Origin of the sequence: Bradyrhizobium cytisi, from assembly GCF_008123515.1 — a bacterium.
GTDB classification, from domain to species: Bacteria; Pseudomonadota; Alphaproteobacteria; order Rhizobiales; family Xanthobacteraceae; genus Bradyrhizobium; species Bradyrhizobium cytisi.
Genome location: NZ_VSSR01000014.1, coordinates 57,672 through 107,961 on the forward strand (window position 1 = coordinate 57,672; position 50,290 = coordinate 107,961).

Below are 50,290 nucleotides of genomic sequence, written 5' to 3' on the forward strand. Positions count from 1 at the left end.
TCATCCGCCCGAATTTCTGAACCGTTCGTGTCGTGGTGACCTCCATGTTGTCCTCAAGGGGGCGCCCGATGGCGTGGCAGCGCTGTGTCGAGCACGCATGTGTTGTCAACAGGGCAAACCGCCACGCATTGCGGTTCGTCAAAGTAGCCGGCGCACTCGGTGCATTTCTCCGAATCGATCAGGAAAGCGCCAGCTACCTCGGAAATAGCAAGATTTGGGCATTGCGTTTCGCACGCTGAACAGCCCGTGCATTGCGAGGCGATGATCTTGAACGGCATTGTCTGAACTTCCTCAGGCGGCGGAAATCAGCGCATTGTGGCGGGCCGGATCGACCCGCTCAACGTGCTTGATCTTCCCCTCATTGACTTTATCGAGATAGAGTTTGAACCAGGCGATCGCCGAGCCATCGATGAACTCGCAGGCGTACTGATCGACCGGCTCGATGCCGGCCTTGATCAATTCGGCCTTCGGGCAGCCGCCGATCTTTGACACGAATACGGCGTGGCAATCCTTGATGGCGCCGATGGCGATTTCGAGCTTGCTGTCCTCACCATGGCTGCCCTGGCAATAGGGATGGATAGGACGATGACCAACAAATTTTGCGCCTGAAGTCGAGAGCTCGTAGATCTGGAACTCCTTGGCATGACCGAAGTGCTGGTTGATCAATCCCGAGCCCTTGGTTGCAACCGCCACCAGCACCTTGATTTCGCTGGAAGCGCTGGCGAGCCCCGCAAGCTCCTCCTGTTTGGCCGCAAGCTTTGTAGTGCGCGCCTTCTCGACTTTGGCCTGATACTCTTTTCGGGCCTGCTCGTCGTATTTGATGTCCATCGCCATGATCTTTTCCATGGTGAACTCCGAGCCGCGGTCCTCTCCGAGCAGTCCGACGGCGTCGGCCCGGCACTGGCGACAATGACGCATCATGTTCATCTTGCTTTCGCAGCTATCCTGCAACGCTGTCACTTCCTGTGCGGTCGGGCCGCGTTGCCCCCTGAGACCGAACACGGTGCCGTGCTCGGGCGACGATATCAGCGGCATCACGTTATGCAGGAAGGCCCCGCGCGACTTCACGGCCTTGTTAACCTCAACCAGATGCTGATCGTTAATCCCGGGAATCATCACCGAGTTGACTTTGCACAGGATGCCGCGTGCGGTGAGCATCTCCACGCCCTGGAGCTGCCGATTGCTGAGGATGCTTGCAGCTTCAATGCCGGTGTAGCGCTTGTGGCGGTAAAAGATCCAGGGATAGATCTTTGCACCAATTTCGGGATCGATCATGTTGATCGTGATCGTCACGTGATCGACCTTGAGTCTTGCGATCGTGTCGACATGATCGGCTAGCGCAAGACCGTTCGTCGAGAGGCACAGCTTGATATCTGGCACGAGCTTGTTCACAAGCTCGAACGTCTTGAATGTCTTGTCCGGATTCGCTAGCGGATCGCCAGGGCCGGCAACGCCGACCACGCTCATCTGAGGGATCGCGGAAGCGACCGCCAGCACCTTCTTGGCGGCCTGCTCCGGCGTCAACTTCTCGCTGACAATGCCGGGGCGCGATTCGTTGGCGCAATCGTATTTACGATTGCAGTAATTGCACTGGATATTGCAGGCGGGTGCGACCGCGACATGCATGCGGGCATAATGGTGGTGCGCCTCCTCGCTGTAGCAGGGATGGTTCTTCACCTTTTCCCAGACCTCATTTGGCAGATTGCCGATGCCGGCCTGAGATCCGCAGCTCGCCCTCCCGCTGCCGCCGATCGTACCGCAGCCCTTGTGCTCAGTGACCGCTTGCATGGTCTCGCTGATCTCGCCGCCGCCGCAGGATACCTGGTGTTGCGCTGAAGTACTCATTTTTCCAATTCTATTCGCAAGCCGAACCCTTCCGGCAAGCATCCCCAGAGTCGTTTCTGAAAAGCCAAGAGCAACTGGCGTGCCATCCCTGCCACAAATGACTTTTGCGGTTCGCTTCAAGCAGTTAGGTAACGCCCGCTCGAATGTCAGTTTATCCACTCATGTTGGAAAGCTGACAGAGATTGCGATCAAGAACGCTGGCAGCGTTGTTTTGACGACGGGTAGGCTCCTTCACCTATGCCCATGACAAAAAGCAGGGCGGGTGGCGTCGTTGAAAGTTGATCTTGTCGTCAAAATGTGACGCCTGTGCAAAGCACAATCCGCAAAAGACTTTCCGGACGCTTCGAAGGACAACTGGATGCAGCGAGCCTTTGTAGGTGCAGAAGCAGCCCCGTTACCGACCTATGCCGTGGAAGATCACGCAGGCCCCTACGTGACATTCGGGAAGGCATTGTCAGGCAGGTGAAGAGAAACGCCTGGTGGCCAGGGTTCCGACGGCCACGAATTCGACCGTGCGTCCAAACCTTGGTTGGCATCTCGAATAGGTCGCGCGGGTGTGGATGCCGATCAGATTCAGAAGCTGCAGCCGCCTCGGTCGACATCGCACGAGCTGCCGTCCAAGAACTACGCTACATCGCCGACGTCTCGGCATCCAGCCAGCCGATCCTGCTCTTCAGGAAACGGAGGCCCAGAATAAGCCGGCGTGCTCCCTGTTGTCCTTGCCATAGCCGTGCCATCGCCTGCAGCTTCGCTGCCATTTTGCGCGCATGTCCGGGATGGACGCGATCGTCACGCCGCCTGGTGGCCATCAGGATCGGTGGATAGGACTGCCCGGGTCTTGCGCCATGATAGGCAGATTAGGTCTTCAGCCACTTCCACTCCTCAGCGTTGTCGGGATGGCCATATTCGGCGAGCCAGCTCGCCCCCGCGAGTAGTTTGGTGTAGCGGCGCATATCGATCAGCGGGATGGTGCAGAACAATGCGCCGAAGCGCTCGGGATATCGCGTTAGCATGTTTGGTGACGAGGATGCCGCCGTTCGATCCGCTCTCGGCCGCGATCCGCTTGGCCTGTGTCACGCCGCGCTTTACGAGATCGGCGGCGACGCTGCGAAATCATCATGCGACAATCTCTTGCCGGCGAGCCGGCCGGCGTCGTACCAGCGCGTGCCGAACTCGCCGCCGCCGCGCAAATTTGCCTGAACCGCGGTGCCGCTGCCGTCGAGCCAAAGCTTACCGAGCGCGGAATTGTAGTACGATTTCACGGAGATCCCAAACCCGCCATATCCGCTCATATGGACCGGCGCGTTGCCGGTCTGTCTGACGGGGCTGGTCTGTAGATAGGGAATTCGCTCACCGTCGATCGAGATTGCCTCATGCCGCGCGACCACGCAGTGCTCCGCGCAAACGTCTTCGGCGCCTGCTTCAGCACGGCGGGACTGGCAACGCCCCGCTCCATCAGGATGAGGGACGGCGGGGTGAGCGGATCCTCGACGTGGGCCAGCAAGTCGCCATTGCTCTCGGACGGATCGCGATCGAGAGACCAGATGTCGACGACGCCAAGATCAGGAAGCCCGCCCAATTGCTCGCGGTTCCAGCCATTATCGGATGGCGAGCAGATCTCGAAGATCTGGCCGGAGTTCGTCGAGAATACAAAGCACGAGCTTGCCCGCACTCCAAAAGAAGCTCTGCAGCGCACGGCGCGGGCCCGGCTCGAAGAGAATCTCGAACTGGCGGCTGCCCGCCAGAAACACCGGCAGCGAGATGACGATTGCCGTATCCGACATAGGTCTTCCCTGCCACAGACCAGGATTCGCGCGGCTTCAGGGCAAGCCAGTTGCGATGCGACCGCATTCAGATTGCTTGGCAGATCGAGCCTCGTCTTGGCGCCGGTTTCATCGCCGAGCCAGACCACGCAATTGGAGACGTCGGTCGCATCGAGGAACCAGATCCTGGGCGGCACGACAGTTTCGTCAACACTGCAACCGACTGACACATGAGCGGCCTTGGTCTCAAAGATCACTGCCGCTTGGTCAACATGCGTGCCCACTCCGCCACAGCCTCACCGTGCGCGCATAGCCGGTGGTCGCGGCCATGCCGTCGCCATGAGAGCTTAACAACACCAGCGTATCAGAATCGAGCCATACGCCGCTACCTTTGGCTTCGGGCACGATAAAGCCATTGTGGATGAAGAGGTTCGTGTCAGTGTCGAATTCACGCAAAGTCACGGCATCGCTTCCGCCGCGCGATAGACTCAAGATCCACCGCGAATGATTTCCTGGCGGTGCGGCCGTGGCGCTCAGAAGCCAGTCCTCGCCTTCGCTGACGGCGAGTTGATCGAGGTCGAGCAGGATGTCCCATGATGGGTTCGGCCTGTCGATACTCTTCCAGGGTGGTTCGCCGCCAGAGGCCGCGTGGATTGTTGGCGTCCTTCCATAGGTTGTAGAGATACCCGCCGCGCCGGGTCACATAGGGGATATTGTCGGGCCGGTCGTAAATCGCGGTCAGCGCATCTCTGTCTCGTTCGGCTGCCGGTCCGTCAAACACCTCCAGCGTTCTGCTATTCTGCCGCTTCACGAAGTCCGGCGCCCGCGCGCCTTCGATCTGTTCCAACCATAGATAGGGATCATCATCAGGCGCGGAAGGCGTTGGCCTTCCAGTTCGCGAGTCGTCGAGGCTCTTTGTTTGACCATGCTTCATTTACAACGTTGGTATTGACGCGCAGCTTCGAGCTGGTTCAAGGATTTTCATGGCGGACGTCGCATCACGATTTTTAAGCTTACGACCTGGCCCGGCGCGAGATCCAACCCTCTCGAAACTGAATGTTGCGGAGTTACAGCCCGTTGGCCTGACGCTGTGAAGACGCGCGGAATACAACGAGCCGGCTGGCGATGTGGGCGCAAAGGGGGCGTCGAAGGCCTCCCCCATCAACGCCATCGCTGGCCCGACGCCTCAGTGCTGCGCCCAGGCCCAGATTGCCTTTGGCACCGCGCCGCGATCTTGGTTGCGAAGAACGCTACGAGGGTTTCCGGAGTGATCGGCACGCTCGGCTGGAACCTTCGGTCACGCCAGGCTCAAGCCAGGGCATGGTGTCGCGTTCCTCGCAGGTGCCGGACCGCCCCGCCAAGAATAGCTTCCGCATCCGCCGGTTGGCGAGGTTCTGTGGAACCGCAGCATTCATCATTCGGGTGCTTCGCCGCCGCGCTTCTTGGCGTTGATAGTGATTGGTAGGGTGGTGTCATTCGCCATCGCGGGTAGGTCGAGCACCCAGCCGTTCGCGATTCTGATCCAACCGCCCCACAGCGTCTCGTGCTCCCATTCGACAATCGGCTCCTCAAGATCCTTCTTTGGCACGTAAATCGAAAGGCCCGTCTCGGGCGAACGGCGAATCATGACCTTCATAGGAGCTCCGCACGTTGTGAGCTCTCGCCCGCGCGCTCCTGACACGCACGCCACAAGGCTCTGTGTTTGGCAGTAATGTCCGGCAGGACTTGCAGGACACGGTCGATCTCATCCGGCGCCGTCTCGCGCGACAGCGAGAAGCGAACCGCGCCGCGCAAAAAGGCGGGTGGTACTCTCATCGCGCGCAGGACATGGGATGGCTCCATCGAGCCGGACGCGCAGGCTGAACCGAGTGAGACGGCAATTCCGTTGCGGTTCAGGTGGTGGATGATGGCCTCCGCTTCGATATGCTCGAAGGCAATGTTAGATGTATTTGGCAAGCGGTTCTTGACGTGACCAAGCACCATGCAACAGCCGAGAGCGAGAATGCCTTGCTCCAGCCGGTCGCGCAGGGTGCCAATCTGCATCTGCTGTTCTATGAGGTGTGCCGCAGCGAGTTCCGCCGCCTTGCCGAGCCCAACAATACCCGGAACGTTTTGGGTGCCAGCGCGGCGACGCCGCTCTTGTATGCCGCCGAAGATCAGCGGCCGGAACTTGATGTCCTTGCGCACATACAGCGCGCCGATCCCCTTCGGACCATGGAGCTTGTGGCCGGAGAGCGACAGCATGTCGATGTCCGTAGCCTTCAGGTCAATCGGAATCCGCCCGACCGCCTGGACTGCGTCGGTGTGAAAGAGCGCGCCGACTGAGCGCGCCATCTTGGCGAGGGACTTCACCGGAAAGATTGTACCCGTCTCATTATTGGCCCACATGACCGAGGCGACTGACGTGCGCCTCGACAATGCGTTGCGATAAGTCTCGATGTCCAATCGGCCGCTTGCATCAACCGGAATGACATGGGTCTTGATTCCTCGTCGGCCCAACTCCTCGGCAAGGGACAGAACGGCCGGATGCTCAACGGCCGTTGTGACGATCTCGTCGCGCCCCTCCTGCACGGCGAGCGCAGACAGGATCGCTGTGTTGTCGGATTCAGTCCCGCCTGAGGTGAAGACGATCTCATGATCGAATGCCGCGCCAATTAGGGCCTGTAGGTTCCGGCGCGCCTGTTTCAATGCGGGCGCAACCTCGCTGCCGAATGCATGCGCGGACGACGCATTGCCGAATTGTGTAGAGAAGAACGGCAGCATCGCCGCAACGACCAAAGGATGTGCACGGGTCGTCGCGTTATTATCCAGGTAGATCGGCCGCACGGACTGTCCGCTCTGCACTTAATGTCCCACTTTGGCAGCTCCGGCGAGCGGGATCAGGCGGACGAACTCGCCGAGCCGCTCGATCAGACGCGCCGGAATGGCCGCGAGCGTCGTGCCCGCAAGCTTACACAACATGCAGGCGCCGGTGAGCCTGACTATGAGCTCACAATCTCCACGATCACGCCTGAGGCTCGCCCGATTCTCATCGAGCACGGCACGGACAATTTGCTCGCGATCGGAAGGCTCAGAAATCGGAGGCTGCTTCGTTAGTTCAGTCTTGATGCCCATGTTTCGAAGCTCTTCTATTGCGGATGGTCCGAAGACAGGCTCACCTGCACGATTTGTCGCAGGAGCAGCTCGACTTGGCATTTGGATTGTCGAATCGGAACCCCGATCCTTCGGGCGAAACCACGAAGTCGATCGTGGTGCCGTTGAGATGCGCCTGGCTCGCGCTATCGACGAAGACTTTGATGCCGCCCTGCTCGATCACGGCATCATCGGAGTTCGGCCCATGGGCGAGATCCATCTTGTATGTGAACCCTTCGCAGCCGCCGCCTTCGACCATGATCCGCAAACCGCTCGCCGGCTGCGCTGTCGAGGAGATTGCGGCCTTCAATGTGTTGATGGCGTTATCCGTTAGGTTGATCATTTCTGACTCGCTCTCAGGTCTTGTCGCAAGGCACGATTCGCAAATCCCATGCCAGTCGAGATGCAGCTGAAATGAAGGGTTTGCAGGCGGCAACTGTTCGATTCGCGACCTGTGTGTCGGGTTTTCGACACGAGGCTTGCCGGCCGCGGCGTCATCCGGCCGAGACCTCGTGACGGTGCCAGCACGTATCCATGCACATAGCGCCAAGCCGCCGCTTACGCCGCAGAGATAGCGTGACGGCAAACAACTTGCATAAGCGTAGCGGACACGTCGCATTGCGCGACGCGTGCACACCACGCATTGATGAGGAGCCTTTCCATGACGTCGATTGACAACACTGCTCTTGGCCCGTTGGACAAGGAGGGGCGGCTATTGAATGCGGTGCTTAAGAGTGAAACAACGAAGTCGGGGCGATTTGGATTCCGGGGCGACATCGCGCTGAAGTTCCAAGCCCAGCTCGCCGACGAAAAACGACCGCCGGACTATTCCATCGAACAAGTTCTTGCGATCGCGCAGGAAGGCGAACCGACCATCCCGGTCCTTGCCGGATATCTGCATTCCTTCGCGTATCTACCCGAGGCCGCAAAGGTGCTGGTTGGCAGGCTGAGCCCAAAAGGCAGCTATTTCATCTTCTGCAACAACATTGATCTGCTCGCGAAGTACCGCATCAAGATAGGCGACATCACCTTCCGCATTCTGCCTTGCGACGAATCAACTGTGTGGAAGGAGATGATGGACCTCGCCAGCGTCGACAAGAATGACATCAAGAAGCTCGGTACGGCCGGTAGGCTCGACTACTTGCTCGACGCGGCCAAGGACATCGGTGGATCATACAGCGAGATCTCATACGAGGACGGCTTGGCCAAAATGGAGCCGGTGAAGAACAGAGGCGAAAACCGCCCCGTCTGAGGCATCGCCTCAGACCCCCCTCGCCAGCTCGACGAGTCTGCCGCAGAGAGAGTCACTGCACCCAGAGTGAGTCGCTGTACCGCTTCGCCTGGGACTGGCTCTGACAAACCCTCGTGATGGACTTGTCGGCCTACGTTTGGGAGATCACACGGCCGCTCTGCTAGTCGTGTGTTGGCCATACTGTCGTCAATTGCACCGAGGGGCGGCTGGCCGCGAGGGTCCGGCTGATTGCGTCCATCGGGATCCGAACATTCCAATGATGATCGGCTCATGATCGCGGTCATATTTCAGAGGGCTGATCGACGGTGTATGGAATCGGCTTTGGCGTTGTGCTCCAGGCCTTTGCCGGCCTGAGCGGCGCTGAGATGTCGCGCGAGGAGCGATCACTATGCTGATGTTCAAGGAAAGACCGCCGGCGATCGGCACGCTCAGCGGCTGGGCGATCTCCGTGCTGCGGAAAGCCGGCGCCATCCGCGAGTGCGAGGAGCACGGCTGGACGCAGGACCGCGCCGATCCGCTGCGCGCCAGCGCGCCTGCGCGCCTGCGAAATCGCCCGGCAAGATCCGCCGCAGGGAGTGTCGGAGGACGAAGCTGTCGCTGAACTGGTGGAGGTGCTGAGCTCGGTCGGAGATACCTGCCCGAGTGCCCGCCGCTGTAATCAGCAGCACGCCGAGTTCGAGAGGCGGGTGGATTTCTCCTTCAGCCTCGGCTTCGGCCATCCGCGGCGTCCTTAAGGATTGCTCACGAAGGTTGCTGTTTCGATGCGGGGCAGATCCAGCGAGGCAAACGGGATCAAGGCTAGCAAGCACCAGAAGAAATAGAAGGATGCGACCGCTTCATAGGGCGCTATCGAGCCGACCTTGTCGGATGACAGCTTGGCCGCAGCGCGCTTCATCCTGTAAGCAGTGAAGTCGATGATTGTTGCCGAGGTCTCCGTCATCTGATTCGTCCACTCACTCTTGAAAGCGTCACAGCCTGAATCCATGATTGCAGCAGAACTATTCTGCAGGCGTCCATCTTGCGAGAGCACGGCGGCGGCTGCAGCGAGTCGGGTGCCACGCATCAAGCTGTTCGCAAGAAGCGAAGCCATTTGTGGTCGGCCTCGCGCCGCGCGTGGAAGCGGTTGACGCATTTCCTAGAACAAAGCGCCGTTTGCCAGCAGTAGTAGCGGATAAGCCCGACTCTTCCCCACCGCATACCGCGCAGAACCTCGCTGACCGTGGTTGGATAGTCATTGCGCATTCTCGCCTTCCTGTCGGCGTTACCTGGAATCTCCCCCATGCATCTCCCATTTCCGCGACACGGCGCTCGCACTTCAACAGCGGGGTCGCCAATTGCGATGCTTGTGGCATGTACGGACCACCGGCGCAGGGTGTGACTCTGGTGTGCGCCTCCCTGGCAAAGCGGCGCGCGCTATTCCAAGCACCTTCGTCGGGATTGCCTACTTTAAGCGACAATTGATCTTGATTGGTGCAATCAGCAGGGCAGTGACGATCAAATCATGCGTCTTTTTGCCGATCTTCGATGGACTTCAACTGACCAGGCGACGGCGAGCGTATAGCAGCCCTCACCTGCTGTCGTGCAACCCTCACTGTCATTGCGCTCCAGAGACGCGGCGGCCCCGATCCCGTAGTTTCCTCAGAACGACGCGTGGGGAGGTCAAAACGATCTCGCGTGATCACCAGACAGGAACGTCTCAGCCGGCCCTACCTCGTGAGGATCTGCTTCGGGTTGCGGTGGCGGACGCGTGTGGGAGCGCTATTAGCGCTATACCTGCACCTCGGGCGCGTGCGGTGTTCGGTATGTCAGTGGTTCTCAGGCTCCCGGAGCTCGATCGCGATTTTCGGCTCGGCGTCCGCGTTGGCGGCCAGTTCGCGCAGCGCGCGCCGGTACTCGACCGGCATCACCTTGCGGAATTTGGGCAGCCAGTCCTTCCAATTGGCAAGGATGTCGGCGGCGCGCTTGGAGCCGGTCGCCTTGGCGTGGCGCGTGATCAGGACGTGCAGCCGCTCGACGTCGGAGTCGAGCAGGTTCTTGAACACGTCGACCCCTCCATGCGCCTCGGGGTCACCGGTATGATGATAGGTACCGGCGTTGATCAGCTCTTCGGACAGCACCGGCTCGAGATCGACCATCAGGAGGTTGCACAATCTGTCGAAATCTCCGGTCTCGTCCAGCACATAGGCGATGCCGCCGGACATGCCGGCCGCGAAGTTGCGCCCGGTCTTGCCGAGCACGACCACGATGCCGCCGGTCATGTATTCGCAGCAATGATCGCCCGCACCCTCGACCACGGCGACCGCGCCGGAATTGCGCACGGCAAAGCGTTCGCCGGCGATGCCGCGGAAGTAGCACTCGCCTTGAATGGCGCCGTACATCACGGTGTTGCCGACGATGATGCTCTCTTCCGGCACGATGCCGCTGTTGGCAGGCGGCTTGACGACGATCTTGCCGCCCGAGAGGCCCTTGCCGACATAGTCATTGGCTTCGCCTTCGAGCTCGAAGGTGACCCCTTGCGCCAGCCACGCGCCGAAGGCCTGGCCGGCGGTGCCCTTGAGGCTGACATGGATGGTGTCATGCGGCAGGCCGGCATGGCCGTAGATCTTGGCGACCGTGCCCGACAACATCGCGCCCGCGGAGCGGTTGGTGCTGTTGATCGTGGCTTCGATCTTCACCGGCGCGCCGCGGTCGAGCGCAGGCGTGGCCTTCTCGATCAGCGTGCGGTCGAGCACGGCTTCCAGATGATGGTTCTGGCGCTCGGAGTGATAGATCTTCTGGCCCTTCTCTTCCTTCTGCTTGACGAACAGTTTTGAGAAGTCGAGGCCCTTGGCCTTCCAGTGCGCGACCAGCCTGGTCTGGTCGAGCAGCTGCACCTGACCGATCATCTCGTTGAAGCTGCGGAAGCCGAGCGAGGCCATGATCTCGCGGACTTCTTCCGCAATGAAGAAGAAGTAGTTGATCACGTGCTCGGGCTGGCCGGTGAAGCGCTTGCGCAGCACCGGATCCTGCGTCGCGACGCCGACCGGGCAGGTGTTGAGGTGGCACTTGCGCATCATGATGCAGCCGGCCGCGATCAGCGGCGCCGTGGCGAAGCCGAACTCGTCGGCACCTAACAGCGCGCCGATCACGACGTCACGTCCGGTGCGGAAGCCGCCGTCGACCTGGACCACGATGCGGCTGCGCAGCCGCTCGCGCACCAGCGTCTGGTGGGTTTCGGCCAGCCCAATCTCCCAAGGCGAGCCGGCATGCTTGATCGAGGTCAGCGGCGAAGCGCCGGTGCCGCCCTCGAAGCCCGCAATCGTAACGTGGTCGGCGCGCGCCTTGGCAACGCCGGCCGCGACTGTGCCGACACCAATCTCGGAGACGAGCTTGACCGAGACCGCGCCTTCCGGGTTGACGTTCTTGAGGTCGTAGATGAGCTGCGCCAGATCCTCGATCGAGTAGATGTCGTGGTGCGGCGGCGGCGAGATCAGGCCGACGCCCGGCGTCGAGTGACGAACCTTGGCGATGGTCGCGTCGACCTTGTGACCGGGCAGCTGGCCGCCTTCGCCGGGCTTGGCGCCCTGCGCCATCTTGATCTGCATCATGTCGGAGTTGACGAGATACTCCGTGGTGACGCCGAAACGGCCCGAAGCGACCTGCTTGATTGCCGAGCGCATGCTGTCGCCGTTCGGCAGCGGCTTGAAGCGATCGGATTCCTCGCCGCCTTCGCCGGTGTTCGACTTGCCGCCGATCCGGTTCATGGCGATCGCGAGCGTGGTATGCGCCTCGCGCGAGATCGAACCGAACGACATGGCCCCCGTGGCGAAACGCCTGACGATGTCCTTGGCCGGCTCGACCTGGTCGAGGGCTACAGGCTTGCGCTTGTCTTCCTCCGCGCTCTTGACCCGGAACAGGCCGCGCAGCGTCAGAAGCCGCTCCGACTGCTCGTTGAGGATTTTTGCGAAGGCGCGATAGCGCTCCAGCGAGTTGCCGCGCGCGGCGTGCTGAAGCAGCCCGACCGACTCCGCGGTCCAGGCATGGTCCTCACCGCGGCTGCGGTAGGCATATTCGCCGCCGACATCGAGCGCGGTCTTGTAGACCAGCGCCTCGCCGAACGCGTCGGCATGACGGCGCACCGCCTCTTCGGCGATCTCGGCGAGACCGACGCCCTCGACGCGGGTGTGCGTACCGGCGAAGAATTTTCCGACGAATTCCGCCTTCAGGCCGATGGCGTCAAAGATCTGCGCGCCGCAATAGGACTGGTAGGTCGAGATGCCCATCTTGGACATCACCTTCAGCAGGCCCTTGCCGATCGACTTGATGTAGCGCTTGACGATTTCGTAGTCGTCGAGCGAGCCGGGCAGGCGGTCCTTCATCGCGATGATGGTTTCGAACGCGAGATACGGATTGATCGCTTCCGCGCCGTAGCCCGCAAGACAGGCGAAGTGATGCACTTCGCGCGGCTCGCCGGATTCGACGACGAGACCGACCGAGGTACGCAGGCCCGTGCGGATCAGATGATGGTGCACGGACGCACAAGCCAGCAGCGACGGGATCGGCACGCGGTCGCTGCCGACCATACGGTCGGACAGGATGATGATATTGACGCCCTCACGCACTGCGCTCTCGGCGCGCGCACAGAGCTCGTCGAGCACCTGGTCCATGCCGGCCGCACCGAGGCCGGCGTGGAAGGTGGTGTCCAGCGTGCGCGACTTGAAGTGCGATTCCGCCACATCAGAGATCGAGCGGATCTTTTCCAGATCCGCGTCGGTCAGGATCGGCTGGCGCGCTTCGAGGCGCTTGGTGGTGGCAAGCCCCTGAAGGTCGAACAGGTTCGGTCGCGGTCCGATGATCGAGACCAGGCTCATCACCAGCTCCTCGCGGATCGGATCGATCGGCGGGTTGGTGACCTGCGCAAAGTTCTGCTTGAAGTAGGTGAACAGCGGCTTGGCCTTGGCCGACAGCGCCGAGATCGGCGTGTCGTTGCCCATCGAGCCGGCCGCTTCCTCGCCGATGGAAGCCATCGGCGTCATCAGGATGGCGATGTCTTCTTGGCTGTAGCCGAACGCCTGCTGGCGATCGAGCAGCGACAGGTTGGAGCGCACGCCGGTGGTCGGCACCTTCGGCAGCTCTTCCAGCACGATCTGGGTCCGCTCCAGCCATTCCTTGTAGGGGTGGCTCCTGGCGAGATCGGCCTTGATCTCGTCGTCGGGGATCAGGCGGCCCTGCTCGAGGTCGACCAGCAGCATCTTGCCGGGCTGGAGCCGCCACTTGGTGATGATCTGGTCCTCGGGGATCGTCAGCACGCCCATTTCGGATGCCATCACGATGCGGTCGTCCTTGGTCACGAGATAGCGCGCCGGCCGCAATCCGTTGCGATCGAGCGTGGCGCCGATCTGGCGGCCGTCGGTGAACGCGATCGCAGCGGGGCCGTCCCACGGCTCCATCATCGCGGCATGATATTCGTAGAAGGCGCGGCGCGTCTCATCCATCAGCGGATTGCCGGCCCACGCCTCCGGAATCATCATCATCACGGCGTGGGGCAGCGAGTAGCCGCCCTGCACCAAGAATTCGAGCGCGTTGTCGAAGCAGGCGGTGTCCGACTGGCCTTCATAGGAGATCGGCCAGAGCCGGCTGATGTCCTTGCCATAGAGGTCCGAGCTGACGGACGCCTGGCGCGCCGCCATCCAGTTGGTGTTGCCGCGCAGCGTGTTGATCTCGCCGTTATGCGCGATCATCCGGTAGGGATGCGCCAGCGACCAGGCCGGCAAGGTGTTGGTTGAGAAGCGCTGATGCACCAGCGCCAGCGCGCTCTCGAAGTCCGCCTCGTGCAAATCGGGATAGTACTTGCCGAGCTGGTCGGCGAGGAACATGCCCTTGTAGATCACGGTGCGGCACGACATCGAGCAGGGGTAATAGCCGGCACCTCCGCGGTCGCGGCGCTGGTAGATCGCTTGCGAGATCGACTTGCGCAGGATGTAGAGCCGGCGCTCGAAATCGTCCTCGGTCTTGGCGGTGCCGTTGCGGCCGATGAACACCTGCATGCAGGCGGGCTCAGTCGGCTTCACGGTGACGCCGAGCGAGGAGTTGTCGGTCGGCACGTCGCGCCAGCCGAGCAGCGTCAGGCCCTCTTCCTCGATCTGGTCAGCGATGATGCTCTTGATGACGTTGCGCCAGGCGGTGTCGCGCGGCAGGAACAGCGCGCCGATGGCGTATTCGCCCGGAGCTGGCAGCGCGAAACCGAGCTCCCTGGCCTTGCGGCTGAAGAAGGCATGCGGGATCTGCACCAGAATGCCGGCGCCGTCACCGGCGCGGGGGTCGGCGCCGACAGCGCCGCGATGCTCGAGGTTGCAGAGGATGCTGAGCGCATCCGAGACGATCTCGTGGGACTTCTTGCCCTTGATGTTGGCGATGAAGCCGACGCCGCAGGAATCTTTTTCAAGGCTCGGATCGTAGAGGCCCACGGCCGGCGGACGCGAATTGTGTTCCTGAATCGGATCGGTCGTTTTCGAGGCGACCGTCGCCGACAGCTGTTCTGCCACGATGTTTGCGCGCTCGAATTGCGACCCGCTCATGTCCTCGTCCTCTCCATGCGGCAAGGTGTCTCACCGCGATCTTCGGCGCACCTTGGGCGTTCCGCGGCACCCGCTTTTGGGCCACCGCTCGTCCGCCGCGAGCCGCATTTTCTTAAATTCAGGCCAAGAATTCAGACCAAGGCGTTCTTCGTCCCCGAGAACAGCTTTGCCTCCACATCCTTGTACTTGGCCAAGGCGCTAAACAACACTCGCAGGTAATGCGCCTTCTGTTCAGCCCCCATTGGCCCCGGGCCGTCCAGCGACTTCACCGCCGACTCGACTAACTCGACCGCACGATCCTTGTTGCCGCTTTCGTAATAATACTGAGCGACCACCACATAGGACAGAAACTTCGGGCCGGCCCGGCCATCTGGAGAGTTCAGCGCGAGGATGTGTTCGGCCAACTCCTTGCCCATCGCAAAGCGATCAGAATGCGGGAAATCAGAGTTGTCCTCCGCTGGAGTAAAGGGTTGATCCGCATGAACTACGCGAACGTTGATGTCGTCCGGCATCACTGCGACGCCTTCTTTAGCGGCCGAAAGCGCCGTCGAACAATCCTGCGCCTTCAGCGTCGGCCCAAGTTTGCCCCAGAACGCTTGCATCCGGGCTTTCTCACGCATTTTAGATTCTGCTTCAGCGATTCGCTCCGCCTCAGCTGCTTTGGCTTCATCGCTGGTGCGCCAGGTGCCATTTTCGATTTTTGGAAACACGTCATACAGTTGCATCGGGTGACCGATAAAGGCGACGTGACCGTCACGGTCGATGACGAATGAGGTCGGGATAGTGGTAGAAAAACTGGGCGCCATCCAAAGCTTCTTCATTTTTCCGGCGTAATCGAACGCGATCCGAAAGTTCAGCTTGGAGCCTTTCTTGGTCAACCACGCGTCCAAGTTTGTTCGCGCCTCCTCGGCCGTTGAGCCTCGCTCGGAAGCTGCAACTGCAATGACCTCAACCGCGCTATCGTTGTATTTCTCTTGCAGCTGCGCGAGATGGGGAATCTCCGCCACACATCCGCCGCACCAAGTCGCCCAAAACTCGACAATATACAGCGTACCCAACTTAAAGTTGGTGAGGGGCTCGCCACGTACCCAGCTTTCCACCCTGATCGGAGGAGCTGGCGACTCCATACGGAGGATCACGTTGTTCTCCAAAGCTATTCCCAAACCTTCGCGCGATTGTATGCGCAAGCTCGTTTGTCTCTAAGAAATGGGGCACGAGTTCAATGAACGAGAGAGCGCGTCTGCATGCACTCCGCCTGACACCGTGCTCAGTCTCAGCAGCAATGGCCGTGCCAACGCCAGCAACGCACATCACGCACCTGATTCGGTCTGAAATTGCCTCGGCGGCTCAACACGACGGTGCTTTTGTAGCTGGCGGTCTCGTTCGATGTCAGACATCGGACGCGGGTCGTGCGCTTCGGGCGGTGGGGTTTTATGCCCCGCCCATCATGACGATCGCACCTGACGTTTTGATGATCGCTGCCGTAACCGCCGGCGCGCGGCACCGGCAAAATAGCTGTTAGTATGAGCCTCGCTCGCTCGGCCCGTCTGATTGCGCGCTCCTCCTACTCGGTGTTCCTGCTTCCTAAAGAAAGCGCGGCCGCGGCTGCCGCCGCTGGAAGATAATCCTGTCGCCGAATTGACGAACTTTAAATGGCGAGCTTTTGTGAGGATACCTTCTAAAGGGCAGGCAAGAAGCAGTCCGGTCACAGTCCTGGAAGATCACGCGCAGCACCGGGATGAGATTCAGCACGCAAGTGAGGTCATAGAGTTGGTGAAGAGAAACGGTCCTTATCAAAGTCCCGGCGAGACACTAACTCCACTATGCGTTGGTTCAAGCGCGCAGGATATCGAATCGGTCGTGCGGGAGGTTGTGGACGTCGGTCAGATTGCCTCTCGCCCTGGTCGATATCGTACGAATGTCATTTAGCAATTGCCTAGCTCGCTGACGCCTCCCCGTCCTGCCAGCCAATCTTGCTCTTCAGAAATTCAAAGCCGAGCACCTCGAAACCGGCGCGCTCCTTGTTGTCCTTGCCGTGGCCGTGGCCACCGGCCGCCGGCTCGTAGAAATAAGCCTCGTAGCCCATCGCCTGGAGCTTTGCCGCCATCTTGCGCGCATGTCCGGGATGGACGCGGTCGTCGCGCCGCGTGGTGGCGATCAGGATCGGCGGATAGGGCTGGCCGGGTTTTGCGTTGTGATAGGCGGAGTAGGTCTTCAGCCAGTCCCACTCCTCCGGCTTGTCGGGATCGCCGTATTCCGCGATCCAGCTCGCGCCGGCGAGCAGTTTGGTGTAGCGGCGCATGTCGATCAGCGGGATGGTGCAGAACAGCGCGCCGAAACGCTCGGGATATCGCGTCAACATGTTGGTGATGAGGATGCCGCCATTTGATCCGCCTTCGGCTGCAATGCGCTTTGCTTTCGTGACGCCACGGCGCACGAGGTCGGCGGCAACGGCTGCAAAATCGTCGTGCGACAGTTTTTTGCCGGCGAGCCGGCCGGCATCGTGCCAGCGCGTGCCGAACTCGCCGCCGCCGCGCAAATTGGCCTGCACGAGGGTGCCGCCGCGCTCCAGCCACAGCTTGCCGAGCGCGGAGTTGTAATTGGGCTTCACCGCGAGCCCGAACCCGCCATAGGCGGTCATATAGACCGGCGCATCACCAGTCTCGGTCGCGGGACCGGTCTGCACATAGGGAATGCGCTCGCCGTCGATCGAGATCGCCTCGTGCTGCGTCACCACGAGGCCGTCGGCGTTGAACGTCTTCGGCGCCTGCTTCAGCACGGTCGGGCTCTCGACGCCGCGCTCGATCAATAGCAGCGAGGGCGGCGTCAGGGGATCCTGCATATTGGCAAGCAAATCGCCATTGCTGTCGGACGGATGGCAATCAAGCGGCCAGACGTCGACGACGCCGATGTCGGGGAGGCCGCCGAGTATCGCGCGGTTCCAGCCCGTGGCGAACGGCGTGCAGATCTCGAATCGCGGCTTGAGCTCGTCGAGGATCGACAGCACCAGCCTGCCCGCGGTCCAGAAAAACTCCTGCAATGCGCGCCGCGGTCCGGGCTCGAACAGGAGCGAAAAGTCGCGGCTGCCTGCAAGGAAAGCCGAAAGCGAGATGCCGAGGACGGCATCGGTGGCATAGGTTCGACCTCCGGTCGACCAGGGCTGGCGCAGCTTCATCGCAAACCAGTTGCCATGGGCCTGCATCCAGATGCCGGTCGGAAGCTCGAGCTTCGTGGTGGTGCCGGCGTGATCGCGCAGCCAGATGCGGTGGTTGAAGAAGTCGATCCGATCGATGATCCAGGTACGCGGGACCGCGCCGGTATGGTCCGCGCGGCCATAGACACGCATGTGATCAGCCGCGGTCTCGAAGATCACTTCTGCCCGATCCACAGGTTCGCCACGACACCACAGGCGAACGGTCCTCGCATATCCGGAGCTCGTGACCATGCCCTCGCCATGGGCGCTGGACAGCAGCAGCGTGTCCGTGTCGAGCCAGTCGACGCCGCCCTTGGCTTCCGGCATCGCAAAGCCGTCCGCGACGAAGCTCCTCGTGTCGGCGTCGAATTCCCGCAAGGTGACGGCATCGCTGCCGCCGCGCGACAGGCTTAAGATGTTTCGCGGGCTTCCCGGCAGTGAGCTTGTCGAGTTCAGTAGCCAGTCTTCGCGCTCGCTTGCCGCAAGCCGGTCGATGTCCAGCACGGTCTCCCACGCTGGCCGCGGTTTGCGAAACTCCGCGAGCGAGGTTTGCCGCCACAGGCCGCGCGGGTTCGTGGCATCCTTCCAGAGATTGTGCAGATGCTCGCCGCGCCGGCTGACATAGGGGATCTTGTCGGGCCGATCGTAGATCGCGGCGAGCGTATCGCGGTCGCGTTCGAACGCCGCTCCGCCGAACACCCGCAGCGTTCTGCTATTCTGCCGCTCGACGAAGTTCAACGCCCGTCCGCCTTCGATCTTTTCCAACCATAGATAGGGATCATCATCTGGAGTCGAGGCCGTTGGCCTTTCAATCCGCGACTTCAACGGCACACCTTTTTTGACCATGATTCACTCCAAGCTTAGCATTGACGCGCACTTTCGACAGGGTTCAAGGCTTCGCGCCCTACATGTCGTCGGCTCGATGCCGGATTTCCCGCTACCTTTGTTTCTGACAAACCGCCCCTGTTCATAGCGAGAAAGTCGGTTCAAGCAGCTGGCGCGTGGGTCTGACAGTTTGTCGGGCAGACCCGGGCGCAGGCGCTGCAGCCGATGCAGGCCCCCTCGTCCTTCATCACCATGACTTTCTTTTCGACCTCATCGTCGTCCTCATCGAGATCGATCATCTCGCCGTCCTCGCTCAGGCCCTTCAGCGTCATGACCTCGCGGCCGCAGACCTTGTAGCAGCGGCCGCAGCCGATGCACTTGTTCGGATCGATCCAAACCAGGTAGTCCGGCCTCCAATCGCGGCCGTCGCGGGTCCTGAATGACATGGCTTGAGGTCCGTTATGCTTTGTTTAGCGCCTGGAGATCTTGGCGCTTGCTTTCGAGCTCGCTGAAGGCGTCGTGGGCCTTCTGCGCCACGCTCAGGATCGCGGTCCAGTTGACGGGCAGCTCCTCGGAGAGGTCGTGGAGGTCCATCTTGGCCTGGGTCGCTTTGGCCGACAGCTTCTTTATTTCCGCTTTCAGGCTTTCAACATCGCTCATACTTGCCTCAATAATTCGCCACTTCCGGGAACTCGCGGATCATCTCAACACCACTGTTGACGATTTCGTCGCCTTGCTCGGCAAGATGACACAGATTGTTGAAACCAAAGCGATGCACGTCCCGTAGCTGCTTGCTCACGACAACGAGCCGGCCCCCGATCAGCACGATCCGGCCGAACCCTTCATGATGCATCTTCAGCATTGGCGAGATCATCACACCCGTCGCCTTCTCGATCGAGAGCGCAATGGCGTCAAAGAACAACTGCAGTCGCCATATCGTTTCGGGGTCGGGATTGCCAACGATCGGCAGCGCACGGCGCTTGCGCTTGTCGAGAATGTAGGGGTCGAGCAGGTCGAGGTCCTTCTTGCCCTCCCAGGCGCCGTGGGTGTCCTGGGCGCGCCAGATCTTGATGAGCTCTTTGAGAAATGGCCGCTCCGCCGCGGCGGCGGCTGGAGTGATTTCAGACTGATCGGGCATCCTCTTTCCTTCAGGATTCGAAATCCACCGTACGTTCCGGGCTATTGGTGAGCAGCTTCCGCAGCCAGGGCGGCGGCGACCCCTTCAGCACGGTTTCGAGTTTGACGCAAAGGTCGTCGATGGGCTCTGGTTGCAGCACCTTCATCGGATGGATGTTGCTCGCGACGACTCGCGCAGCACCCGAGCCGCCGATCGCCGCAACATAGAGGATTGCGCAGTCCCTGATCGCCTCGATCTTCGGCGCCAGCTTATCCTCATTGCCGTCTTCCGTGAGGTCACCGCCGAACTGAACCGCCTCAATAAACCGATGCCCGTCCGGGCCGACTTCGTAGATCGCGATGTTCTTGGCCCAGCCGAAGTGCGCATCGACGTGCTTCAAGTCCTGAGTGGCGAATGCAACTTTCATCCGTGTTTTTTCTCTCCCTGCTCAATGCGACTGGGGCGGATGGACCTGCAGGTCACCGCAGATGATGGCCAGGTGTCGGGCGTCGGCCCATGGTTGGTTTCGCGGTCGGTGATGATCAGATTGGCGATATCAAAGATCAGATCGCGCGTGCCGCGATAGCCAACGGTCGTGAGGTGCGCAGCGCCAAGGCGATCGAACATCGGAAAGCCCACCCGGAGGAACGGAACATTGAGTCGCGAAGCGGCCTGGCGACCATGTGAGTGCGACATCAAGAGGTTGCAGTCACGTGACCTCGCAAGCTCTTCAAGATCCTCCAGATCGCCGATCAGGACGTCCTCGGTCCTGACCCGCTGAAGCACCGGTGCGTTCGTCGTCGTCACCGCAGCCGTTACCTGCGCCCCCATCTCGTGGAGGAAGCTGGAGAGATCGAATAACAAGTCCGGCTCGGCGCCGATCGCGAGCTTGCGGCCGCCGATATGGAAATGGGCATCCAGCATGGCGTCTGCCAGCTGTCCACGCTGTCGGCGATATTTCGAGGGCACCGACCGGCCGCTGATCTGGCTCAGGAACGCGATGAATTCGTCGTTTGGAATAAGGCCGCAGAGCCGCCCGAACAGACGGAACGGCGTGCCTGTCCGCGCCTGCATGATCTCGGCCGCACGGCGCATTTGCGCGCCGATCGCGATCGTCCAGGCCGCCTGCCCCATGGTCGCGATCTCGTCCACTCCAATGCCGCCGATCGTGGTCGGCGTGAATTCGCCGGGGATGTGGCCATCCAGCGAACCGGCAATATCCGGCAGGAAGGAGGGCTTGAGCCCAAAATCCTCAAAGATCGTGCGAAGCTCGTCGAGATCGCCGGGCGTGAGGTGGCAGCCAGGTAGCACGTTGACGCGGGAGCCATCGCGCGGTCTCGCTTCGTCGACGGGAGCCACGAGCACCTCGATCATCCGCGCCACTGTCTTGCCCCAGCCATCCTGAAAGGCATCCTTGAAATCCGGCGTCGAGACGTAGACAAGAGGAAGCTTTTCGAGCTGCGGATGCTTCTGACGGATCAACCGGATGAAGGCCTCGACGTCATCGCCGTTGGTCTCGGTGACGCCAGTCGAATTGATACCAATGATCTCGGGCTTGACGCGATTGTAGATGTTGAGGATCGCCTGTTCGAGATTCTCGTGACCGCCGAGCACGGTGGCAACCTCGCTCATGGCGGTCGTCTGCATCGGCACGGCTTCGTTGAAATGGCGCACGAACAGCGTCAGCCCGAAGGAGGCGCAACCTTGCGGGCCATGCAAAAGCGGCATCGCGCCGCGCAGGCCCATGAAGGCAAATGAGCCGCCGATCGGCTGGCTCATCTTGAGCGGATTGACCGAACAGGCTTTCTTCGAGGCAGTGACGATCGCCATGTCGTTCTCCTACTCAGCCGCCTGCAGCGCCGGTGGCTGGAGACCGGAACGAATGTCCTTACAAGCAAGGCACCTTGCGGTGGAATTGGTGCACGGCTTGGCGGGCTCGACGAGGTTCGGGCCATGCGCCGCAATCGCGCTCTCACCATCGCCGGCCTCACTTTGGTTGGAGAAACTTATCGTCTTGACGCCGTTCGTGTTCGTGCCCCGAACTGGATCAGCGGCTTGCGCATGCATCTGCGCAACCGTCTTTGCCTGACGCTTCCATTCGAACTCATCCCAGGGCGCGGCTTGGCGGAGCTGATCCCATATCGGATTGTAGAGCGCTTTCTCGATCTCCTCCATGAGCTTGACAATCCCGATATAGCCCATATAGGCGTGGCAGCGCTCCTGGTTGATATCGAGCCATGGCGTCGCCGCCTTTAGTGCGACGAATTGTGACTTGCCGCCCGAGAGCATGATGTCGGCTTTTGCGTCCTTGAGCATCTTGTAGATCTCGCGAGGCGACATGTCCTCGATCATGTGGGCGTGCTGGCCCATTAATTCCTTGATACGTTCCTTGTCCTTTTCGGTCGATTTTTTCACGGACGTGCCGACGATCTCGAGCCCGGCCTCCTGCAAAGCGGCCACCATCGACCAGGATTTCACGCCACCGGTGATGAGAACGACCCTCTTGCCGGCAAAGCGCGGCTTGAAACGTTCGATCGCAGTCCAGGCTTTGGTCTCTTCGCGTGCGATCAGGGCTTGCGTTCGTTCCATCAGCTCAGCCGGCGCGCCACGTTCGATCAGCATGCGCGCAATCTGGCGCAGTGAATCGCTGGAATCCTCAATACCGTAGAACGAGCCTTCAAAAAACGGGATGCCGTAGCGCTGCTTCATCTTGCTTGCGACGTTGATCATTGCCTTTGAGCAGACCATCATCGCGGCTTTGGCTCGGTGCGAATAAGCGACCTCGCGATACTTGCCGTCCCCCGAGATGCACGACAGGATCCGAATTCCGAGCTCATCGAGCAGCGGCTTGACCTGCCAGAACTCGCCGGACAGGTTGTATTCGCCGATGATGTTGATGTCATATGGAGTGGTGTAATCGGGCTCTCCGGTACCGATGACGTGCTCCAGCAGTGCTTCGCCTGCGAGCTTGTTGCCAAGGTTCTTCGACCCCACAAATCCCGGTGCATTGATGGGAATGACTGGTTTGCCGAATTTGGCGGAGGCCGCCTTGCAGACCATATCGATGTCGTCACCGATCATCGCGGGCACGCACGTCTGGTAGACGAAGATGGCCTGTGGGTCGTATTTCTCTGTGATCTCCTTGACTGCCCTGTACAGCCGCTTCTCGCCGCCGAACACGACGTCGGTCTCGCTCATGTCTGTGGTGAAGCTTCTGCGCCAAAGATCGGAGCCGGAGGAGGCGGAACCGCGATTGTCCCAGGAATTGCCCTCACAGGCGATTGGACCGTGCACAAGATGGGCGACATCGGTGAAGGGCTGCAGTGCGACTTTGGCGCCATCGAAGGCACACCCGCCGGCGGCACCGCCCGGCTTCAGCTGCTTGGTGCATCCATTCTTGCGCTCAACGTTCGACTTGCTCGCGTTCCTGGCGCAGCCCGGTTCGTGAAAGACGTCCTGTATGGTCGTGGGAAGCGAAGTCATGGTGTCTCTTTCGGGGATGTCAAGACACCGCACAGACCAAGAGGATGGCCGGCGGATAACCTGTGATCCCCGCCACAGCGCCGCTGTTCCTGCGGACGATGAGGCGGGGCGCTCGCCTTAGCGTATGATGTCGAAGCTGTAGTCTGTCTTGCCAACCGAGCTGGTTTTTCTATCGATCTCATCAAAGATCTTGTCGAGAATCTTGACCAGCACATTCATGCTACCCTGATAGCCCCACACTGGATAACGATGGTGATGATGGCGATCGAAGATGGGAAACCCGATGCGGATTAGCGGTGTTCCAGTGTCACGCTCGAGATACTTGCCGTAGGTGTTACCGATCAGGAAATCGACCGGTTCTGTGAACAGGAGCGAACGCATGTGCCAGAGATCCTTGCCCGGGAAGGCGCGGCAGTTTTTACCGAACGGCGAGCTCGCGAACAGCGCCTGCATCTTCTGCCCCCAGGCCTTACTCCCGTTCGTCGAGAGCACGTGGGTCGGCTCAGCGCCGAGCTCCAGCAAGAATGCGGCCACGCCATAGCAGAGGTCGGGATCGCCGTAGATCGCGAACTTCTTGCCGTGAACATGCGCGCTAGAGTCAGCCATTGCGTCTACCAGACGCCCGCGCTCCTGCTCCAGCGCATTTGGAATTGCCTTGTTGGTGATACGCGACAGCGTCATCAGGAAATCGTCCGTGGCGCTGACGCCCAGGGGGTGATTGAAGGCGACGACCTCTTGGTCGTGCCCCTTGATGAAGGCCAACGTCTTCTCCGTACAATATTGCTGCATGGAAATGGTTGCCTTCGCGTGGACTGCGTTCGCGGCATCCTTCAGTGTGGTGCCGCCATCATACATGCGGAACTCGCCGTCGGTGGGGGTATCGAACACGTCACTGTTATCCGCGAGGATGGTGTAGCCGATCCCCATCAGCTCGAATATGCGCTTTATCTCACGCATGTTGCCGACAGTGTAGCCGTCGAAGCCGCCGATGAAGTTGATCGTGTTGTTCGCCTTGCGCTGGAGTTTTGGCGCCGTGCCGGCTTTGCCGTCCCAAAAATGCTCGAGGATGCCCTTGAGCGTGTTGTCGTAGCCGGTAACGTGGCTGCCGACGAATGCAGGAGTGTGAGCGAAGGGTACGTCGAAGTCCGCGGGAACTGAACCTTTTTCCTTGGATGTTTTGATGAAGGCGTTGAGGTCGTCGCCGATGACTTCCGCCATGCAGGTCGTCGCGACCGCGATCATCTTCGGCTTGTACATGTTGTAGCTGTTGGCAAGCCCATCGGTCAGGTTGTTCAGCCCCCCGAACACGGCCGCGTCTTCCGTCATGGACGAGGAGACGCACGAGGTCGGCTCCTTGAAGTGCCGTGACAGATGGCTGCGATAATACGCGACGCAGCCCTGTGAGCCGTGGACGAACGGCAGTGTGCGCTCGAACCCGAGCGCGGCGAACACCGCACCTAGCGGCTGGCAAGCCTTCGCCGGATTAACGGTTAGCGCCTCGCGGGCGAAGTTCTTCTCGCGGTACTCGGGGGTCTTGGACCATTCTCTGACACGGTCGACTTCGGCGGAATCATGCGGATTCTCAAATAGCGCCTTCTTATTGGCCAGCATCTGCTGGTATTCGTCTCCCCGGAAAAGCTCAGAGTGGTCGAGTATGTGTTCGGCGTTCTGTGTCATCATGGCACTCTTTAGGTTCTTGTGTTCGTTCTCCTGCCCCTCCCCTCCTCTGCGGAAGAAAGGGCCCAGGCGTCGGCGTTCCTATTCCGCCGCCATGAGGCTCGGCCGCGGAGCGTCCTTCCAAGGTGCCGTGGTCTTCCCCCAGATCGGTGAATTGATCGCCATGTCCATGTCGCGGGCGAAGATCGCGAAGCCGTCGTAGCCGTGGTAAGGACCCGAGTAGTCCCAGGAATGCATTTGACGGAACGGCACGCCCATTTTCTGGAAGACGTATTTTTCCTTGATACCGGAACCTACGAGGTCTGGCCGGATCTTTTCGACGAAGCGCTCGAATTCGTAGCCGGTGACATCGTCGTAGATCAGCGTGCCATCTTTGACGTAGTGCTGAGCGGTGCGTTGGTAGTCATCGTTATGCCCGAACTCATAGCCTGTGCCGACAACATCCATGCCGAGGTCCTCGTAGGCGCCGATGACGTGGCGAGGACGTAAGCCGCCGACGAACAGCATCACGGTCTTGCCTTCGAGCCGCGGCCGGTATTTCGCGGTCACCGCGTCGACAAGCGGCTGATATTTTGCGATGACGCGCTCGGCGCCTTCCTTGATCTTATCATCGAAAAAGCTTGCAATTTTGCGCAGCGACTCCGCAATTTTGGAAGGCCCGAAGAAGTTGTACTCGCACCAGGGAATCCCGAATTTTTCCTCCATGTGCCGTGAGATGTAGTTCATCGAGCGATAGCAATGCAATATGTTGAGCTTCGCCTTAGGCGTCGCCTCCAATTCAGCCAGAGATCCATCCCCGGACCACTGGGCGATGACGCGCAGGCCCATTTCTTCGAGCAGGATCCGTGACGACCAGGCATCGCCGCCGATGTTGTAGTCGCCGATAATCGCAACGTCATATGGCGTCGGCTCAAATTTAGAGCTGGCCTCTGGGGCGCTCTTGTCGAAGATCCAATCTCGAACTGCGTCGTTCGCGATGTGATGGCCGAGCGATTGTGACACGCCACGAAAACCCTCGCACCGCACAGGCACGATCGTCTTGCCGCCATATTCCTTTGACTTTTCTCGGGAGACCGCCTCGATATCGTCGCCGATCAAGCCGATCGGACATTCGGACTGAATGGTGATGCCCCTGTTGAGAGGAAATAGCTCCTGGAGCTCGTCGATGAGTTTGGTGATCTTTTTATCGCCGCCGAATACGATATCCTTTTCCTGGAAATCGGAGGTGAACTGCAGTGTCACGAAGGTGTCGATGCCGGTCGTGCCGACGTAGTAGTTGCGCCGCGAGCCCCATGAGTACTGACCACAGCCGACCGGACCGTGGCTAATGTGGATCATGTCCTTGATCGGCCCCCAGACCACGCCCTTGGAGCCTGCGTACGCGCAGCCACGGATGGTCATCACGCCCGGAATGGACTTGATATTCGACTTGACGCCACAATCCGACTTCCCCGCCTCGTGAACACTGAGATGCTTGGCGCGCCTTTTGGCGGTCTTCTCTGGGTAGACCTTCAACACCTCATCGATTAGCTGCTTGTTGCGCGCCTTGATCTCAGCGACGCTCTGGGTAGTTGCTCGGCTCATACAAATTTCCTTTCGATCGTCGTCTCAAATCAAGAAGCGACGCTTTTCCGGTAGACCGACGGATTTCCGATCCGGCGTTCAGGTGTAAAGCGTGCAATCTCCATGACCGCTCCTACCGATCGCAACTTCGCGGCCTTCTGGATCATGCGGCAGCGGTCGTTCACGATCTTGTAGTTCATCTCGGCTGAGCGCCTGCGAGCGCCGTGTGTGTGATGCTGGTGATTTGTCGACGGGATCGCTGACCAAGACGGGTCTCGGTGAAGTCATGCCTGCTCTCCAGCGGTTGGTCATATCGGCTTCTTTACTCACTGCCTGTCATCAGGGGCGTGTCCCTCTGCATGTTGATGCAAAGGGCTAACAGCCGCCTCTTGCGCAGGGGTCTGCAACGAGTGTGCCAGCGCTGGTTGAATACAAAAACCCACGTCTGTAGAGCTAGATAGCTGGCAGAATGCGGATTGTTATAAACCTGACCCTGTCTGGCACCGACAGGCGTACCCGCTAACGCCCTGTCTGAAACACAACAATCAGCTCTCCGCGAAATCGACGCCGCCAAAGATCGGTTATTCGCCGCATTGAAGGTCGAGTCAGGAACGAAGAAAGATATCGCCCAGGAGACATCGCTCACCTTGAACATCACCGAGCACCGGCATTTCGGGATCGGACTCATCGCTGCCATCGTCGCGCTTTCCGCTTTGATGAGCATGTCCGTCGGACTGGTCGGAATGATCCCGCTGGCCGCGGCGTACCTTCTGCCAACCACCATCGCCTTCAAGGTTCGGCATCACTACGCCCGGGTGTTGGCCATCCTGAACGTCGTCTTTGGCTTCACCGTGCTCGGCTGGCTTGGGTTCTTCGTGTGGGCGCTGATTGGTCCTCGGAAATCCGCATTGGACGCCATGTCACAGCATTCGGCACTCGGCCTGGCGAAGACTCCAGCCGCGGATCCCGCTCTAACGGTGTCCGATTACGATCTGCGTTCCGGATGGAAGATGCCCGCCTTGCAAGCCGAGATCTTTTTCGAGAGAGAGGGAGCCCCGGTGAAATCAGCCGAATCCATCAAGCTGCCTCGCGCGCCTTCCTCGCTTCTGTAGCGACGAGTTGGCTGCACTCAGCCGCCAGTCGGTTCACGACCTGGCGTTCGACCTGCTCACGATTCCTTTGGAGCTTCTCGCGCTCCTGCTGGAGCGCTTCGGTCTCTCGGGCGACCTCCGCGTCCTTGCTCGCCCAGTTGTTCCTGGAAACGCTGGCGGGTCTGCGCGAGAAGAGGGACGGCGAGGGATTCAGTCAGCCGAATCTCATGGTTGCAGATCGGGCACTGGGGGGTCATGAGCGCTTTTGGCCGCCGTCGCGTTAGACGTCATGAACCCTCCCCTTTCGGCAGCTCTTAGGCCGGAATAAACGTGATCCGGCCCGCTTCGCCACGCTTCCGATGTGGCTTTACCGTTATTTCGACGTCCTGCTCGAACGCCGTCAGCATGCGCAGCAGCTTTTCCAGCGAAACCAACCTGAACTGCCCCCGAAGCATCCTTGACAGGTTGGGCTGCTTCACGCCCACCAGCCTCGCAGCTTCAGTCTGAGTGATCTCCCGCTCCGCCATCAACCGCTTCAATTGTACGACGAGGGCTGCCTTGAGTTGGTGCTCGTGGGCGTTCGGCAGGCCGAGATCAGCAAAAATGTTGCCGGAGCCCCGGCTGTGGGCCCGCAGCTTCTTCTTCTTCGTGCTCATCATCGGGCTGCGTTTGCTCCTTGTGGATAGCTTCGGTGTCGCGCAGGCTGCCGAAGGGATGCCCCTTCTGCGAGCCCCGTTCGTCCCTGATGCTGATCAGCGCCCTAAAGAGCTGCTGATCGGCTCAGGTGAAGGTTAATTTGAACGCTCTACCGCGCTCGAGTGCCTTCGGAGTTTTAGCTTAACTTGTTGCGGGTGTGCTCGTCTTGGAGGACGGCACACAGGCCAGGGAGCACGTATTGTGTGAGGCTAAGAGTATGGACAGTAATTCGTGCGCCCCGAGCGCCTGCGGAAATCAGCGTAAGACACCAGTCACTTCCATTGAAGAGGTTCTGGCCAATCTGTGAAGTCCAATTCGAAGCTACGCAGGCCAGTGAGTTTGGTCGTGAATTTAAGGGTCTTGCCTGAAAGGGCTGCCAATGAGCCAGATGCGAACTTGAATACTGTCGTGCCGGAAGTTGCGACAGCAATGCCTTGCTCGCCTTCCATGCTAGAGAAGCCGGTCGCCTCGGAGAGTTGCCCAATTGCAACTCCGTCCAGCGCGCGGTGAAATTCCAGGGAGGCCAAGTATGTTCCTTTGTCAGCAGCCCACTCGCTGACCGACACTGCTGTGATCCCCGCGTCGCTCAAGAGACCACCCGCGATCCGGCAGCCATATTGAACGCTGAGAATGACCCGCTCATTCCGAACTCCGACCGGCTCTCGATCGGCGGCAGTGACCGTGCAAGCGTACCGCCTTGTGTCCGCAACCGCGCCCGTGCTTAGCCCGAACAACCCGAGAGCGGAACATAATACAAAAGCGAGAACGGGTCTTATCATTCGGCTGCACCTGGTCTGGAATATCGTTCGCCTGCTCTGTACAATCTGACGCTACGGCCGATTCAAGCTTCTTCGATCGCTCTGTCGGATAAAAGCTACTCACGGTGACCGCGGTGCCGCAGAAACGAGGCGATCGGTATCCCCCGGCGATGGCCCCTGGATGGGTGCCCGAACGATTCCATTATCGGCGTTCACGGCGCGCAGCGGGCCAGCACGTCGGTGAACCAAGGCTATAGACCGACGCCTTTCAGCTCGGCGGCGGCCACGAGGGGCGCGACGGCCCGCGGCGCCGGAGCGCTACGTTCCTGACGCGGGCGCAGGCGTTCTGTGGACGGATGCCATTTCCGCGGAATGCCCCCGCGGCGCAGGTCCCGAATTTTGCTTCACAGTGTCAATGTAAAAGGAAACGTGGTCGCTAGGAGCCGTGCAAAGGCAGACTGCCGCTCAAGCAGACGCTCTTCGAGCATCTTACGCTCGAGATCACTTAGCTCGCTTTGAAGCCTTCTGCGACAGCGCCAAATGTCATTCCGCACGTATCTGATCTCATTCAAGCGATCGTCAATCGAAGCCATCACGGATACCGTATCCAACTTGAACCAGCCATGGACAACTCGTCAATCACGTCCTTCTCAGTAAGACGCCGATGAGATCTCACGATCTGGCCATCTGCGGACACGATGTAACGATCTGCTCCCAGGATGTCCTCTTGTATCGACGTCTTTCAACGCAAGAGCACGAAGTGACGGCTCCTTCTGCAGAAGTTCAGCTTTTTTGCCATCAACGCGCAGGATTTCAAAAGCTGCCGTTCGCCCGTGAGTGGGCCGAATGGCTATCTTATTCCAACCAACACCCGGCCGGATCAGGTGTCAGGGCGCCCACTCAAGCTGGTGTCGAATGGGAGTACGAGTAATCGGACGGTCGCACCGTCAAACTCTGGGCAACCGCGCCTTTCAGATTTGAGATCAGCAATTGCCATGCCAGCGAACCTCAGGTGGGATTGAAGACAAGCCATGTTCAGGCTCGGGGCTCGTCTGTTACAAACGAGCGGGATTTCGCGGCGGCGGCGCGCCAGAGCGGCCGGACATGAGTCGGAGAGGCTTTAGTCGGCAGGGCTCGGCGAAATCGTGAGCGACGCGAACCGCTGGGCGCCTCGGCTCAGTGTCTCGTGCGCAGATCTTATTACCGCCGTCCCGCGTGCGGCCCGCAAGCTGGCAATTTGATCTCATCACAAAAGTCTCTGTACGATGGTGTCTAGCCGGGACTGGCGTTTGTCGCATCTGTGACACTGAATGTAGTCATCAAACCAGGACATCCGACTTTGTTTGTTCGCCCGGACTCGTTCTACAACTAAATCAGCAGCTTGCATGTCAGATGCAACTGGCATCCCAGTTACTATTGTCCCGTAACACCGTGAGCGCTGAGTGCGACCAGCGGTGTAAGACGGATACATCAACTTTGCGGGAGCGTATTGGCCACCCAATCGCTTGATGGAGCACCGATGCGGCCACCGGACAGCTTACTCTTTTGCGGCACACCTGTTGTTGTCAGATCGACCACCAAGACTAGTCTGATCTACCAACACGAACGTCGTGATCTAGCTCAAAGCGAACTCGCCAATCAAATAAGGTCCGAAAGCTTCGTGGGCGAACGCCGGCAGCGAGCACCTCGAAATCGCACATTTGATGCAGCCTCGCTTTCAGAGGATCCGGTGCATACTGCGCCGACCCGTTGAAGGAACGGAGGGTGGCCTCGTTTTCGACTGTTTCCGTGATTAACAATCAGAACTGATGAGGCGGGTGTATGAACAAACCGATCCGAGAGCTTCGGCTTGTGGCCGAAGCATCTGTTTTGGCGATTGGGCTGCTGATGTCGTCAGGAGCTAACGCGGACGATGATCTGATGGCAGATATTCCATCCGATCCCCTCAGTCATTCCTGCGGTAAAGGACAATTCAGTCACACATGAGAAGGTCGAGCTTGGCAAGATGCTGTTCTTCGATCCGCGGCTATCGGCAAGCGAGATCATTAGCTGCAATACGTGCCACAATCTCGGCACCGGCGGAGTCGATGCCGGTCCGACCTCAGTCGGTCACGGCTGGAAGGTCGGCCTACGTCGGGCCCCAACCGTCTACAACGCGGTGTTCAATGTGGCGCAATCTGGGACGGACGCGCCGCGGACCTGACGGCGCAAGCCACCGGCCTGTGCAGGCGAGTGCCGAAATGAATGCAACTCCGGATCATGTGCTCGACACCTTGAACTCAATGGCCAGCTATCTCGCCCTGTTCAAAAACGCTTTCCCGAACGAAGCGAGACCGGTCACTTTTGAAAACTTTGCGAAGGCAATCGAGGCTTATGAAGCGACTCTCATTGCACCTGCGGCCCCATTCGATCAGTATTTGGAAGGCAATACACATGCTCTCAATGATCAGCAGAAGTCAGGGTTGGCGCTGTTTATAGAGAAGGGATGCTTCGCTTGTCACAATGGAATCAACATCGGTGGACAGGCCTACTTCCTATTCGGCGTGATGAAAAAGCCTGACGCAAGCCTGCTTCCGGCCGCCGATAAGGGCCGGTTCGCGGTCACCAAGGCAGTCGGTGACGACTATGTCTTCCGCGCGGCGCCCTTGCGGAACGTCGCGTTGCGAGCCCCTTACTTTCATTCGGGCCAAGTTTGGAGCCTCAAGCAAGCTGTTGCCCTGATGAGTGAAATCCAGCTCGGCGCCAAGCTTAGCGATGAGGAAGAGAACGATATCGTAGCGTTTCTGAATTCGCTGACCGGGCGGGTACCTAAGATCGAGTATCCGATACTACCCACGCGTACGAACACGACGCCAAAGCCTTCTATAGACAGATAGGATTAACAGCACCGGCCTCATGCTTTGCTGTAGCAGATGCGATGCACGTACCCACGTCCCGCAATGACCGCAAAATGAATGATCCCGTGCTGTCACTCATAACCAGGCACATAAAAAAGCGCCCGGCCTCCTCGGGAGGCCGGGCGAAAGTCACGCAGGAGCGACGCTGCTTTACGCATCGCACCAGCTTTCGTCGGTAGGGAGGACTACCGGCGATCGATTTACGGCGAGGGCATTCGCCGTCAAACAACGAGAAGCGGATATCGCTCCGCGCAAAATCTGGAGCCGCTTGTCTTCCGCTCCTGGCGGACACTTCAGGAGTTGCCCACCATTCGCCCGCTGTCCGGTTGGCAAGGGCAGTGCCTTGATCGAGCTGGGATCCTTCGCGCAAGCGGCTTGGCTGCAGGTGCCCTGAAACTGAAGCGGCAGTTTGCCGTCGCGCAGCAGCATTTGGCATCCCCAAAACACCAGCAACGCTCGATTATCTTCCCGAAGATCGGGCCAAGGCGCCAATTTCGTATGCCATTCCGTAAGGGCGGTAAAATAGATTGTTGTGATGGGACGCATCCACGCGATGGATAAATGAAAAAGTAGGGCTGTGGTTAGCGTCGAGCGTTAATGACTTCGATCGGCATCGCCGGCATGCTATCGGCCGTCGGATCGAGAATCGATCTTGTCGCCGGCTGTATGCGACCGCCTCGGCCAACGCCGGCCGGCATTCCCGTCTCTGGGAACTTTGGGAAGCTCGCAAGGACATCGCAAGCCCCCAAAGCGTGTGCATCTCATTCACAAAAGCGTGGCGAAACGCTCCGCACCATCATGGCTCAGCCCGCAACTCGCGTGCGGCGGCCACCATATTCACGTGCTGAGCGACTTTGGCGCGCGACTTCGATGCGTCCGTCGCCGCTTGGCTAGTGGAGCCTGGACGCTGGCCGGGCGATATGCAGGAACGGTTCCTGACCTCAGGATGCATGCTGAATTGCGAAACTGGAGTAAGCGGCGAGAGCGCGGGCGGCGGGATCGCGCTATGACCCTACGCTCCATGCACTCGTGCACGGTAACCACGGGCAAACGGAGGCCGAGCTTCTCGCACGTCTTCAGGATCTCCGGAACGATCTCGTCGCGCGAGGAGCAGCGACGACAAGCTTCAACGCGGCCACTGGAGCATCGAAGCGGCCTTGTCCTTATTCGAGATAAATTTGACGGTGTCCTCCGACAGAGCCTTTCGAGGGCTTCTCGGAGTCGATCAGCGTCTCTAGCTCATAACGATGTTGATCGACCTCGATGCGCACCATGCGGTCAGTAGTCTCCTCAAGCTCGACATCGACTACTTCGTTCGCGACATCGAGCGATGATGCCTTCTGGACGCGGGCTGCTTATGCTGTCTTAGACGGGACACAGGTGTCAGGCACCGGACAGACGACCGCGCATTGCGGCGTGTCGCTATGGCCCTCGCACTCCGTACACTTTTTGGCATCGATAACGTAAATGTCGCGCTTGAGGCTGATCGCCGCGTTGGGACACTCGAACTCACATGCACCACAAACGGTGCATTGCGAAGCGACGATCTTGTAAGCCATGCCTTCCGACTCCTTAGGCGAGCGATGCCATTGGCGATCCCCTTCAAATGCCGTGCCAAACACAGACGCGCTCAATGGCGGGCAATTTGCGCAATTGTGCTGTCCCGAGTCTGAGACCATGTTGCATCTGCGACAGCAACAGGCCGCTTCAATTTCAAGCTATGAGAGGCCTCGGGCCCTACTCCGAGAGCCAGTCGCGACTCGACCGCTGCGAGCTTCCATCGGTTTGTCCGGCACGGCAGCGCGGGGCCAAGCGACGCTCGGCGATTCCGAAACCGGTGGCGCGACTAAAAGCCGCGAGCCGACGCACGTCTACGCCGGATCTCGGCAAACCTCCGGTCACACGCCCTGACTGGAGGTTTTGTGCAAGCCTCGCTCATGGCTGCAACGTTACCTGCGCGGATTGACTCGCTGGAGGCTTGCCAAAACGGATTTGTGCTACAATAAGCTTCGGCGTCGCTTCGGAGGGAAATGACGTCGCGCCGGGAAGGAGCGACACTGGCTTTGCAAACTGACCGAGAATTGCAGTCAGCCTCATGCCTGGTGCCGAGTAAGCATGGCGGTGTGGGCGAGCGCTGCTACGCTTTTCTTGACTGTGCTCAGCCACTCGTCATGCAACTATTTTGGACGAAGTGGAGCAGGGCTGAAAGATGACTGTGCAAATTGCTTCAGCGGCATGGCCTTTCCGAACAGATGGCCCTGCGCAAGGTCGAAGCCGAGTTCGGTCACAGCGATCAGGTCGGCATGGCTCTCCACACCTTCGGCGACGGTGCGCACACTGTATTCTTTGGCTAGATCGACGATATGGCGGCACACCGTTCGCTTCAGGGGCCCATTTCCGCAACCGGCGACGTACTGCCGGTCCACTTTCAATTTCATGAACGGGAATTTTTCCACCCCCATCAGCTGCGGCCAATTGGCGCCGACGTTGTCGATTGCAAGGCCAATGTTGTGAAAGCGAACCTCACGCGCGACGTCAACCAGGAGATCTAGGTTCGGGATAGCTTCCTCGCTCTCGATTTCAATCGTCAAGCCGCCGAAAGCGGGGTGCGACGGCATGCGCTGACAGAGATCGCGTACCGCCTGCGGGTCAATCAGGAATGCTGCCGGGAGATTGATGGAGAGATCGATCGACGTTTGCTGCTCCAGAAGATACTGCCAATCCTTGATCGCGCGGTCGATCACGAACCGCGACAACTCCCTAAAATGCGGATCGTGAGGCTCCGGGATGAAATAGGCCGGTGGAACAACGCCCCAGGTCGGGTGCCGCATTCGCACAAGCGCCTCGGCGCCGCGGCGGCTGAGGGTACGCGCGTCAAACTTCGGCTCATACCAGAGCTCAAGCCAGCCAGCGTGTAAGGCTTCTCCGACATGGACCGCGGGACGGGGCGCCGGCTCTCTGGGCAAGAGCATGGCGACCCGATCGCGCAGCGTCTCGGCTGCAAACGGCGTCCTCAGCGGCGGCAGCATAGCAAGTCCATATTCCCCACCGACCTGCTGCACTGCCGTCATGATGATCGACCCGCGGGCGCCGAACGCCAGCACTCTGCCTGCAAATTCTTCGCGTACGAGTATCTCGAGCAATCGTCCAGGCTCGATGCGATCCGAGCCAATACCGAGCAGGATCAGATCAGGGAACTGCGTGCAGAGTACGTGCGGCAGCTCGTCAACAGTCCTGCATTCGCTGATAACAAACCCCATATCCTCCAGCACATCCCGTAGAAAGGCGCGCAGATGCCGCTTGCCGACGGCCACGCACGCTCGCGGCCGCGCCTTACGCTGTCCGAAGATTACAGGTTTCCCTCCGACCAATTCGGCCTGCCCATGCTCCATCGCAACCACTCCCGTTCCGTGACGGTCCATTAAACAAGGAGCGAAGGTCCAAACAAGCTGTGCTTGCTGGTATCTTTCGATTCTTCACGCTAAGCTTAAGATGGTGCATGAGCGTGCAAAATCTTTCGCGATGTTGTTCAGACGATTTTGTCGGGCGCACGCCTATGATACCTGTCGCGCTTCGCGCAACTTTGTACGAGTAACGCACGCGAGTGTGGGAACTCTCACCTTCGGACGCGGCGAGCTGATGCGCCCTACGGCGCGGCGATCATCATGGTGCAAGATCTACTACTGAATCGAGTAGCTCGTGAGTGACGATCGGCAATCACTCTTACGAAGGTTTGATCTGGCATGGCCGACCTGCCAACGCGCGAATGTGCCTGTCTGGTGGATTTGTTTTCCAATCGAAGGAAGTCCATCATGAGTTCGCAGCTGGTCAAGCCGCAGTCGATTCTGAGAACGGCAACAGCTTGCAATTACCTCACCTCTGTTGCTTATAGTGAGTGCGGACGTCCTATTCCCTACCGAGCTTGATAGTTGCTCTCAGTTGCGTTTTCTGTATCCTTGTAAGATTGGATTTCCTCAAGAGGGACTAACGTGACGGGTGTTCGTTTAGCGCTGAAGCGCAAGGCCCGCCCCACGGGGGCACGGCTTTGCGCAAAGGCGTGCCAGGAGATGAGAACGCGATCGCTGAAGCGGTCGAAAAGCTACTTTCTGAATTAGGTGGCCCCGGACCGGCGTTCAGTCTTGAAGGCGCGAAGCAGGCGGCTTTGCGCCTGATTCAGGATCCCAAAGAGGGCTTTATTTTTTGTCGTCGAGGAAAAAGCCACGGGGCAGATGGTAGGGATCGCTACCATCTCGGCCGTACAGGCCGTGAGAGCAGCCGGAGCGTACGGTGTGCTTCAGGAGCTATGGATTTCTCGCGACTTCCGAAGCTCTCACCACGGTCCGCATCTGCTCGAGGCGGTACATTCGGAGGCGAAGCGCCGAGGCTCGCAGATGATTGAGGTTGCGTTGCCTCCGGATGGCTATCCGGCCTTAGAACGGGTACGCCGTTTCTACGAGGAGAGGGGATATCAGGTTGCAGGATTGCGCGCGCGCAAGAGGCTGTGACAGTACTGCGATCGCTGCTCCACAGAGTTAAAGCGCTCCTGGGCTAGCGTGCAATCAGTAAAGTCTTTCAAAGCAGCAAATCCTGCGGCATGTTGGTTCTCAAAACGAACGCTCCAACGCGTGCGTCGCGGCCTAGCATGATCGAGAACCTCGACGCTGATGCGGTGCTTACTCCCACTGCGAGCGGCTACCTCTTCGACCTTCTTGGCGGGAGCGTTCAAAATATCAGCCATCAAATCGTTCTTCATTGTGCAAAGCGATACGATGGTCTTCTCAAGGGTCGTGGACCGCGAGCCGAGACCTGCCCGGCTAAAAGCCTGCATCTTAATTCGGCGGACCGTCGTGAAAGGATTCGGTAGCACCTTGTCACTCCTGCTGGCGAACGTTCAAGAAAGGTGAGCGAGATCAGCCATCAACACTGATCCGGTAGAGGATTCCGTAATGAGCAATGTGCCGTTTGCCGCCTCCAATACCAGGTTCGTGCAGGTCGCCCCAGCGCAGGACTTGATGCGCGCGATCGTTTCGCCGTTCGGCGCCATGACGAAGACCTGGCCAAGGGAGGCATGCGCGACAAAGAGCCGCCCTTTTTGATCCATCGTCAGCCCGTCAGGACCGCTCGTCCCGAAGAACAAGCTGAAGCGTCCCACCTTCGCAACGCCGCCGTCACGCATCAGCGGCACGCGCCAGACGCTGTTGTCGCGCGTCATTGCAACGAACAACACGGTCTCGTCCGGACTGAGCACTAGGCCGTTCGGACTCGGCCCGTTGGAAATCAGGCAGTCGAGACGGCCGTCAGGGCACAGTCGGAATACTCGGCCGGTCGGATCGTGCAATCCAGTTTGCCCCTGATCGGTGAAATAGATGTCGCCGTTGGTCGCGATATGCAGGTCGTTGCAGCCTCTGAAGGACTCGGAATTGCGGTGCCCCAGAAACGGCCTGATAGTACCCCGCTGCGGATCGAGTTCCATGAGGCCGTTCATGTAGTCGGCGACCAGTATCCGGCCATCCGGCGCGATCTTCAGACCATTAGGCCAGCCGCTATATTCGATGATCAGAGACCAGGCGCGATCCGGTGAAATCCGGAAAATGCGGCCGAAGGGGATGTCGACGACATAGAGATTCCCGGACTTGTCAAACGATGGTCCCTCGATGAAACAATCTACTGGATGTCCCCGGCGGTTCGCGTCTGCCCATTCCGAGGAAACACCCGGGCGACGAAACTCCGCCGGCATCGACGAGAACATGCGGGTCTCAATCAGCTTGGGCGGCTTTTCGAGATACATCATGATGCGCCTCCCAGCCTGCGGCGCGGCTGGCCCTCGTAGTTGTAGCCGAACTGCTTGGGCATCGGGCCCTTGTTGCGATCCTTGCGCCCAGTTTGCTCCCAGGCGTGAGCCAGGATTCCGACCGCGCGCGACAAGCAGAAGATCCCGCGCGCGAGCGGAGAGGCGAAGCCCAGCTCGCCGTAAATGACCGCGGTCGCGCCATCGATGTTCATCGGAATGAGTTTGCTCTTGCGCTGTTGCATCACGCGCTCGATCGCGCGGGCGGCCTTGGCATAATCGCCACTGACGTTGCCCTCGGCGGCTGCGGCATCCACCAGCGCCAACAGCGGTGCGGCGCGCGGGTCGACCGGATGAAACCGGTGGCCGAAGCCCGGTAGATATTTGCTGCGTGTTGCGGTGAAATGGTCGATTGCGGCGCCAGCGGCCTGCTCGATCTCTCGGCTATCGCGCCGTCGCAGCACATCTTCGTAGAGTTCGATAGCCTGCTCCCCTGCTCCGCCATGCACGTCATCGAGCGTATTGATTGCCGAGGCCATGGCGCCGTTCAGGGGCAGGCCGCAGCTCACCGCCATCTGCGCAATTGCGATGGAGGGCGCGTGCGGACCGTGGTCAACGGACGCGACCAGCGCAGCTTGCAGCAGCCGCTCCTGCGCTGGCGTCGGCAGATCGCCGCGCAACATCAGCCAGATCATGGCGGGAAAGGAAATCCGGCCGATCAGATCTTCGATTGGATAACCCCGATAGGCGATGCGACCGGGCGCGATATCGCAGATGGAGGTTCGCCACCAACGGGCCGCTTGCTGTCGAAATTCTTCTTCGCTCATTTCCGGTTCCGTCCATTCAACCTGCCGATCGCCAACCGCCGCAAGCCGTCGGATCTCATGATATCGGTCCGTCCGCGGCTACGCGGACAGGCAGGAAATCTGCCTCTCCTTGCTTTGGCGTCCCGACAGCCCGGCTTGAGACCAGTTGCTCGACCTCCGCATACGAATAGCCGAGCCGCTGCAGCCATCGCTCGGTGTCTGCTCCGAGCGTCGCAGGTGGTGAAGGCAGCGAAAACTCCTCATCCAGCCGGAAGCCCGGCCGCGTGATTCGTAACGGCTGCGCACCGTCTTGTTCTGGGGCCAAAGTCTCGACGAATCCGCGCTCGAGGAGCTGTGGCTGCCGCAACACTTGCGAGACCGTCAGCACGCGGCCCGCGGGAACACCAGCCAGATTCATTTGGGCCTCCCATTCCTCGGCGGGCTTGCAACTCAATGCCTTGTTCAACTCCGCGCTCAGCGCTGCTCGGTTCACCTTGCGCATCTCGCGCCCAGCAAAGCGTGGATCCGTCTTCAGGTCCGGTCGGCCAATCAGGTCGCATAGGGCTTGGTACTGCTTCTGCTCGTTGGCGGAAATGTTCAGCGGGCCTGTTGCGGTGCGGAACGTGCCCGAGGGAGCCGCGGTGAAGTTCTCGTTTCCGATGGGCTGCGGCTCGACACCAGCGTTCAGGTGGTTGGAGACGACCCATCCCATCGCTGCAACGGTGGCTTCAAGCAGGGACACGTCAATGAACCGACCGCGGCCGCTATGCCTCTGTTCGACCAGAGCCGCGGCAATGGCAAAGGCAGCAGTCAGTCCCGCAATCGTGTCCGAGACCGGAAAGCCCGTGCGCAGGGGAGCAGAGGCCGTATCGCCAGTGACGCTCATGGCGCCAGACAGACCCTGGACGATCTGGTCATAGGCTGGACGGGCGGACCACGGCCCGCTCTGCCCAAAGCCGGAGATCGCGCAGTAGACGAGACGCGGGTTCTGCCTGCTGAGTACATCAAACCCCAGGCTAAGCCGTTCCATCACCTTCGGCCGGAAGTTTTCGAGCACCACATCGGCTTCCTTGACGAGTCGCAAGAATACCTCGCGGCCCGATTCCGACTTCAAGTCCAGCGCCACCGATTGCTTGCCGGCGTTCACCGCGACAAAAGAGAGGCCCTGCAGGCGCTCTGCTCTTTGCGGATCGGCGCCGAGGCGCCGCGCGAGGTCGCCGCCTTTCGGATTTTCGACTTTGATGACCTCCGCGCCAAGACGCGCGAGATGATAACCGCAGAACGGACCGGCCAGCACGTTCGACAAATCCAGGACGCGGATGCCGGTTAGCGGCAGAGACATCTGAAGAAGCCTTCCTTTAGGTGATCCGATGGTGAGGGCTTGGTCTGCGGGCAGCTATTTCAGTTGTTGCGCGGCGCGTTCCGCGAAGCGATTGGTGAAGGTTTTGCTCAGGTCGATCTTTGCGGCAGCGATTTTTGGATCAAAGTCGCTCAGGACAGCGAGCGGGACCTTGGCCGCCTCGATGTCCATCCGCCCGGTTGACGAGAACAGCGCTTTCGATGCGTTCACGATTTCGATATTCACCTCGCGATTGTCAGTCTTGTAACCAGGAGGAATCGTATCGACGAACTGCTCCGTCGGCGTTGCGTTGATCCAGCGGTGAGTTTTGAGCAAGGCGTTGACCAGGCGCTGGACCGTTTCGGGATTCTTGTCGATGAAGGACTGCTGGAGGTAGAGACACGCGGTCGGATAGGATCCGCCGAAGGCTTGCTTTGAGCCTTCGATCGTGCGCGCATCGAACAGCGCTGTCGCGCTCTTCTTGCGCGCGAGAAGGGTCGCGATGGGATCGAAATAGATCAGGGCGTCGACGTTCTTGGCCTCAAGCGCCACCATGCCCGGTGCGCCGCTGCCGACCGCAATGATGTTCACATCGCGTGGACCCAATCCTGATTTCTTGATGTAGTAACGCGCCATGGTATCCGTCGATGACCCCGGCGCCGTGATCCCGAGCCTGAGACCCTTCAGGTCGGCGCCGGTTTTGACCTTGTCGGCGAGGTCGCTGCGGACACCGAGCAGGACGCCGGGAATGTCATTGAGCAGGAACACGCAGGAAATTTGCTTGCCCTGCGCCTGCATCTGAATGGTGTGATCGTAAAAGCCGATGGTCCCATCGACGGAGCCGCCGATCAGGGCCTGCAGAGCCTTTGAGCCACCGGCCTGGAAGTTCTCGACGGTAACGTCAAGGCCTTCTTCCTTAAAGGAGCCAAGCTTCACTCCAAGTTCGAGAGGCATATAGTTGAGGATCTGTGACCCCACGGCGATCTTCAATTTTGTTTTCTCGGGCTCGGTGGCATGCGCCGAAATGACCGAGAAAGCGGCCAGCGCCACGACCGGCATCAGTCTTACTGAAACGTGCATGCGAACCTCCATGATTGATGGGAGAGAGTACGATCAGCTTTCGTGGGCAGGCGCCGGCCGCCAGACCAGGAGCCGCTTTTCCGCGCGGTCGACGATGGCATCGAGGGCAACGACGAAGGCGGAGAGAACAATGATTCCTGCGAACACTCCGGTCGCGTCGAGGACACCCTCGGCCTGCGCAATTAAGTGCCCCAATCCTGCGGACGAGCCGAGATATTCGGCGACCACGGCTCCCATAACGGCCATGCCGACGGACACCCGCAGGCTCGACAGAATCCAGGTCGTGGCTGATGGCAGGTAGACGTGCCGTAGCAGGGAGGACTTCGATGCACGCAGGAGTCGGGCATTCGCCAGCACGACCGGATTGACCTCGCGGACGCCCTGAAACGTGTTGAAGAATGCGACGAACAGAACCAGTGTCACGCCGAGCGCAACCTTGGAGGTGAGGCCCAATCCGAACCAGATGACGAAAATGGGTCCAAGCAAGATGCGCGGGATCGCATTGAATATCTTGATGAAGGGCTGAACGACTTCGGCAGCGAAGGGGCTCAAGCCCAGCCAGATACCAAGTGCTGTGCCGATCCCGATGCCAGCCAGGAACGACAGGACCGTCTCCAGCAATGTTATGCCAACATCGGTCCAAAAGTCCGCCGTCGACGTCCACTCCCCGATCCTTACGACAAGTGTCGACGGTGCCGGAAAGAAGAAGGGATCGATCAGTCCGCTCCGCACGCCCAATTCCCAGATCAGGATCAGGCCAAGGACGATGGCGAACTGCGTGAGAGCGACCTTACCCCTGCGCGGCATAGCTTTTCTCCACTTCGGCGCCGAGCAGCGACCAGATTTCACGATAGAGCGCGACGAATTCGTCGGTGGTCTGCAGCGCCGTAACGTCGCGTGGACGATGCAGCGTAATCCTGACGTCGGCAACCATGCGGCTGGCGGGACCGGCAGACATCACAACGACGCGGTCCGCCAGCGTGATCGCCTCACCGAGATCATGGGTGATGAAGACGAGCGAGCGCCGGTCCGCCTGCCAGAGGTCGAGCAGGATGCGATGCATGAGGCGGCGTGTGTGGACGTCCAGCACGGAGAACGGCTCATCCATGAGAACGATCTTGGGCTCCATGATCAAGGTCTGTGCCATCGCAACGCGCTTGCGCTGGCCGCCGGACAATTGATGCGGATAGCGCTCCTCGAATCCCTTCAATCCGACCTTGGCGAGCCAGGGCCGTGCCTGCTCGCGCGCTTTCGCGATCGAGCTGCCCTGAAAGACGAGCCCGAGGCCGACATTGTCCTGAGCGGTCTTCCAGGGCAGCAAGCCTTCCTGTTGCAGCATGTAGCCGGACTGACCGTTCAGGCCCGTAAGCGACTTGCCGAAGATGCGAACATCTCCCGCGGCGGGCTTCAGCAGTCCGGTGACAGTGTTGAGAATGGTCGATTTTCCGCAGCCGGTCGGCCCCACCACTGCAACGAATTCAGTCTCGCCCACCTGGAGGTTCATGCTTTTGACGGCCGTGAAGTCCCCGAAGCGAATCATCACGTCGCGCAAGTCCACGGCAAGTCCCCGCCGCCCCATTGTTTCGCTCCATAGAACTTGTTCTGTAGTTCGGAACTTCCGGTTAGCCCGCGTCTAGTAAGGAGTCAATCGTATTCTGGTGAGCAGAATGGCACTTCTGCTTGCTGGATGGACTCCCGAACTGATTCCGATTTATAGGTTCTGCACAACAGAACCAGAGAATATGTGATGGTAAGAACAGGGGTTGATGCGGTGGCGCGGGCACTGGCAATCCTTAAGGCGTTCGACCCGGAGCGCGCCGCGATGACGCTGACGGAGATTGCGGATGCGACTGACCTCTATAAGAGCACAGTCCTTCGCCTTGCCGCATCTCTGGAGGCGGATGGATTCCTGGTGCGGGGTACCGACCGGCTTTTTCGACCCGGACCGGAGCTATGGCGCCTTGGGGCGCTCTATCAGCGCGGGCTCGACCTTGCTGATCTGATCAGACCCTCGCTCCATCGTCTGGTCGAGGTAACTGGAGAGACCGCATCCTTCTACATCGCGGAGGGCGACGAGCGCATTTGTCTTTATCGCGTCAATTCTCCGCGTTCGGTCCGGCATCACCTCGAAGAGGGTCAGCGATTGCCGATTGACCGCGGCGCTGCCGGCCGTGTTCTTACCGCCTACCGCGATTCTGCATCAGCCGATGGAAAGAAGATCAGAGATCGTGGCTTCTACGTCTCGATCGGCGAGCGGGATCCTGAGGTCGCGGCCGCAGCTGTGCCCGTGATCGACATACATGGCCAATTGCGCGGCGCCCTCTCGGTCTCCGCCATTCGGACTCGCTTTGATGCAGATGCTCGGAAGGCTGCGATTGAAGTTCTGAAGTCCGAGGCTAAAGCGCTGATTGGTCTGCTGCCTGCAAGCGAGCGCTGAGCTACAATGGCAGCGTTCTGTTTATGACGCACAGCTCAGCGGGTACCGCAAGGGCCTCTCCTGAGCGTAGCGTGCTTTTCTCACATTGTTGAGGCGCATCGGAGCGCGCATGGGCGAGGCGTTCTTTTGCAACCGGATTTTTTGGTGGTTCAAGGAATGCCCTGAAGACGACAGAGTGTAGTGCCAGATCAGCTTGGAGTGGTGGAGCGCCCCTGAAGCTGTTCCTGGAGGTGCCCAAGTGATCCGCCGCAGATCATTCTCGATTTCGACGCCCCCCACGCACGGGGCATCAGGAGGGAGGCGTCTTCAAAGGCTATTGCGCTGCTCGATATATGTGCTGGTGTGCGTGTTCTGGAGCCGGCATATGCTGACGGCCAAGCCGCGACGCGCCGACATCGATGCAAGCGCCGCCAGCACGTTGCGCGGATTGTGCGGCAAATCCGTGCCCACTGGCAGCGCATCTTGCCGCGAGCTTCCCAGGAGGCTTGCGCCCAATGCTCTGGGCTTCGATGACATACGTTCTCAGGTCAATCCGTCGCGAAACTCTGAACCCCAAACAGTCCAAAGAAGAGATGGAACACGATGCAGGTCGAGACGGCAATTTCCGTGACCTTCTCGTTATCGCTAAATAGGCTCACCAAAGGCCGTGCAAAAATGACAACGGCCGCAGAATACATCACGGAGAATGCGACCGTCACGAAGAGCATGAACTTCGCAGCCTTCAGAATACGAGCATAGTCGCGTGCGCCCCAACCGAAACCCAGGATAGCTTGAGCGCCTACACAGAACCCGGAGATAGTGCTCCGACCATCAAGATTCGCACAGCTATTCCAACCGCGTCGATGGAATCATCGCCGAACGGCGCAGCAGCTCCGTACAAGAGCGTAACGGCAAGCGCAGATAAGATACTCGTCATTGTCGCCGGCGCGCCCACCAACGCGAGCTGTCTGATGCGATCTTCTCGCAGCGAGATGTGAGATATCCTGACGAGAACTGTCCCGCCAAGCTTCGTAAAATACGTGATATAGATTCCAATAGCAGCGATCGGCGATACCAGCGTTGCGAGGGCTGCGCCTCGCACACCAAGGTCAAGCAAGAATATGAAGACGGGATCAAGCACAGCGTTCAGTAAGAACGCGGTCATCATCGCCCACATGCTGAATCGTGGACGGCCTTCGGCTCTGACAATAAACCCGCTGACGATATTTAGAAGCATGAGAGTGTACCCAGACAAAAGCGTTCCCGCGTAGTCGAGCGCCACGCGCATGATGGTTGGAGTTGCTCCGAGCGTTGCGAATATCCCTGGCAGATTTGGAAGCAGAGCGACGGTAGCTATGATACCGATCGGGGCGGTGAGCGCGAGTGCTGTACTTGCACCTCGACTCGCCTCTAAGTACTCACGAGCGCCCAGATGATGAGATATGAACGATGCTGTTCCAACCCCGATCTCCTGTCCGGCTGCCGCGAGCAGGACCACGATCGGCAAGGTCATGCTGACAGCTGCGATCGCCTGCGCGCCAAGTGCGCCAACAAAGATCGCGTTGACGAGCTGCTGTAGCGCATGAATCGATAGCCCAACAACTGATCGAATGGCGAGCCGCAGGATAAGGCCGAGAAATTCGGGTCCGATAAATCGACGTTCTGTTTTTTCTTGGGCATCACGTTGCGCTCGCTGTCGATGGCGAATTCCGTATCCGGCTCATCCATGGATGAACGTGTCGCGAGCTATTCCAAATTCGCTGAATCGCGTACTCAGCCCAACCCTCTCCGGATCCGATCTTGCACGGCCGCGGGTAAGTTCGTCTGCGCCGGTCGATCGCCGTGATCGCATCGACCGGTTGACGTTTTTCACAAGCTGATTTTTGCCAGGTCGAATTTCCGTAGGCATACGCCTCCCGTCTATCGTAACCGTCTGCGGCCCTTAACAGAATAGCGAGGACCCCGATTGAGGTGTGCGTGGCGTGGCCACCTAGGTTCTGCCGGTCATATTGTGCCGCTCTGCCCCTTGTTGGCTTCTCGTCGTTTGCGTTCACTTCTACTTCCTCGATGATGATCGGCGGAGGAACAGGGCGGGACCCCAGGGCCTTAAGTTGGCTTTGGCATCTACGGGATCTTGTAGTGGACGCTCCAGCGTCTGCATGAGATTCATCAAGCGCTTGCACGAGATGGTCGCCGACCCGCACGCCGGCCGGGACCGGGCCCCGACGAGGTCGACCAGACGCGGCAGGCCGTCGGGTACTGCCTGGCTCATTCGAAATGGAGACTCAGGTGCAAACCCACAAACATCCGGCATCAGATGAAGATACTCGCTATCTTCTTGTGCGTTGCCGCCAGCCTCCTCGATCTCCGTGCGCATTTCGCGCCACGTGTCGTCTGGTCACTGACCGCTCGGGGCCTCTGCAGTTGTCGATCCCGATTATCGGCGCGCCGACTGGCGTGCTTCTGTACTTCTTCTGCCCGGTGCTCATACCGCTGTGGCAGATGCGCGGCGGTCACGCCATCATGCGCCATCTCGCGATCGAGCTAATCGATCTGAAGACGGTGGCGGCGATGTCCGACCGGGACATGCTGCTTCTTCCGGGTGTCGGTCACAAGAAGCTAGCGCAGATCAGGACGTGGCTCGCGATGGCCATCGAAGAGGGGAAGAGGGGATGATAATAGACCGCGAGCGCCTGCTCAAGATTCTGAGGCTCACGGAGTCCAACCACGACGGCGAGGCCATCGCCGCCATGCGCATGGCCAACAAGCTGATACGCTCCGCAGGCAAGACGTGGGAGGATGTCGTGTCCCGCTTCGCGGCTCCGGCGCCCAAGTCCTACGGCTCCGACTACCGAACTCCGCCTAGCAAGCGGAGGCCGAAGACCGAGCCCTAGAAGATATACGACGGCAACATCGGAACCTATCTCAAGGCACGGACCGAGCGCAGACCGACCTGAGCACCGTTACGTTCCTCGCGTCGCTGTCCGACTACTACGAGGCGAACGGCTACCTGACCGAGCCGCAGCCGCAGTACGAGGCTGTGATGCGAATGCACAACACGAAGCCCGGCAAATCAACCTGGAGGTTCTAGTGAGTCCGAGGAAGTCCAGGACCAAGCCCGGACCGAAGTTCCTCTCGTACCAGCGCGAAAGGCGTGGCAAGAGACCTGACGCGTGCTGCGGTCGCCGCCGTAACGCATTCTACCACGAACAGGTCTGGCGATGCTACGCGAAACCTTGGGCTGCGCATAACTTTTGTGATCGACCCAGATATCGCTGGAGGACGCGCGGGCCATGTACTCCATGATCACGGCCAAGGGCAACATCAGGCACGGATGCGCGAAGCTCCCGGCGTGCGGTAACGACCCGGGCACCATGCTGACGATGCGCGACATGCTGACTGAGGCCGGGGGATTTCAGCAAGCGAGTAGCGAACGCGCTCGGATGCGCGGTCCTCCTCGCGGCTGGTCACCATCACCTCGATCCGCAATGGTCTCGCCTCCGGTCTCGGCGCGAGCGCACTTGACGTCGACTATGCCGTCACTCATGTTCTTGCCCTCCATCAGCACGTGTGGCGGCCGTTCGGATCGAGCGATGGCTCGCCATCCGACATCGATCTCGACGCGATCATCACCGGCGACATCCGGCAGACCGTCGAGACGCCCGACCGCTACGTCGGCTGGCATCGTCGGCGACGGCTCGTTGATGCGGTCGGCCGTCGGCCGCTGGGTCAAGTCTATCATCCACCGGCCCCGGGGCAGCACCGTGTTCTGCAACGCGGGATACAACCTCGGGTGGTTCAACTGCGACTGGGACGCCAGCCGTCCTGACCACCGACAGAGTACCCGTCACATCCATCTGGCCGAGTGGGCGAACTATCCGACGGGCTTTATTTAAGTTCGAGGCAGCGCACCGACTTCCAAAACTCCCGCAGACACATCGCTGTCATCGGATGCACGGTCATTCCTATCGGATCGAGGTCGTGCTGAACGGGCCGGTCGACCCGCACACCGCGTTCGTAGTGGATTTTTTCGAGCCGGCGCCGCTCTTCGCCGAAACTTGTCAAATTGAAGCGATTACGCGCGACTCTTCAGCGAGTAGGCAAAGACTTCGGAGCGTGGCCGGGATCTAGAACCAAGCTCATCTCCCTGATTTTGGCATCGATCTTCTCGAGGACGGCGGTCGGGACGACATCCCGCTCCGGAAGATTCCACCAATGATCGTTCGTCGACGACACGACTTCCTCGACGGCCGAGATGACCGCCGGTTCGGGCAGCCGCGCCCGATTAGCAAACTTTCGCCAGCGGTTTGGAGTAAGCGCCTTGAACGATTTCTCTCCACCCAAGGACAAGGCCATATCGTCCTTTGGAAAATATGCGGTGGTCGATAGGACGTCGTACACGGGGGCGATCGCCGGAGTGCAACCGTCGCCCGGATATATCGTGGACCAATTCTTCAAGTGCATGTCGCCGTTGCCGACAAGCGCGGCAAGGGCCACTCGGCGAACGAATTCTAGTGCGGCGCCTGTCGACACCGCCACGTTCAGTGCGGAGGCGATGTCGTGGTACGAAGCGTCATCATATTTTTTGGACGGCTGCCGGCCGAAGATTTGAGCGAAGTCTTCGATGTGAATTCGGGTGCCTGCGGGTCCTCGGTCGAAACGTTTCACCAGCAGGACCTTGCCGGTCGACAGAGTGTTGAACTCTTCGGGTATTCCCTCGAAATCGGATTTTTCTACAAGCTCGCGTTCCGGTACATCCATTCCGAGCGCGGCGGACAACGCTAAGATGGCGAACTCGTTTTCCGACAATCCTACCAGATTGGTCGAAGGAAATTTTGCGATGTACTGACCTTGCTCGTCGCCTATTGGCAAAGTCAGCCCGCTCCCCTTGCCCGTGTTCTTCATCACGGAAAGCTTCATCTGAACTCCCGCCAAGGAAAACCGAGCTTTGATCTCGCGTGGATTTTCTCGAGCCGCTATCGTAGTGCTGCCGTCGCTCGGTACGACGCGCACCGCGCCTGGCAAGTCCGTGCCGAGCGCCGCCAATAGATCGAAGTCGTTTCCCTGCCTCACGAATCCCGCATGGTGTTTTTCCATCGCCTCGCGGAGCTTGTCCTCGGGCAACATGTTTGCGAAGAACGCCGGCAGCATGTGCGCTGCAGGCTTCGGGTCCTTGCGAAGGCCACCATCGGCGGAGCGCAACGAGAGGCTCAAGATCGGAGGCCCTTCCATGGCTCGATAGGCTGGGTCGAGACTGAAGGCGTTGAAATCGCCTGGCGTACGCACGACCGTTCCGACCTTGAGGTCTTGAAGGAACACGTCCAGCGACTGGATGGTATTAGGGGCGCGGACTTGGGTACTCATCATCATCATCCGCGTCGGTTGTGAATGCCGGTCGGTCTTCGTCGTCGGAAGGGCGAAGCAGAGCGTTGACGCCAGGGACCATTGCTTGTGGGATCAGCATCAACTCCATGCCGAGCGCGCGCGCGACGTTGATAAGCGTGTTTGCCCGCGCAGCAGCATCGCCTTGCTCGATATCCCGGTAACGTGGCCTGGAAATGCCTGCGCGTTCGGCCACCTGCTGTTGAGTCAGGCCCGCTTGTTTCCTCGCGTCCCGGAGAAGCCGTCCAAGGTGATGGGTCGCTTCTGAGTTCCGTTCCATGATCTGTTTTCGTATCTTTCTTCAAGAAAAGGAAACGCAAAGGTATCCTTTTCAGGTCAGGCTGTCAATTGATTGATCTGTTTGCATATCTTTCAACACTTAAATGGTCCTCAAACGTATCTTTTTATCGTCGAGCCCGACGGCTCGACCGCGGGAGAGCCGCGTCTTGGCTATCGGAGCCGAAATGCCCGCTAAGGAACACATGCACAAGTCCTGCTTTGGCAATTCGGAACCCCTGCTCCGTGCTAACCGCCGGGAATACACCGGCGGCCGAAAGAGATTCGCTCGGCAGGAGTGGTTCGATGCTGATGAATAAAGAAAGACTGCCGCCGGTCCGGACGCCGCGCGGCGGAGCCATCGCGGTACTACAGGAAGCCGGTGCCATCCGCGAGTGCGAAAAACACGGCTGGATGTTGGATCGGGCCGATCCACATGCGCGCGAGCGAGCCTTCGACATTGCCCGGGCTGCCCCCGGACTTTCCGCGAAGGAAGCCAGAACGCTACTACACGGATGCGTAGAACTTCGAACCAATCGAGACCGCCCGTGCTCGGGAGAAGGCCGACCAAGACGACTATTGGTTCGCGAACAGATACACGTTCGAATGCGAGGACTTCTGCGCGCAAGTGCAGTTCGACGCGCGAATACGGAGCTCACGAAACGCGAGTGCTTGCTCTTGGAGCCCTGACGCAAAGGTGATCGAAACAAAAAAAGACCCAATCATCGACAGCTCCTTGGAGTCGGACCACCGCGTCTGGGCTGTGCGCTACAATTTGCCGCCAGCGGCCAAATTTTATTGATGGACGAGCCGGCGCTCCGCGGCAGCCACTACACATGTGTACGAGAAGCCGCGTGAACCGAGAACGGCTCCGCTAGGCACCGGGCACCTAGGAACAGACTTACGCCGCCGTCACCCGCAAGTATTTTTACTCCGCTTTGCTTAGCATATCTGCTCTGGACTACGCGCCTCACCGCCAGGGGTGCGCTCACGCGCGCTGCGGCACTTGAAGATTTTCATTTCCATTCGACGCTACCGAAGTCAGCATGAGGGAAGCGTTGCGAGTAATCGCTACGGCTTGGCTGTAGCGCAGCGCGGAAATTTACGCTAGCTTCTGCTCGCGAGTTTGCAAATGCGTACCCGCATCCGATCTCTCCGAAGACAACGAGCGAGCATTCGACCGCTTGCCCCCTCCCATCCTCAGAGCTGGGATAATCCGGACAATGAGGAAATCTGGTTTGAGTTGGCGCGCGCCATCGGACGTCAGATCGCACGGGATGAAAATTACGGCTCGGGGCAGCCGATAGAGGACCGGCATGACGACAGCGTCATTGAAGAAAACGGCTGTACTATA

43 protein-coding genes and 4 pseudogenes are annotated in these 50,290 nt (G+C 59.7%); 10 read left to right on the forward strand and 37 right to left on the reverse strand.

Annotated features, from left to right (window positions below):
* Positions 1 to 53: 53 nt before the first annotated feature.
* The 7 genes and pseudogenes from FXB38_RS08795 to FXB38_RS08825 form a co-directional block, all read right to left on the reverse strand.
* Complete coding sequence (locus FXB38_RS08795) at positions 54 to 278, reverse strand: 4Fe-4S binding protein (RefSeq protein ID WP_148750479.1); 225 nt, start codon at positions 276 to 278, stop codon at positions 54 to 56.
* A 13-nt stretch (positions 279 to 291) separates the two neighbouring features.
* The gene (nifB, locus tag FXB38_RS08800; protein WP_148750517.1) at positions 292 to 1,845 is read right to left on the reverse strand and encodes a nitrogenase cofactor biosynthesis protein NifB; all 1,554 of its coding nucleotides are present in this window, start codon (positions 1,843 to 1,845) and stop codon (positions 292 to 294) included.
* A 629-nt stretch (positions 1,846 to 2,474) separates the two neighbouring features.
* Positions 2,475 to 4,542, reverse strand: a pseudogene (locus FXB38_RS08805) (prolyl oligopeptidase family serine peptidase).
* A gap of 480 nt (positions 4,543 to 5,022) precedes the next feature.
* A complete protein-coding gene (gene nifT, locus FXB38_RS08810) occupies positions 5,023 to 5,244 on the reverse strand; it encodes a putative nitrogen fixation protein NifT (RefSeq protein ID WP_148750480.1) in 222 nt (73 codons plus the stop codon).
* Positions 5,241 to 6,434 (reverse strand): cysteine desulfurase NifS, encoded by a 1,194-nt coding sequence (gene nifS / locus FXB38_RS08815; protein WP_187434753.1) that lies wholly within the window; start codon positions 6,432 to 6,434, stop codon positions 5,241 to 5,243. The genes nifT and nifS overlap by 4 nt, the downstream gene beginning before the upstream one ends.
* Positions 6,435 to 6,452: 18 nt before the next feature.
* Positions 6,453 to 6,722: a NifU family protein gene (locus FXB38_RS08820; RefSeq protein ID WP_148750482.1), complete on the reverse strand. Its 270-nt coding sequence runs from the start codon at positions 6,720 to 6,722 to the stop codon at positions 6,453 to 6,455.
* Between the two features lie 40 nt (positions 6,723 to 6,762).
* A complete protein-coding gene (locus tag FXB38_RS08825; protein ID WP_148750483.1) occupies positions 6,763 to 7,083 on the reverse strand; it encodes an iron-sulfur cluster assembly accessory protein in 321 nt (106 codons plus the stop codon).
* A 318-nt stretch (positions 7,084 to 7,401) separates the two neighbouring features.
* Here FXB38_RS08825 and FXB38_RS08830 point away from each other — a divergent pair, with 318 nt between their 5' ends.
* Together FXB38_RS08830 and FXB38_RS08835 are read left to right on the forward strand one after the other, a co-directional pair.
* Positions 7,402 to 7,992, forward strand: a complete 591-nt coding sequence (locus FXB38_RS08830; RefSeq protein WP_148750484.1) for a hypothetical protein — start codon at positions 7,402 to 7,404, stop codon at positions 7,990 to 7,992.
* A gap of 388 nt (positions 7,993 to 8,380) precedes the next feature.
* Positions 8,381 to 8,633: pseudogene (locus FXB38_RS08835) on the forward strand (hypothetical protein); the annotation flags it as partial.
* Positions 8,634 to 8,722: 89 nt separating this feature from the next.
* Here FXB38_RS08835 and FXB38_RS08840 read toward each other — a convergent pair.
* The 13 genes from FXB38_RS08840 to FXB38_RS42615 form a co-directional block, all read right to left on the reverse strand.
* On the reverse strand, positions 8,723 to 9,082 hold the full coding sequence (locus FXB38_RS08840; RefSeq protein WP_148750485.1) for a hypothetical protein: 360 nt from the start codon (positions 9,080 to 9,082) through the stop codon (positions 8,723 to 8,725).
* A 715-nt stretch (positions 9,083 to 9,797) separates the two neighbouring features.
* Positions 9,798 to 14,549, reverse strand: a complete 4,752-nt coding sequence (gene gltB / locus FXB38_RS08850; RefSeq protein ID WP_148750487.1) for a glutamate synthase large subunit — start codon at positions 14,547 to 14,549, stop codon at positions 9,798 to 9,800.
* A gap of 131 nt (positions 14,550 to 14,680) precedes the next feature.
* On the reverse strand, positions 14,681 to 15,688 hold the full coding sequence (locus FXB38_RS08855) for a TlpA disulfide reductase family protein (RefSeq protein ID WP_246229750.1): 1,008 nt from the start codon (positions 15,686 to 15,688) through the stop codon (positions 14,681 to 14,683).
* Between the two features lie 797 nt (positions 15,689 to 16,485).
* Positions 16,486 to 18,588, reverse strand: coding sequence for a prolyl oligopeptidase family serine peptidase (locus tag FXB38_RS08860; protein WP_148750488.1), 2,103 nt, complete (start codon positions 18,586 to 18,588; stop codon positions 16,486 to 16,488).
* 140 nt (positions 18,589 to 18,728) lie between these two features.
* On the reverse strand, positions 18,729 to 19,013 hold the full coding sequence (gene fdxB / locus FXB38_RS08865) for a ferredoxin III, nif-specific (RefSeq protein ID WP_027515607.1): 285 nt from the start codon (positions 19,011 to 19,013) through the stop codon (positions 18,729 to 18,731).
* 13 nt (positions 19,014 to 19,026) lie between these two features.
* Positions 19,027 to 19,227, reverse strand: a complete 201-nt coding sequence (locus FXB38_RS08870; RefSeq protein ID WP_148750489.1) for a CCE_0567 family metalloprotein — start codon at positions 19,225 to 19,227, stop codon at positions 19,027 to 19,029.
* A gap of 7 nt (positions 19,228 to 19,234) precedes the next feature.
* On the reverse strand, positions 19,235 to 19,705 hold the full coding sequence (locus tag FXB38_RS08875; protein WP_148750490.1) for a NifX-associated nitrogen fixation protein: 471 nt from the start codon (positions 19,703 to 19,705) through the stop codon (positions 19,235 to 19,237).
* Positions 19,706 to 19,715: 10 nt separating this feature from the next.
* Positions 19,716 to 20,111 (reverse strand): nitrogen fixation protein NifX, encoded by a 396-nt coding sequence (gene nifX, locus FXB38_RS08880; RefSeq protein WP_148750491.1) that lies wholly within the window; start codon positions 20,109 to 20,111, stop codon positions 19,716 to 19,718.
* A complete protein-coding gene (nifN, locus tag FXB38_RS08885) occupies positions 20,108 to 21,514 on the reverse strand; it encodes a nitrogenase iron-molybdenum cofactor biosynthesis protein NifN (RefSeq protein WP_148750492.1) in 1,407 nt (468 codons plus the stop codon). The genes nifX and nifN overlap by 4 nt, the downstream gene beginning before the upstream one ends.
* Positions 21,515 to 21,523: 9 nt before the next feature.
* The gene (gene nifE / locus FXB38_RS08890; RefSeq protein ID WP_148750493.1) at positions 21,524 to 23,167 is read right to left on the reverse strand and encodes a nitrogenase iron-molybdenum cofactor biosynthesis protein NifE; all 1,644 of its coding nucleotides are present in this window, start codon (positions 23,165 to 23,167) and stop codon (positions 21,524 to 21,526) included.
* Between the two features lie 117 nt (positions 23,168 to 23,284).
* Positions 23,285 to 24,844, reverse strand: coding sequence for a nitrogenase molybdenum-iron protein subunit beta (gene nifK, locus FXB38_RS08895; protein ID WP_148750519.1), 1,560 nt, complete (start codon positions 24,842 to 24,844; stop codon positions 23,285 to 23,287).
* Between the two features lie 81 nt (positions 24,845 to 24,925).
* The gene (nifD, locus tag FXB38_RS08900) at positions 24,926 to 26,428 is read right to left on the reverse strand and encodes a nitrogenase molybdenum-iron protein alpha chain (RefSeq protein WP_148750494.1); all 1,503 of its coding nucleotides are present in this window, start codon (positions 26,426 to 26,428) and stop codon (positions 24,926 to 24,928) included.
* A gap of 29 nt (positions 26,429 to 26,457) precedes the next feature.
* Complete coding sequence (locus tag FXB38_RS42615; protein ID WP_187434754.1) at positions 26,458 to 26,607, reverse strand: hypothetical protein; 150 nt, start codon at positions 26,605 to 26,607, stop codon at positions 26,458 to 26,460.
* 447 nt (positions 26,608 to 27,054) lie between these two features.
* Here FXB38_RS42615 and FXB38_RS08905 point away from each other — a divergent pair, with 447 nt between their 5' ends.
* On the forward strand, positions 27,055 to 27,519 hold the full coding sequence (locus FXB38_RS08905; RefSeq protein WP_148750495.1) for a superinfection immunity protein: 465 nt from the start codon (positions 27,055 to 27,057) through the stop codon (positions 27,517 to 27,519).
* Positions 27,520 to 27,812: 293 nt separating this feature from the next.
* Here the strand turns inward: FXB38_RS08905 and FXB38_RS08915 are convergent, their stop codons facing one another.
* Both FXB38_RS08915 and FXB38_RS43685 read right to left on the reverse strand, forming a co-directional pair.
* The gene (locus FXB38_RS08915) at positions 27,813 to 28,157 is read right to left on the reverse strand and encodes a helix-turn-helix domain-containing protein (RefSeq protein WP_148750496.1); all 345 of its coding nucleotides are present in this window, start codon (positions 28,155 to 28,157) and stop codon (positions 27,813 to 27,815) included.
* A gap of 309 nt (positions 28,158 to 28,466) precedes the next feature.
* Positions 28,467 to 28,760, reverse strand: coding sequence for a hypothetical protein (locus FXB38_RS43685; protein ID WP_246229752.1), 294 nt, complete (start codon positions 28,758 to 28,760; stop codon positions 28,467 to 28,469).
* Between the two features lie 2,013 nt (positions 28,761 to 30,773).
* On the opposite strand from FXB38_RS43685, the pseudogene FXB38_RS08925 reads away from it, so the two are divergent.
* A pseudogene (locus FXB38_RS08925) lies at positions 30,774 to 31,828 on the forward strand (cytochrome-c peroxidase).
* A 1,376-nt stretch (positions 31,829 to 33,204) separates the two neighbouring features.
* Here FXB38_RS08925 and FXB38_RS08930 read toward each other — a convergent pair.
* Together FXB38_RS08930 and FXB38_RS08935 are read right to left on the reverse strand one after the other, a co-directional pair.
* The gene (locus tag FXB38_RS08930) at positions 33,205 to 33,408 is read right to left on the reverse strand and encodes a 4Fe-4S binding protein (RefSeq protein WP_148740553.1); all 204 of its coding nucleotides are present in this window, start codon (positions 33,406 to 33,408) and stop codon (positions 33,205 to 33,207) included.
* A 618-nt stretch (positions 33,409 to 34,026) separates the two neighbouring features.
* A complete protein-coding gene (locus tag FXB38_RS08935; RefSeq protein WP_148750498.1) occupies positions 34,027 to 35,241 on the reverse strand; it encodes an EAL domain-containing response regulator in 1,215 nt (404 codons plus the stop codon).
* Positions 35,242 to 36,078: 837 nt separating this feature from the next.
* Between FXB38_RS08935 and FXB38_RS43690 the strand changes: the two genes are divergently transcribed.
* Positions 36,079 to 36,354 (forward strand): GNAT family N-acetyltransferase, encoded by a 276-nt coding sequence (locus FXB38_RS43690; protein WP_246229754.1) that lies wholly within the window; start codon positions 36,079 to 36,081, stop codon positions 36,352 to 36,354.
* Here FXB38_RS43690 and FXB38_RS42620 read toward each other — a convergent pair.
* From FXB38_RS42620 to FXB38_RS08970, 7 genes are all read right to left on the reverse strand, one after another.
* Positions 36,318 to 36,602, reverse strand: coding sequence for a hypothetical protein (locus tag FXB38_RS42620; RefSeq protein WP_187434757.1), 285 nt, complete (start codon positions 36,600 to 36,602; stop codon positions 36,318 to 36,320). The two genes, FXB38_RS43690 and FXB38_RS42620, sit on opposite strands and share 37 nt — an antisense overlap.
* Before the next feature lie 138 nt (positions 36,603 to 36,740).
* On the reverse strand, positions 36,741 to 37,640 hold the full coding sequence (locus tag FXB38_RS08945; RefSeq protein ID WP_187434755.1) for an SMP-30/gluconolactonase/LRE family protein: 900 nt from the start codon (positions 37,638 to 37,640) through the stop codon (positions 36,741 to 36,743).
* Positions 37,637 to 38,464, reverse strand: a complete 828-nt coding sequence (locus FXB38_RS08950; protein ID WP_148750499.1) for a citryl-CoA lyase — start codon at positions 38,462 to 38,464, stop codon at positions 37,637 to 37,639. Before FXB38_RS08950 ends, FXB38_RS08945 begins: the two co-directional genes overlap by 4 nt.
* A 55-nt stretch (positions 38,465 to 38,519) precedes the next feature.
* On the reverse strand, positions 38,520 to 39,785 hold the full coding sequence (locus FXB38_RS08955; protein ID WP_148750500.1) for a CaiB/BaiF CoA transferase family protein: 1,266 nt from the start codon (positions 39,783 to 39,785) through the stop codon (positions 38,520 to 38,522).
* 54 nt (positions 39,786 to 39,839) lie between these two features.
* On the reverse strand, positions 39,840 to 40,841 hold the full coding sequence (locus FXB38_RS08960) for an ABC transporter substrate-binding protein (RefSeq protein ID WP_246229756.1): 1,002 nt from the start codon (positions 40,839 to 40,841) through the stop codon (positions 39,840 to 39,842).
* A gap of 54 nt (positions 40,842 to 40,895) precedes the next feature.
* Complete coding sequence (locus FXB38_RS08965) at positions 40,896 to 41,669, reverse strand: ABC transporter permease (RefSeq protein ID WP_148750502.1); 774 nt, start codon at positions 41,667 to 41,669, stop codon at positions 40,896 to 40,898.
* Entirely contained in the window at positions 41,653 to 42,441 is a 789-nt protein-coding gene (locus tag FXB38_RS08970) for an ABC transporter ATP-binding protein (protein ID WP_148750503.1), read from the reverse strand. Before FXB38_RS08970 ends, FXB38_RS08965 begins: the two co-directional genes overlap by 17 nt.
* 192 nt (positions 42,442 to 42,633) lie before the next feature.
* Here FXB38_RS08970 and FXB38_RS08975 point away from each other — a divergent pair, with 192 nt between their 5' ends.
* On the forward strand, positions 42,634 to 43,299 hold the full coding sequence (locus tag FXB38_RS08975) for an IclR family transcriptional regulator (protein ID WP_246229758.1): 666 nt from the start codon (positions 42,634 to 42,636) through the stop codon (positions 43,297 to 43,299).
* A 527-nt stretch (positions 43,300 to 43,826) separates the two neighbouring features.
* Here the strand turns inward: FXB38_RS08975 and FXB38_RS43695 are convergent.
* From FXB38_RS43695 to FXB38_RS43705, 3 genes are read right to left on the reverse strand one after another with little or no spacing between them, the layout of a single operon-like run.
* Positions 43,827 to 44,096 (reverse strand): MATE family efflux transporter, encoded by a 270-nt coding sequence (locus FXB38_RS43695; RefSeq protein WP_347340222.1) that lies wholly within the window; start codon positions 44,094 to 44,096, stop codon positions 43,827 to 43,829.
* Positions 44,078 to 44,890, reverse strand: a complete 813-nt coding sequence (locus tag FXB38_RS43700) for an MATE family efflux transporter (protein ID WP_347340223.1) — start codon at positions 44,888 to 44,890, stop codon at positions 44,078 to 44,080. The genes FXB38_RS43695 and FXB38_RS43700 overlap by 19 nt, the downstream gene beginning before the upstream one ends.
* A complete protein-coding gene (locus tag FXB38_RS43705; protein ID WP_246229760.1) occupies positions 44,788 to 45,006 on the reverse strand; it encodes a hypothetical protein in 219 nt (72 codons plus the stop codon). The genes FXB38_RS43700 and FXB38_RS43705 overlap by 103 nt, the downstream gene beginning before the upstream one ends.
* A gap of 696 nt (positions 45,007 to 45,702) precedes the next feature.
* On the opposite strand from FXB38_RS43705, the gene FXB38_RS08985 reads away from it, so the two are divergent.
* Positions 45,703 to 45,954, forward strand: coding sequence for a hypothetical protein (locus tag FXB38_RS08985; RefSeq protein WP_148750505.1), 252 nt, complete (start codon positions 45,703 to 45,705; stop codon positions 45,952 to 45,954).
* A complete protein-coding gene (locus FXB38_RS08990; RefSeq protein WP_148750506.1) occupies positions 45,951 to 46,172 on the forward strand; it encodes a hypothetical protein in 222 nt (73 codons plus the stop codon). The genes FXB38_RS08985 and FXB38_RS08990 overlap by 4 nt, the downstream gene beginning before the upstream one ends.
* Positions 46,173 to 46,693: 521 nt before the next feature.
* Here the strand turns inward: FXB38_RS08990 and FXB38_RS08995 are convergent.
* Positions 46,694 to 47,020 (reverse strand): hypothetical protein, encoded by a 327-nt coding sequence (locus FXB38_RS08995; RefSeq protein ID WP_148750507.1) that lies wholly within the window; start codon positions 47,018 to 47,020, stop codon positions 46,694 to 46,696.
* 134 nt (positions 47,021 to 47,154) lie between these two features.
* Between FXB38_RS08995 and FXB38_RS43710 the strand changes: the two are divergent.
* A pseudogene (locus FXB38_RS43710) lies at positions 47,155 to 47,328 on the forward strand (6-pyruvoyl trahydropterin synthase family protein); the annotation flags it as partial.
* 39 nt (positions 47,329 to 47,367) lie between these two features.
* Here the strand turns inward: FXB38_RS43710 and FXB38_RS09005 are convergent.
* Both FXB38_RS09005 and FXB38_RS09010 read right to left on the reverse strand, forming a co-directional pair.
* Positions 47,368 to 48,642: a type II toxin-antitoxin system HipA family toxin gene (locus FXB38_RS09005; protein WP_148750508.1), complete on the reverse strand. Its 1,275-nt coding sequence runs from the start codon at positions 48,640 to 48,642 to the stop codon at positions 47,368 to 47,370.
* On the reverse strand, positions 48,617 to 48,940 hold the full coding sequence (locus FXB38_RS09010; RefSeq protein WP_148750509.1) for a helix-turn-helix domain-containing protein: 324 nt from the start codon (positions 48,938 to 48,940) through the stop codon (positions 48,617 to 48,619). Before FXB38_RS09010 ends, FXB38_RS09005 begins: the two co-directional genes overlap by 26 nt.
* 1,128 nt (positions 48,941 to 50,068) lie before the next feature.
* Between FXB38_RS09010 and FXB38_RS43450 the strand changes: the two genes are divergently transcribed.
* The coding region (locus FXB38_RS43450; RefSeq protein ID WP_210250883.1) for a hypothetical protein at positions 50,069 to 50,290 on the forward strand (222 nt) is incomplete at its 3' end.

Excerpts from the sequence above, each read along its gene's own strand:
- FXB38_RS08795 (WP_148750479.1), bottom strand. The coding sequence starts at position 278 with ATGCCGTTCAAGATCATCGCCTCGCAATGCACGGGCTGTTCAGCGTGC.
- nifB (WP_148750517.1), bottom strand. The coding sequence starts at position 1,845 with ATGAGTACTTCAGCGCAACACCAGGTATCCTGCGGCGGCGGCGAGATC.
- nifT (WP_148750480.1), bottom strand. The coding sequence starts at position 5,244 with ATGAAGGTCATGATTCGCCGTTCGCCCGAGACGGGCCTTTCGATTTAC.
- FXB38_RS08820 (WP_148750482.1), bottom strand. The coding sequence starts at position 6,722 with ATGGGCATCAAGACTGAACTAACGAAGCAGCCTCCGATTTCTGAGCCT.
- FXB38_RS08825 (WP_148750483.1), bottom strand. The coding sequence starts at position 7,083 with ATGATCAACCTAACGGATAACGCCATCAACACATTGAAGGCCGCAATC.
- FXB38_RS08830 (WP_148750484.1), top strand. The coding sequence starts at position 7,402 with ATGACGTCGATTGACAACACTGCTCTTGGCCCGTTGGACAAGGAGGGG.
- FXB38_RS08840 (WP_148750485.1), bottom strand. The coding sequence starts at position 9,082 with ATGGCTTCGCTTCTTGCGAACAGCTTGATGCGTGGCACCCGACTCGCT.
- gltB (WP_148750487.1), bottom strand. The coding sequence starts at position 14,549 with ATGAGCGGGTCGCAATTCGAGCGCGCAAACATCGTGGCAGAACAGCTG.
- FXB38_RS08860 (WP_148750488.1), bottom strand. The coding sequence starts at position 18,588 with ATGGTCAAAAAAGGTGTGCCGTTGAAGTCGCGGATTGAAAGGCCAACG.
- fdxB (WP_027515607.1), bottom strand. The coding sequence starts at position 19,013 with ATGTCATTCAGGACCCGCGACGGCCGCGATTGGAGGCCGGACTACCTG.
- FXB38_RS08870 (WP_148750489.1), bottom strand. The coding sequence starts at position 19,227 with ATGAGCGATGTTGAAAGCCTGAAAGCGGAAATAAAGAAGCTGTCGGCC.
- FXB38_RS08875 (WP_148750490.1), bottom strand. The coding sequence starts at position 19,705 with ATGCCCGATCAGTCTGAAATCACTCCAGCCGCCGCCGCGGCGGAGCGG.
- nifX (WP_148750491.1), bottom strand. The coding sequence starts at position 20,111 with ATGAAAGTTGCATTCGCCACTCAGGACTTGAAGCACGTCGATGCGCAC.
- nifN (WP_148750492.1), bottom strand. The coding sequence starts at position 21,514 with ATGGCGATCGTCACTGCCTCGAAGAAAGCCTGTTCGGTCAATCCGCTC.
- nifE (WP_148750493.1), bottom strand. The coding sequence starts at position 23,167 with ATGACTTCGCTTCCCACGACCATACAGGACGTCTTTCACGAACCGGGC.
- nifK (WP_148750519.1), bottom strand. The coding sequence starts at position 24,844 with ATGACACAGAACGCCGAACACATACTCGACCACTCTGAGCTTTTCCGG.
- nifD (WP_148750494.1), bottom strand. The coding sequence starts at position 26,428 with ATGAGCCGAGCAACTACCCAGAGCGTCGCTGAGATCAAGGCGCGCAAC.
- FXB38_RS42615 (WP_187434754.1), bottom strand. The coding sequence starts at position 26,607 with ATGAACTACAAGATCGTGAACGACCGCTGCCGCATGATCCAGAAGGCC.
- FXB38_RS08915 (WP_148750496.1), bottom strand. The coding sequence starts at position 28,157 with ATGATGAGCACGAAGAAGAAGAAGCTGCGGGCCCACAGCCGGGGCTCC.
- FXB38_RS08930 (WP_148740553.1), bottom strand. The coding sequence starts at position 33,408 with ATGGCTTACAAGATCGTCGCTTCGCAATGCACCGTTTGTGGTGCATGT.
- FXB38_RS08935 (WP_148750498.1), bottom strand. The coding sequence starts at position 35,241 with ATGGAGCATGGGCAGGCCGAATTGGTCGGAGGGAAACCTGTAATCTTC.
- FXB38_RS43690 (WP_246229754.1), top strand. The coding sequence starts at position 36,079 with ATGGTAGGGATCGCTACCATCTCGGCCGTACAGGCCGTGAGAGCAGCC.
- FXB38_RS42620 (WP_187434757.1), bottom strand. The coding sequence starts at position 36,602 with ATGAAGAACGATTTGATGGCTGATATTTTGAACGCTCCCGCCAAGAAG.
- FXB38_RS08945 (WP_187434755.1), bottom strand. The coding sequence starts at position 37,640 with ATGATGTATCTCGAAAAGCCGCCCAAGCTGATTGAGACCCGCATGTTC.
- FXB38_RS08950 (WP_148750499.1), bottom strand. The coding sequence starts at position 38,464 with ATGAGCGAAGAAGAATTTCGACAGCAAGCGGCCCGTTGGTGGCGAACC.
- FXB38_RS08955 (WP_148750500.1), bottom strand. The coding sequence starts at position 39,785 with ATGTCTCTGCCGCTAACCGGCATCCGCGTCCTGGATTTGTCGAACGTG.
- FXB38_RS08960 (WP_246229756.1), bottom strand. The coding sequence starts at position 40,841 with ATGCCGGTCGTGGCGCTGGCCGCTTTCTCGGTCATTTCGGCGCATGCC.
- FXB38_RS08965 (WP_148750502.1), bottom strand. The coding sequence starts at position 41,669 with ATGCCGCGCAGGGGTAAGGTCGCTCTCACGCAGTTCGCCATCGTCCTT.
- FXB38_RS08970 (WP_148750503.1), bottom strand. The coding sequence starts at position 42,441 with ATGGGGCGGCGGGGACTTGCCGTGGACTTGCGCGACGTGATGATTCGC.
- FXB38_RS43705 (WP_246229760.1), bottom strand. The coding sequence starts at position 45,006 with ATGGATGAGCCGGATACGGAATTCGCCATCGACAGCGAGCGCAACGTG.
- FXB38_RS08990 (WP_148750506.1), top strand. The coding sequence starts at position 45,951 with ATGATAATAGACCGCGAGCGCCTGCTCAAGATTCTGAGGCTCACGGAG.
- FXB38_RS08995 (WP_148750507.1), bottom strand. The coding sequence starts at position 47,020 with ATGATAGACTTGACCCAGCGGCCGACGGCCGACCGCATCAACGAGCCG.
- FXB38_RS09005 (WP_148750508.1), bottom strand. The coding sequence starts at position 48,642 with ATGAGTACCCAAGTCCGCGCCCCTAATACCATCCAGTCGCTGGACGTG.
- FXB38_RS09010 (WP_148750509.1), bottom strand. The coding sequence starts at position 48,940 with ATGGAACGGAACTCAGAAGCGACCCATCACCTTGGACGGCTTCTCCGG.